This window comes from uncultured Cocleimonas sp., assembly GCF_947495625.1.
Taxonomy (GTDB): Bacteria; Pseudomonadota; Gammaproteobacteria; order Thiotrichales; family Thiotrichaceae; genus Cocleimonas.
This window is the reverse complement of sequence record NZ_CANLZW010000003.1, coordinates 115344-172356: the sequence shown is the minus strand read 5'-3', so window position 1 is coordinate 172356 and position 57013 is coordinate 115344. Positions and strand designations below refer to the sequence as shown.

Annotated in this window: 65 protein-coding genes (2 of these 65 only partly in view); 28 read left to right on the top strand and 37 right to left on the bottom strand. The window is 40.0% G+C overall.

What is annotated here, in order from left to right:
* The 8 genes from atpG to Q1A31_RS03015 all read right to left on the bottom strand — a co-directional run.
* Positions 1–232, bottom strand: the 5' portion of a protein-coding gene (gene atpG, locus Q1A31_RS03050; protein ID WP_299872155.1) for a F0F1 ATP synthase subunit gamma. 629 nt of this gene lie to the left of the window's left edge; 232 of the gene's 861 nt are visible here — the first part of the coding sequence; the start codon lies at positions 230–232; its stop codon lies off the left edge, out of view.
* A 45-nt stretch (positions 233–277) separates the two neighbouring features.
* Positions 278–1819, bottom strand: a complete 1542-nt coding sequence (gene atpA / locus Q1A31_RS03045) for a F0F1 ATP synthase subunit alpha (protein ID WP_299872152.1) — start codon at positions 1817–1819, stop codon at positions 278–280.
* Positions 1820–1849: 30 nt separating this feature from the next.
* Positions 1850–2386 (bottom strand): F0F1 ATP synthase subunit delta, encoded by a 537-nt coding sequence (locus Q1A31_RS03040; protein ID WP_299872149.1) that lies wholly within the window; start codon positions 2384–2386, stop codon positions 1850–1852.
* Between the two features lie 11 nt (positions 2387–2397).
* On the bottom strand, positions 2398–2868 hold the full coding sequence (locus tag Q1A31_RS03035) for a F0F1 ATP synthase subunit B (RefSeq protein WP_299872146.1): 471 nt from the start codon (positions 2866–2868) through the stop codon (positions 2398–2400).
* 51 nt (positions 2869–2919) lie between these two features.
* On the bottom strand, positions 2920–3204 hold the full coding sequence (gene atpE / locus Q1A31_RS03030; RefSeq protein ID WP_131907342.1) for a F0F1 ATP synthase subunit C: 285 nt from the start codon (positions 3202–3204) through the stop codon (positions 2920–2922).
* Positions 3205–3280: 76 nt separating this feature from the next.
* On the bottom strand, positions 3281–4150 hold the full coding sequence (gene atpB, locus Q1A31_RS03025) for a F0F1 ATP synthase subunit A (RefSeq protein WP_299872138.1): 870 nt from the start codon (positions 4148–4150) through the stop codon (positions 3281–3283).
* Between the two features lie 33 nt (positions 4151–4183).
* Positions 4184–4591, bottom strand: coding sequence for an ATP synthase subunit I (locus Q1A31_RS03020; protein ID WP_299872135.1), 408 nt, complete (start codon positions 4589–4591; stop codon positions 4184–4186).
* A gap of 183 nt (positions 4592–4774) precedes the next feature.
* Positions 4775–5179 (bottom strand): VanZ family protein, encoded by a 405-nt coding sequence (locus Q1A31_RS03015; RefSeq protein ID WP_299872132.1) that lies wholly within the window; start codon positions 5177–5179, stop codon positions 4775–4777.
* Positions 5180–5328: 149 nt separating this feature from the next.
* Between Q1A31_RS03015 and uvrD the strand changes: the two genes are divergently transcribed.
* Positions 5329–7521, top strand: a complete 2193-nt coding sequence (uvrD, locus tag Q1A31_RS03010; RefSeq protein WP_299872129.1) for a DNA helicase II — start codon at positions 5329–5331, stop codon at positions 7519–7521.
* Between the two features lie 414 nt (positions 7522–7935).
* The gene (locus Q1A31_RS03005) at positions 7936–8916 is read left to right on the top strand and encodes a hypothetical protein (protein ID WP_299872126.1); all 981 of its coding nucleotides are present in this window, start codon (positions 7936–7938) and stop codon (positions 8914–8916) included.
* A 428-nt stretch (positions 8917–9344) separates the two neighbouring features.
* Here the strand turns inward: Q1A31_RS03005 and Q1A31_RS03000 are convergent, their stop codons facing one another.
* Entirely contained in the window at positions 9345–9725 is a 381-nt protein-coding gene (locus Q1A31_RS03000) for a VOC family protein (RefSeq protein WP_299872123.1), read from the bottom strand.
* 105 nt (positions 9726–9830) lie between these two features.
* Here Q1A31_RS03000 and soxR point away from each other — a divergent pair, with 105 nt between their 5' ends.
* The 10 genes from soxR to Q1A31_RS02950 all read left to right on the top strand — a co-directional run bounded on the left by soxR (position 9831) and on the right by Q1A31_RS02950 (position 21108).
* Positions 9831–10289 carry a redox-sensitive transcriptional activator SoxR gene (gene soxR / locus Q1A31_RS02995; RefSeq protein ID WP_299872121.1) on the top strand — a complete coding sequence of 153 codons (459 nt, stop codon included), beginning with the start codon at positions 9831–9833 and terminating at the stop codon, positions 10287–10289.
* A gap of 327 nt (positions 10290–10616) precedes the next feature.
* The gene (tal, locus tag Q1A31_RS02990; protein WP_299872118.1) at positions 10617–11564 is read left to right on the top strand and encodes a transaldolase; all 948 of its coding nucleotides are present in this window, start codon (positions 10617–10619) and stop codon (positions 11562–11564) included.
* 300 nt (positions 11565–11864) lie between these two features.
* Positions 11865–12614, top strand: coding sequence for a c-type cytochrome (locus Q1A31_RS02985; RefSeq protein WP_299872116.1), 750 nt, complete (start codon positions 11865–11867; stop codon positions 12612–12614).
* Positions 12615–12637: 23 nt separating this feature from the next.
* Positions 12638–13333, top strand: a complete 696-nt coding sequence (locus Q1A31_RS02980; protein ID WP_299872113.1) for an ankyrin repeat domain-containing protein — start codon at positions 12638–12640, stop codon at positions 13331–13333.
* Positions 13334–13724: 391 nt separating this feature from the next.
* Positions 13725–14750, top strand: coding sequence for a MotA/TolQ/ExbB proton channel family protein (locus tag Q1A31_RS02975; RefSeq protein WP_299872110.1), 1026 nt, complete (start codon positions 13725–13727; stop codon positions 14748–14750).
* Between the two features lie 42 nt (positions 14751–14792).
* The gene (locus Q1A31_RS02970) at positions 14793–15407 is read left to right on the top strand and encodes a hypothetical protein (protein WP_299872107.1); all 615 of its coding nucleotides are present in this window, start codon (positions 14793–14795) and stop codon (positions 15405–15407) included.
* 35 nt (positions 15408–15442) lie between these two features.
* Positions 15443–16072 carry a hypothetical protein gene (locus Q1A31_RS02965; RefSeq protein ID WP_299872104.1) on the top strand — a complete coding sequence of 210 codons (630 nt, stop codon included), beginning with the start codon at positions 15443–15445 and terminating at the stop codon, positions 16070–16072.
* 1 nt (position 16073) lies between these two features.
* The gene (locus tag Q1A31_RS02960; protein ID WP_299872101.1) at positions 16074–17687 is read left to right on the top strand and encodes a hypothetical protein; all 1614 of its coding nucleotides are present in this window, start codon (positions 16074–16076) and stop codon (positions 17685–17687) included.
* 113 nt (positions 17688–17800) lie between these two features.
* Positions 17801–19618, top strand: a complete 1818-nt coding sequence (locus Q1A31_RS02955; protein ID WP_299872098.1) for a hypothetical protein — start codon at positions 17801–17803, stop codon at positions 19616–19618.
* Between the two features lie 134 nt (positions 19619–19752).
* Positions 19753–21108 carry a hypothetical protein gene (locus tag Q1A31_RS02950; RefSeq protein ID WP_299872096.1) on the top strand — a complete coding sequence of 452 codons (1356 nt, stop codon included), beginning with the start codon at positions 19753–19755 and terminating at the stop codon, positions 21106–21108.
* A gap of 2 nt (positions 21109–21110) precedes the next feature.
* Here Q1A31_RS02950 and ccmI read toward each other — a convergent pair whose 3' ends face one another.
* The 9 genes from ccmI to ccmA all read right to left on the bottom strand — a co-directional run bounded on the left by ccmI (position 21111) and on the right by ccmA (position 28366).
* A complete protein-coding gene (ccmI, locus tag Q1A31_RS02945; protein ID WP_299872094.1) occupies positions 21111–22400 on the bottom strand; it encodes a c-type cytochrome biogenesis protein CcmI in 1290 nt (429 codons plus the stop codon).
* Positions 22401–22405: 5 nt separating this feature from the next.
* Positions 22406–22885 carry a cytochrome c-type biogenesis protein gene (locus Q1A31_RS02940; protein WP_299872092.1) on the bottom strand — a complete coding sequence of 160 codons (480 nt, stop codon included), beginning with the start codon at positions 22883–22885 and terminating at the stop codon, positions 22406–22408.
* Entirely contained in the window at positions 22882–23433 is a 552-nt protein-coding gene (locus tag Q1A31_RS02935; RefSeq protein WP_299872090.1) for a DsbE family thiol:disulfide interchange protein, read from the bottom strand. The genes Q1A31_RS02940 and Q1A31_RS02935 overlap by 4 nt, the downstream gene beginning before the upstream one ends.
* Positions 23430–25427, bottom strand: a complete 1998-nt coding sequence (locus Q1A31_RS02930) for a heme lyase CcmF/NrfE family subunit (RefSeq protein ID WP_299872087.1) — start codon at positions 25425–25427, stop codon at positions 23430–23432. Before Q1A31_RS02930 ends, Q1A31_RS02935 begins: the two co-directional genes overlap by 4 nt.
* Positions 25427–25891 carry a cytochrome c maturation protein CcmE gene (locus Q1A31_RS02925; RefSeq protein WP_299872084.1) on the bottom strand — a complete coding sequence of 155 codons (465 nt, stop codon included), beginning with the start codon at positions 25889–25891 and terminating at the stop codon, positions 25427–25429. The genes Q1A31_RS02930 and Q1A31_RS02925 overlap by 1 nt, the downstream gene beginning before the upstream one ends.
* Before the next feature lie 9 nt (positions 25892–25900).
* The gene (gene ccmD / locus Q1A31_RS02920; RefSeq protein WP_299872081.1) at positions 25901–26080 is read right to left on the bottom strand and encodes a heme exporter protein CcmD; all 180 of its coding nucleotides are present in this window, start codon (positions 26078–26080) and stop codon (positions 25901–25903) included.
* A gap of 49 nt (positions 26081–26129) precedes the next feature.
* Entirely contained in the window at positions 26130–26873 is a 744-nt protein-coding gene (gene ccsA / locus Q1A31_RS02915) for a cytochrome c biogenesis protein CcsA (RefSeq protein ID WP_299872078.1), read from the bottom strand.
* Positions 26874–27066: 193 nt separating this feature from the next.
* Positions 27067–27738, bottom strand: a complete 672-nt coding sequence (gene ccmB, locus Q1A31_RS02910) for a heme exporter protein CcmB (protein ID WP_299872075.1) — start codon at positions 27736–27738, stop codon at positions 27067–27069.
* Positions 27731–28366, bottom strand: coding sequence for a cytochrome c biogenesis heme-transporting ATPase CcmA (gene ccmA / locus Q1A31_RS02905; RefSeq protein WP_299872225.1), 636 nt, complete (start codon positions 28364–28366; stop codon positions 27731–27733). The genes ccmB and ccmA overlap by 8 nt, the downstream gene beginning before the upstream one ends.
* 135 nt (positions 28367–28501) lie before the next feature.
* On the opposite strand from ccmA, the gene Q1A31_RS02900 reads away from it, so the two are divergent.
* The 3 genes from Q1A31_RS02900 to Q1A31_RS02890 all read left to right on the top strand — a co-directional run bounded on the left by Q1A31_RS02900 (position 28502) and on the right by Q1A31_RS02890 (position 31591).
* Entirely contained in the window at positions 28502–29179 is a 678-nt protein-coding gene (locus Q1A31_RS02900) for an arginine N-succinyltransferase (protein ID WP_299872072.1), read from the top strand.
* Positions 29180–29210: 31 nt separating this feature from the next.
* A complete protein-coding gene (locus Q1A31_RS02895) occupies positions 29211–29999 on the top strand; it encodes a TerC family protein (RefSeq protein WP_299872069.1) in 789 nt (262 codons plus the stop codon).
* 161 nt (positions 30000–30160) lie between these two features.
* Positions 30161–31591, top strand: a complete 1431-nt coding sequence (locus Q1A31_RS02890) for a hypothetical protein (protein ID WP_299872066.1) — start codon at positions 30161–30163, stop codon at positions 31589–31591.
* A gap of 312 nt (positions 31592–31903) precedes the next feature.
* Here Q1A31_RS02890 and lpxC read toward each other — a convergent pair whose 3' ends face one another.
* The 3 genes from lpxC to ppk2 all read right to left on the bottom strand — a co-directional run bounded on the left by lpxC (position 31904) and on the right by ppk2 (position 35572).
* The gene (gene lpxC, locus Q1A31_RS02885) at positions 31904–32788 is read right to left on the bottom strand and encodes a UDP-3-O-acyl-N-acetylglucosamine deacetylase (protein ID WP_299872063.1); all 885 of its coding nucleotides are present in this window, start codon (positions 32786–32788) and stop codon (positions 31904–31906) included.
* Positions 32781–34580, bottom strand: coding sequence for an ABC transporter ATP-binding protein/permease (locus Q1A31_RS02880; RefSeq protein WP_299872060.1), 1800 nt, complete (start codon positions 34578–34580; stop codon positions 32781–32783). Before Q1A31_RS02880 ends, lpxC begins: the two co-directional genes overlap by 8 nt.
* A gap of 236 nt (positions 34581–34816) precedes the next feature.
* A complete protein-coding gene (gene ppk2 / locus Q1A31_RS02875; protein WP_299872222.1) occupies positions 34817–35572 on the bottom strand; it encodes a polyphosphate kinase 2 in 756 nt (251 codons plus the stop codon).
* Between the two features lie 295 nt (positions 35573–35867).
* On the opposite strand from ppk2, the gene rluB reads away from it, so the two are divergent.
* The gene (gene rluB, locus Q1A31_RS02870) at positions 35868–36701 is read left to right on the top strand and encodes a 23S rRNA pseudouridine(2605) synthase RluB (protein ID WP_299872057.1); all 834 of its coding nucleotides are present in this window, start codon (positions 35868–35870) and stop codon (positions 36699–36701) included.
* A gap of 90 nt (positions 36702–36791) precedes the next feature.
* Here rluB and Q1A31_RS02865 read toward each other — a convergent pair whose 3' ends face one another.
* From Q1A31_RS02865 to arsC, 3 genes are all read right to left on the bottom strand, one after another.
* Positions 36792–37157 carry a DUF2069 domain-containing protein gene (locus Q1A31_RS02865; RefSeq protein ID WP_299872055.1) on the bottom strand — a complete coding sequence of 122 codons (366 nt, stop codon included), beginning with the start codon at positions 37155–37157 and terminating at the stop codon, positions 36792–36794.
* A gap of 46 nt (positions 37158–37203) precedes the next feature.
* Entirely contained in the window at positions 37204–37791 is a 588-nt protein-coding gene (gene wrbA, locus Q1A31_RS02860) for an NAD(P)H:quinone oxidoreductase (protein WP_299872053.1), read from the bottom strand.
* A 67-nt stretch (positions 37792–37858) separates the two neighbouring features.
* Entirely contained in the window at positions 37859–38212 is a 354-nt protein-coding gene (gene arsC, locus Q1A31_RS02855; protein WP_299872050.1) for an arsenate reductase (glutaredoxin), read from the bottom strand.
* Between the two features lie 307 nt (positions 38213–38519).
* Here arsC and Q1A31_RS02850 point away from each other — a divergent pair, with 307 nt between their 5' ends.
* Positions 38520–39056, top strand: coding sequence for a TlpA disulfide reductase family protein (locus tag Q1A31_RS02850; RefSeq protein WP_299872048.1), 537 nt, complete (start codon positions 38520–38522; stop codon positions 39054–39056).
* Positions 39057–39159: 103 nt separating this feature from the next.
* Here Q1A31_RS02850 and Q1A31_RS02845 read toward each other — a convergent pair whose 3' ends face one another.
* The 4 genes from Q1A31_RS02845 to surE all read right to left on the bottom strand — a co-directional run bounded on the left by Q1A31_RS02845 (position 39160) and on the right by surE (position 42107).
* Complete coding sequence (locus Q1A31_RS02845) at positions 39160–39984, bottom strand: LysM domain-containing protein (RefSeq protein ID WP_299872045.1); 825 nt, start codon at positions 39982–39984, stop codon at positions 39160–39162.
* A gap of 18 nt (positions 39985–40002) precedes the next feature.
* Entirely contained in the window at positions 40003–40449 is a 447-nt protein-coding gene (locus Q1A31_RS02840) for a YqaA family protein (RefSeq protein WP_299872042.1), read from the bottom strand.
* A 225-nt stretch (positions 40450–40674) separates the two neighbouring features.
* On the bottom strand, positions 40675–41364 hold the full coding sequence (locus Q1A31_RS02835; RefSeq protein ID WP_299872040.1) for a protein-L-isoaspartate(D-aspartate) O-methyltransferase: 690 nt from the start codon (positions 41362–41364) through the stop codon (positions 40675–40677).
* A complete protein-coding gene (gene surE / locus Q1A31_RS02830; RefSeq protein ID WP_299872037.1) occupies positions 41325–42107 on the bottom strand; it encodes a 5'/3'-nucleotidase SurE in 783 nt (260 codons plus the stop codon). Before surE ends, Q1A31_RS02835 begins: the two co-directional genes overlap by 40 nt.
* A gap of 76 nt (positions 42108–42183) precedes the next feature.
* Between surE and Q1A31_RS02825 the strand changes: the two genes are divergently transcribed.
* A complete protein-coding gene (locus tag Q1A31_RS02825) occupies positions 42184–42813 on the top strand; it encodes a Smr/MutS family protein (protein WP_299872034.1) in 630 nt (209 codons plus the stop codon).
* A 152-nt stretch (positions 42814–42965) separates the two neighbouring features.
* Here the strand turns inward: Q1A31_RS02825 and Q1A31_RS02820 are convergent, their stop codons facing one another.
* Together Q1A31_RS02820 and Q1A31_RS02815 are read right to left on the bottom strand one after the other, a co-directional pair.
* Entirely contained in the window at positions 42966–43625 is a 660-nt protein-coding gene (locus Q1A31_RS02820) for a DoxX family protein (protein WP_299872030.1), read from the bottom strand.
* A 121-nt stretch (positions 43626–43746) separates the two neighbouring features.
* Entirely contained in the window at positions 43747–43977 is a 231-nt protein-coding gene (locus tag Q1A31_RS02815) for a DUF1127 domain-containing protein (RefSeq protein WP_299872028.1), read from the bottom strand.
* A gap of 270 nt (positions 43978–44247) precedes the next feature.
* On the opposite strand from Q1A31_RS02815, the gene Q1A31_RS02810 reads away from it, so the two are divergent.
* From Q1A31_RS02810 to Q1A31_RS02800, 3 genes are all read left to right on the top strand, one after another.
* Positions 44248–45135 (top strand): LysR family transcriptional regulator, encoded by an 888-nt coding sequence (locus Q1A31_RS02810; RefSeq protein WP_299872025.1) that lies wholly within the window; start codon positions 44248–44250, stop codon positions 45133–45135.
* An 81-nt stretch (positions 45136–45216) separates the two neighbouring features.
* Positions 45217–46134, top strand: coding sequence for an NAD(P)-dependent oxidoreductase (locus tag Q1A31_RS02805; RefSeq protein ID WP_366942962.1), 918 nt, complete (start codon positions 45217–45219; stop codon positions 46132–46134).
* Between the two features lie 9 nt (positions 46135–46143).
* Positions 46144–46503 carry a GFA family protein gene (locus Q1A31_RS02800; protein ID WP_299872020.1) on the top strand — a complete coding sequence of 120 codons (360 nt, stop codon included), beginning with the start codon at positions 46144–46146 and terminating at the stop codon, positions 46501–46503.
* Here the strand turns inward: Q1A31_RS02800 and Q1A31_RS02795 are convergent.
* Together Q1A31_RS02795 and Q1A31_RS02790 are read right to left on the bottom strand one after the other, a co-directional pair.
* Complete coding sequence (locus tag Q1A31_RS02795) at positions 46498–47097, bottom strand: alpha-ketoglutarate-dependent dioxygenase AlkB (protein WP_299872017.1); 600 nt, start codon at positions 47095–47097, stop codon at positions 46498–46500. The genes Q1A31_RS02800 and Q1A31_RS02795 overlap by 6 nt on opposite strands.
* Positions 47098–47099: 2 nt before the next feature.
* Complete coding sequence (locus Q1A31_RS02790) at positions 47100–47996, bottom strand: bifunctional helix-turn-helix domain-containing protein/methylated-DNA--[protein]-cysteine S-methyltransferase (protein WP_299872015.1); 897 nt, start codon at positions 47994–47996, stop codon at positions 47100–47102.
* 291 nt (positions 47997–48287) lie between these two features.
* On the opposite strand from Q1A31_RS02790, the gene Q1A31_RS02785 reads away from it, so the two are divergent.
* Genes Q1A31_RS02785 through Q1A31_RS02775 form a run of 3 tightly spaced genes read left to right on the top strand, consistent with a single transcriptional unit; the run spans position 48288 to position 50870 of the window.
* Positions 48288–49391 carry a hypothetical protein gene (locus Q1A31_RS02785; RefSeq protein WP_299872012.1) on the top strand — a complete coding sequence of 368 codons (1104 nt, stop codon included), beginning with the start codon at positions 48288–48290 and terminating at the stop codon, positions 49389–49391.
* 40 nt (positions 49392–49431) lie between these two features.
* A complete protein-coding gene (locus Q1A31_RS02780) occupies positions 49432–50211 on the top strand; it encodes an ABC transporter permease (RefSeq protein ID WP_299872009.1) in 780 nt (259 codons plus the stop codon).
* Complete coding sequence (locus Q1A31_RS02775) at positions 50208–50870, top strand: ABC transporter ATP-binding protein (protein WP_299872007.1); 663 nt, start codon at positions 50208–50210, stop codon at positions 50868–50870. Before Q1A31_RS02780 ends, Q1A31_RS02775 begins: the two co-directional genes overlap by 4 nt.
* On the opposite strand, the gene Q1A31_RS02770 is transcribed toward Q1A31_RS02775, so the two are convergent.
* Positions 50867–51724, bottom strand: a complete 858-nt coding sequence (locus Q1A31_RS02770) for a CPBP family intramembrane glutamic endopeptidase (RefSeq protein ID WP_299872005.1) — start codon at positions 51722–51724, stop codon at positions 50867–50869. The two genes, Q1A31_RS02775 and Q1A31_RS02770, sit on opposite strands and share 4 nt — an antisense overlap.
* Positions 51725–51843: 119 nt before the next feature.
* On the opposite strand from Q1A31_RS02770, the gene Q1A31_RS02765 reads away from it, so the two are divergent.
* Complete coding sequence (locus Q1A31_RS02765; protein WP_131907441.1) at positions 51844–52185, top strand: TusE/DsrC/DsvC family sulfur relay protein; 342 nt, start codon at positions 51844–51846, stop codon at positions 52183–52185.
* Between the two features lie 121 nt (positions 52186–52306).
* Positions 52307–52657, top strand: a complete 351-nt coding sequence (locus Q1A31_RS02760) for a nucleotide pyrophosphohydrolase (RefSeq protein WP_299871999.1) — start codon at positions 52307–52309, stop codon at positions 52655–52657.
* 64 nt (positions 52658–52721) lie between these two features.
* Here the strand turns inward: Q1A31_RS02760 and gmk are convergent, their stop codons facing one another.
* Positions 52722–53333 carry a guanylate kinase gene (gene gmk, locus Q1A31_RS02755; RefSeq protein WP_299871996.1) on the bottom strand — a complete coding sequence of 204 codons (612 nt, stop codon included), beginning with the start codon at positions 53331–53333 and terminating at the stop codon, positions 52722–52724.
* 27 nt (positions 53334–53360) lie between these two features.
* Here gmk and gloB point away from each other — a divergent pair, with 27 nt between their 5' ends.
* On the top strand, positions 53361–54176 hold the full coding sequence (gloB, locus tag Q1A31_RS02750; RefSeq protein WP_299871993.1) for a hydroxyacylglutathione hydrolase: 816 nt from the start codon (positions 53361–53363) through the stop codon (positions 54174–54176).
* 120 nt (positions 54177–54296) lie between these two features.
* Here the strand turns inward: gloB and Q1A31_RS02745 are convergent, their stop codons facing one another.
* From Q1A31_RS02745 to Q1A31_RS02735, 3 genes are all read right to left on the bottom strand, one after another.
* Positions 54297–54740 (bottom strand): (4Fe-4S)-binding protein, encoded by a 444-nt coding sequence (locus tag Q1A31_RS02745; protein WP_299871990.1) that lies wholly within the window; start codon positions 54738–54740, stop codon positions 54297–54299.
* A gap of 73 nt (positions 54741–54813) precedes the next feature.
* On the bottom strand, positions 54814–55548 hold the full coding sequence (locus Q1A31_RS02740; RefSeq protein WP_299871987.1) for a hypothetical protein: 735 nt from the start codon (positions 55546–55548) through the stop codon (positions 54814–54816).
* A 225-nt stretch (positions 55549–55773) separates the two neighbouring features.
* Positions 55774–56316, bottom strand: coding sequence for a pseudouridine synthase (locus tag Q1A31_RS02735; protein ID WP_299871984.1), 543 nt, complete (start codon positions 56314–56316; stop codon positions 55774–55776).
* 182 nt (positions 56317–56498) lie between these two features.
* Between Q1A31_RS02735 and Q1A31_RS02730 the strand changes: the two genes are divergently transcribed.
* A protein-coding gene (locus tag Q1A31_RS02730) for a patatin-like phospholipase family protein (protein ID WP_299871982.1) crosses the window boundary here: on the top strand, positions 56499–57013 show its start. Its footprint extends 790 nt past the window's final position; 515 of the gene's 1305 nt are visible here — the first part of the coding sequence; it begins with the start codon at positions 56499–56501; its stop codon lies beyond the right edge, outside the window.

Below are 57013 nucleotides of genomic sequence, written 5' to 3'. Positions count from 1 at the left end.
CGACACGTTTAACAGTTTCACGCTCTTTAACAAAAGTATGTTGATATTCAAGCTGGCCTAAAGCCATATGACTAACAACTTGTCGCATTTTTTCTGCATATGGACGCGATGCATCCATACGCTCTCTAGCTCTACGCATTTTCGAAGCAGCTACCATTTCCATGGCTTTGGTAATCTTCTTAGTATTCTGAATACTACCAATCTGCGAACGTATTTCTTTAAGACCTGCCATTACTAAGCTCCTTGATTTTCTGGTACTTGTTTACCAAGCATCTTTCTACCAGGCACCCTTCGATTTAAAGTTCTCTAGCGCAGTCTTCATCTCAGAAGCGATATCATCGTTATAGTCGCCAGACTCATTTAAGCCATCAAGAAAATCAGTTTTTTCAGTTCTCATGTAAGATAACATTGCAGATTCAAAGTCATTAACTTTGCTCACATCAATATCATCAAGAAAACCTTCGTTAGCTGCAAATAATGAGAATGCCAACTCACCTGTTTTCAGAGGAGAGTATTGAGACTGAGTCATCAAAGCAGTTACACGAGCTCCACGCTCAAGCTGCTTTCTGGTTCCTTCATCTAAATCAGATGCAAACTGAGAGAAAGCCGCCAATTCACGATACTGAGCCAAATCAAGACGAATACCACCACCAAGCTTCTTGATGATTTTAGTCTGTGCAGCACCACCTACTCGAGATACTGATAAACCAGCATCAATCGCAGGACGATTACCAGAGTTAAACAAATCTGTATCAAGGAATATCTGACCATCTGTGATCGAAATTACGTTTGTAGGTACGAATGCAGATACGTCACCTTCTTGAGTCTCGATGATAGGATAAGCAGTTAAAGAACCAGTCTTACCTTTTACTCTTCCTTCTGTGTATCTTTCAACGTATTCAGCATTAACTCGAGCTGCACGCTCAAGAAGACGTGAATGTAAGAAGAAAACATCACCAGGATATGCTTCACGGCCCGGAGGACGACGTAATAGCAATGATACTTGACGATATGCCCAAGCCTGCTTAGTTAAGTCATCATAAATAATTAGCGCATCTTCACCATTATCACGGAAGTACTCACCCATCGCACAACCAGCATATGGAGCAAGGTATTGCATAGAAGCTGGATCAGAAGCATTAGCAGCAACAACGATTGTGTAATCCATCGCGCCAAACTCTTCAAGCTTACGTACAACACCAGCAACAGAAGAAGCTTTTTGACCAACAGCTACGTAGATACATTTTACGTTTTTGCCTTTCTGGTTAATGATTGCATCAATCGCAACCGCTGTTTTACCAGTTTGACGATCGCCGATAATCAATTCACGCTGACCACGTCCAACAGGAACCATTGAGTCAAGTGCCTTGATACCAGTTTCCATTGGCTCATCAACCGACTTACGTTCGATAACACCAGGAGCTTGACGCTCAATTGGATTCATTGAAGAAGCGTTAACCGGGCCTTTACCATCAATTGGTGCGCCTAATGAGTTAACAACACGACCCATTAATTCAGGACCAACTGGAACATCCAGAATACGACCAGTACACTTAGCAGTGTCACCTTCTGTCATATCTTTATAGTCACCAAGTACTACCGCACCTACTGAATCACGCTCCAAGTTTAGAGCCAGACCGTAAGTTCCGTTAGAGAACTCAATCATTTCACCAGACATTACATCTGATAAACCATGTATACGCACGATACCATCCATGATAGATACGATTGTACCTTCAGTACGTGCTTCAGCATCTGTATCAAAGCCTTCTATACGCTTTTTTATCAGATCACTAATTTCTGTCGGGTTAAGTTGCATTTACCTATACCTTTCTCTTAATTTTGTGGTTTAGTTAGCCATTACAGAGGTCATTTTATTCAAACGCCCTTTCAACGTACCATCTATTACCAAATCGCCAGCCCGAATGATTGCACCACCAAGTAGTGTCTCATCAACGCTAACCTTTATTTTTACATCGCGTCCCAAACGTTTTTTGAGAGCATCAGAGATAGATTTCTCTTCAGTCTCAGTTAACGCTTTAGCTGATGTCACTAGCGCCTCAACAGAACCTTCAGCCTCATCCTTAAGTACTTCGTAAATCGTACTCATTTCAGGGAGAAGTGTCAGACGATCGTTCTCAGCCAGCATATTCACTAGGTTTTTTGCTTGATCATTCAACTTGCCATCGCAAAGCTGAATAAAAGCATTAGCGCCTGCTTGCTTAGCCATCTTTGGGCTTGCTAGTAATGTACTTACTTCTTCATTACTAGCTACTGCACCCATAAAGCCAAGCATTTCAGACCACTCACCTAAGCTACTGGTAGACTCGGCCATTTCGAAAACGGCACGAGCATAAGGACGAGCTGCTGTAGTCAATTCAGACATATTCGTATTTCCTATATCTGCTCAATCAGCTCTTTCAATGCAGCTTTGTGCGCATTGGCATCAACCTCTTTACCAAGAATCTTGCTCGCACCTGCAACTGCCAAAGCTGACACCTGAGTACGTAAAGAATCTTTAGCGCGGTTAACTTCCTGATCGATTTCAGCCTGAGCTCCAGCTATTACACGGTCAGCTTCTTCAACTGCCTTGTTTTTAGCCTCTTCGATCATTTGCGTGTCGCGAGCTTTCGCTTGAGCAATGATTTCTGCTGCCGCCTGCTTGGCTTCTTTGATCGCGTGCTTAGCATTTTCTGCCGCTAGCTCTTGATCCTTCATGCCTTTTTCAGATGCAGCCAAACCGTCAGCAATACGTTTTTTTCGATCTTCCAATGTATTTATGACTGGCTCCCAAAGCACTGCTTTGATAAACCAGATCAGAATTGAAAAAACAATCAGCTGACCAATTAATGTTGCTGTTACATTCATGATTTTTCTCCGAATACTATTTCAGTTAAGTCGAATTAGAGTTCGAAAGAATTAACCACCAATTGCAGCAGCAGCAGCACCAATGAATGGATTCGCAAATATGAACCACATTGATATACCCAAAACGATCATTGGGAATGCTTCCATCAAACCACCAGTAAATAGCATTTGACCAGTTAATTGAGCACGCATCTCAGGCTGACGAGCGATACCTTCAATAAACTTCGAACAGATCAAACCCCAACCTAGAGCCGAACCTAAACCAGCAGCCGCTAGAATAATACCAACACCGATTGCAGTGGCAGACATGATTTCAGATACAATTGCAGCATCCATAGTAAATCTCCTAAATATAAAAAATATTAAAAATTAAAAAAAGTAAACTCAAATTAAACAAACACTTAACTTTAGATTAGTGTTCGTCTGTGCCCTGACTCGCCAAACCAAGATAAACGATAGTCAAAAGCATAAAAATAAACGCTTGTAACAAAATAACCAGGATATGGAATATAGACCATAAAACACCTAATACCACCTGACCAGGCATTGCCCAATAAGAGAACGCAAGCAGAGCAATCAACAAGAACAACAACTCACCAGCAAACATATTACCGAACAATCTCAAACCAAGACTTACAGGCTTGGCCACTTCCTCGATCGCTGTCATAACAACATTGATAGGGAACAATAAAACTTTAACGATAGGATTACTCGCACTGAATGGGTGCGTAGCGAACACTTTCATATAACCAAACAAACCTTTATGCTTGATGTTATAGAAGATAATCAAGCCAAACACCAATAGCGCTAATGCGAAGGTAGTATCAAGGTTAGTCGTAGGCACTGCTTTCCAGTAAACATGAGCAGGATCATAGCCGAAAACACCTGCAACCCCACTCACTAAAGATGGAATCAAATCAACAGGGATAATGTCCATGGTATTCATCAAGGCAACCCATACGAATATGGTAATTGCCAAAGGTCCTACCCACTTATCAGCAGTCGGGAAAATATCTTTCACTTGCTGATTAACAAACTCTACTACCGTCTCAAGAATATTCTGCATTCCCGTCGGCTTGTCAGGATCTAGGTTTTTACCTACCTTCCAAGCAGCAAATGCAAATGCCAATGCCAGGATCAAGCTCATTACAAATGTATCAACAAAGAATACACTGAAATCCACTAGACTAGCAGGGCGCTCACCGTTATGGGTCATATTACCCAGGTGATGCTGAATATACTCAACAGGATTCGATATAGCTGGCGCGTTAGACTCGCTCACGATTCTCAGTCTCCAAAATAAAAATAATTATATTTACTTATCACTATTATCTGAGGCATCTTTTGCAGCATTAGCAATCTCCTCAGAAGCTAACTTCGTTTGCTTAGAGCCAAATAACATAAAGGCCAACTGAGCAACAGCAAAGGTTCCTAACATGGGGGGAGGTAATAATTTTAAAACACCCATACCCACACCAAACATAACAAGCACAAAAACAAATCTTTGAATAACGCCGAGATAAAGTGTCAACACACCACCTTCGGGGTTTTCCTTAGCCATTTCGCCCGCACTATCAAGGCGACGTGACAATAAAATCGTATTAGCTATTGCAACTGCACCACCATAGGCAGCTGGCAAAATACCTTCCTCAGCTAAATAGAAGAACGAAACAGCGACTCCAAGCACCACCAATATGGCCTGTATAACTAATAAATTTTTCATTTATCTATTTCACTATTTCATTCTTTATTGAATGAACCAAATGTCATTCTTTTAGTCTCAATTCATATTAGTAAACTTATTACTTACTAAGTCGTTGAATCAAGACGCCGGAATACTAGCATCACGCTTTCCTTCACTCAACTAAACTTACTTAAATAATTAGTTTTTCTTTATCTTTTAATACTAATTATCAGAAGAGCGTTTTTTATCAAAATAAACAATTGCTGATTTAATGAGGTAATACAACAAGATACCAACAAAATCAGCAAACCAATCAGCAATTGAAAATGAACGGAACTCTGTAAAGTACTGAGCAATTTCTATACCACCACCGTAAATTAAAAGGGGTAATCCCTTCCATAACCAAAATGGATTACGCGATGTAGCCAAGTCCATCAATAGCGCAAAACCAAAGAACACAACGACGTGAATCAACTTATCATTCACCGAAACATTAGGAGGAAACTCCAAATGAATCGTCGCCACCCATGCCCCCAAAATCATTAGGGTTAAAACCACAGCTCTGGCACTTACCTTAAAAGCAGCGATTCGCCTAAGATGGCGCACTAGTAATATTAAATTATGCATTCGTTATTTAGCGTCTAAAATGACGATATTGAAAAGTGCGTGAATAGTATCCACATTAACTACAAATTCATACTGCTAATCCGTTACAATTAAAAAACACACCCCCCTACTTTTAGCGATAAATTGCGCAATAAAATACAGAGCCCCCAATGGACGTATCCCACATACTCGACGATTTAAATAAACCACAACGCGAAGCCGTATCAGCAGGTAAAAACCCATTACTGATATTAGCTGGCGCAGGAAGTGGCAAGACTCGAGTACTGGTGCACCGAATTGCATGGCTAATACAAGTAGAGCAAGTTTCACCGTTCGCGATACTCGCCGTTACCTTCACCAATAAAGCCGCTGCTGAAATGCGTGGTCGTATCGAAGGTTTACTAGGCTCACCCGCCGGCGGCATGTGGGTTGGCACCTTCCATGGCTTATCGCATCGTTTACTGAGAAGACATTGGGAAGAAGCCAAACTTCCGCAAAATTTCCAGATACTCGACTCAGACGATCAATTACGCTTAATCAAACGCGTGCACCGCGGACTGCAACTCGACGAAAAACTCTGGCCCGCCAAACAATCGATGTGGTACATCAACAAACACAAAGATGAAGGCATTCGCTCCAAACACATTGAAGATAAAGGCGACCCAACCACTCGCCAGCTGGTCGACGTATATAGACAATACGAAGAAGCCTGCCAGCGCGCCGGCGTCGTCGATTTTGCTGAACTATTATTACGCTCGCTTGAATTACTAAGAGACAACCCAGAAACACTCAGCCACTACCAAAAACGTTTTCAACATATTCTGGTAGACGAGTTTCAGGACACCAACACACTACAATACGCCTGGATACGCTTAATCGCAGGCGAGAACATTCCACCGTTTGTGGTTGGCGATGACGACCAATCCATCTACGGCTGGCGTGGCGCCAAGATAGAACACATACAGAATTTTTCACGAGACTTTTCGCAAACACAGACGATCAAGCTCGAACAAAATTACCGCTCAACAGGCAATATTCTGAATGCGGCGAATGCAGTCATCGATAACAACGAAGGACGTCTCGGTAAAAACCTCTGGACCGATGGCGGCGATGGCGAACCGATACATTTATATGCTGCCTATAATGAAATAGAAGAAGGCACTTACGTTGCCTCGCGCATCCAGCAATGGGTGAGCCACGGAAACTCACACAAAGATATCGCCATACTCTATCGCTCCAATGCACAATCACGCGTATTCGAAAGCATTCTCAATGAAAACTCCATCGCTTACCGCGTATACGGCGGCCAACGATTCTTCGAGCGCGCCGAAGTTAAAGACGCCCTCGCCTACTTAAAGCTATGCGCCAATAGACTAGACGACCCTTCATTTGAGCGAGTCGTCAATCAACCTACACGCGGCATTGGTGACAAAACAGTTAGCGTCATTCGCGATCACGCCCGCAATACCAGTAGCACCATGTGGCAATCTGCCGTTGCACTATTAGAAACATCAACCTTTACTGCCCGCGCAGCAGGTGCGCTAAATATCTTTGTGCAACTCATTGAACAAATGGCAAACGATATCAATGGACTTCCACTCGACGAACAAGTCGAGCACGTCATTGAAACCTCAAAACTTAAAGACCATTACCTGAAGAAAGAAAAGGGAGATGCCGGTCAGGCACGCATCGAAAACCTCAATGAATTAATCTCAGCCGCGCAAGGCTTCACCTACAAACCCGATGATGAACACGCCGACATGGATTTCCTCACCGCGTTTCTCGCGCACGCTTCACTAGAAGCCGGCGAAGGTCAGGGACAAGCAGGCGATGATTGCGTGCAACTAATGACGCTACACTCTGCAAAAGGCTTAGAATTCCCGTTAGTATTTTTAGTTGGATTAGAAGAAGGACTGTTTCCACACCAAATGTCGGTCGAAGAAGAGGGCCGACTCGAAGAAGAACGCCGCCTTTGTTACGTCGGCATCACCCGCGCCGAAACCCAATTAGTGATGAGTTATGCAGAGCAACGCAGACTTTATGGCAATACGCTCTATGGCGTACCGTCACGCTTTTTGAAAGAAATACCCGAGACACTCATTGAAGAGATTCGCCCCAAGGTGAACACCTATAGTAATAGCAATTGGCAGTCGGATTACGAACGCGAGACTAAACCGCGTCTCGCCGTGCGCACCAATGAAACAGGCATGTCGATTGGGCAGCGAGTGGCACATGCAAAATTTGGAGAGGGGATTATTACTGATGTAGAGGGTGCTGGCAGTCATGCCAGGGTGCAGGTGAATTTTGATTATGAGGGGAGCAAGTGGTTGGTTTTAAGTTATGCGAACTTGACGTCGCTTTAAGGTGCATGCTTTTAAAAAAGTGCCCAAAAGTACGGGGGTGTGTTTTTAATCAATTTAAAGGTTTATTTTGTCACCCTCCTACTTTTAGACTGTTTTTCAATAATTCTGCTAGTAGAAGTTTGTTTCGTTGCTTTATGGACAGCAAACTCTCCTCTAATAATTGTTCACAGCACCGAGTTACTTTCTTTTCAAAACAGCAAAAAGAAAGTAACCAAAGAAATGCCGTTTATTTAAACCATTGCCAAGTTGAATTCATCGAGGGAAATAATGGGAATGAAGGGAACTCGCTCGTGCCTCGCTCAAACAACCTTCATTCTGATCCATTATTTCTTAAAATCAATCTCTATTAAACCAATTATTAATTAGTTAAGATACCTCACAATTAATCATTTACAAATAAATTGAATTCATAAAATGACTATCAAAGAAGCAATTCTAAAAACTTTAGAAGATCTAAAAAATCTAGCAAATAATGTTACCGTTTATGAGCATATTATTAGTAATGGATATTACAAATTCACCCAAGGAAAAACCCCCAAGGCAACAATCTCAGCTCAGCTAGGAAGTTTCATTCGGGATAACGACTCCAGAGTTAAAAGAGTCAAAGGAAAAGGGGCCATCTACTTATATTACCTTTCTAAATATGAAGAACTAATTAACTTTGACGATTTTCCTTTACTAACAGAGGAAACTACAAAAGAAATCAAACAGCCCAATAAAACATACCAAGAAAGAGACTTACATAAATTACTCAGCAGTTACTTAAAAAACCAAAATATATACTCAAAGACAATCTTTCATGAACAATCAACTATGAGTAATGACGGACATCAAAAATGGGTGCACCCAGATATGGTTGGAATTGATTTCATACATTTAACATCAAAAGCAAATCAGGCACTCATGAAGGTCACCAATAACTTAGATACTTTCAAAATATCATCGTATGAACTAAAAAAAGAAATCAATACAGACTACGAATTAAAAAAAACATACTTCCAAGCAGTATCCAATTCAAGTTGGGCTAACTACGGATACCTGGTTGCATTTGATATTAGTAGCAGTCTTATAAATGAAATCGAGAGATTAAACCAATCATTTGGTATTGGGGTTATCGAATTAAAGTCTAATCCGTATGAAAGCAAAATTCTTTTTCCTTCAAAGTACAAAGAGTTAGATTTTAAAACTATCGATAAACTATGCAAAATAAACCCTGCTTTTGAAGACTTTATAGAATTATCAGAAAAGACATTAACGGCATCTGAAAGATATTTAAATTCGATTAAAAACGAATTAGATAGTTTTTGTGACAATTATTTAAAGCTTGATTCAGAGTTCGAAGCATATTGTAAAGATAAACATATACCACTGGATTCCTTTGATGAAGACATTTAATCACTAATTGATCCTTTATGTTGATTAGATAAATTTAATAAAAAGCCCCCTACTTTTAGGCACTTTTTATATTCTAGCGATGTTTTTCAATCCCATTCAACCAAGCTGAGCCACGCAGGGAATTGACGATGAAGGTTTTAGCTGTTTGAGCGCAGCGAGTTCTAAAACCGCGTCAATTTTCGAGTAGTGAGGGAACCGCTTGCGGCTTGTTTGTTGGGCGGCATTTTTTGGGATACGTTTTTTTTGCTGTTGAAAAAAAGGTATCTCGTAGCCAGAAACCGGTATTCGAGGAGATACACCAAGCCTCCAAGCTACGAAAACACCCACTCGTATATACATACATAAGCACACCCCCGTACTTTTAGGCCGTTTTTATAAAAAAGTGCCTATAAGTACGGGTGACTAAATAAACCCAGAAAAGCTAATAGCTAACTATAATCAACCACCTCAACTTCCAGCTCATCAATCATAAAATAGAACCGCCTGCCTGGCTCATAATCGCCATGATTAAACGGTTCGTAACCTTCTTCTTTCACTTTTAATTCGACCTCATCAATACCTGAAACGACTATACCCAAATGGTTCAGGTTATTAATCATCTCTGGATTTCGTGATCTAGTCTCTGTCGCATTTTCGTGGGTATATAAGGCGAGATACGAATCATCACTCCCCACATGCACGGTTCTACCGTTATTTAACGCTTCGCCTGACCATCTTATTTTCCAATTAAATAGACGACAGAAAAGCGCTGCTAGATCGTCAGGATCTTTTACTGTGAAATTTACGTGTTCTAAAGTGGCTGCTTTCATTGTTAACTCCTTATACTTTTTAAGTTATATGTTTGCTTCAATGAACATATTTTAATATCTTAAGTTAACTTGAGATCAAGGGTTAATTTGACTATATTTTAAAGAATGAAAAATGACCCATTAATCAGTATAGGCCTGATTGCCAAACGTACTGGCAGTAGTGTTTCCGCTATCCGCTTCTATGCGACTGAAAACCTGATACCTTTTACCAGAAGTACCAGTGGACACCGGCTTTTCCATCGCTCGGTGATTCGCCGGATTTCTTTTATCCTGATTTCACAAAATCTTGGCTATTCTTTGCAAGAAATAAAACGTGTTTTGGATTCATTACCCAATAATCGCACACCGACAAAAGCAGACTGGGATCGCTTGAGCATGCGTTTCAATAAAGATATCGAATTGAGGATTAGTGAACTTAGAGAATTACAATCAAAATTATCAGGCTGCATCGGCTGCGGTTGCCTGTCGTTAAAAAAATGCCAGCTTTATAACTTAAATGACAATATGGCAGAAAAAGGTTCAGGACCACGCTTTCTAATGGGCGATAAGCCAAAAAGTAGTTGAATTACCCTCTACTTATAATAACGATATTGGAATTTATGCTTTGCAAGCCTGCTTTTAACTCAGATGAAAAAAGCCCCTATAAGTATGGGGGTGTCATTTTCCTACATTTAAAGTGCCTACTCTTAACCACAACAAGTAGCCCAGTGATTTACATATTTTTGATACTTAGAATAATTACTATTAGATATTCGCCAGATTACTAGGGTATTAATACAAATACGCATTAATCAACTACACTTCCATCAATCGGCTTTTGCTAGCCATTAAAATAATTAACCATCAAAATGCAATCACATAGAATTGCACGCAAAATTCAAAGGAGATTACGTGAACAAACTCGACCAATTAAGAGATATGACAGTGGTTGTTGCCGATACTGGCGACTTGGCTGCGATTAAAGAATATAAACCTCAGGATGCGACGACGAATCCATCTTTACTTTTGAAGGTTGCTCAAGATGTAGACTATTCTGATTATATCGATCGGGCCTTAAGTTCAGCTAATGGCTCTGATAGCGCCAGCAAAATAGATGATGCCATGGATAAATTTGGAGTGGCTATAGGTTGTGAGATTTTAAAAGTCATCCCAGGTCGTGTCTCGACTGAAGTTGACGCGCGCCTCTCTTTCGATACTGAAGCGACAATTGCTAAAGCGAGAACGTTGATTAGCTTATACGAAGCACAAGGCGTGTCTAAAGATCGTGTGCTAATAAAAATTGCATCGACTTGGGAAGGCATCCAAGCAGCACGTCAACTCGAACAGGAAGGCATTACCTGTAACTTAACCTTGTTATTTGGTTTTGCTCAGGCGGTTGCTTGCGCAGAGGCAAAGGTATTCTTAATCTCACCGTTTGTTGGTCGTATTCTGGATTGGTATAAAGCGAATGGTGAGCAGCAGGAATTTGCACCAAAAGAAGATCCAGGCGTGGTTTCAGTTACCAAGATTTACAACTATTATAAACAGCATGGCTACAACACGATTGTGATGGGCGCGAGCTTCCGCAACAGTGGTGAGATTGAGGCATTAGCAGGTTGTGATTATTTGACGATTGGCCCTCAATTTCTTGAAGAATTACGCCAAGACGATAGCGTACTAGAAAAGCAACTGGATGCGGAAAATACGGGTGAAGCTCAAGAGAAAATCGAGCTTGATGAGACGGCATTCCGCTGGATGATGAATGCCGATGCAATGGCGACGGAGAAACTAGCTCAAGGTATTCGCGGCTTTGCTGCTGATCAAGATAAATTAGTTGCTTTGTTTGCTGAGCGTATTTAGATAGAACTGTTTTAGATAGTTAATGTAAGTTAAAAAATTTGGGCAGTGTTTCGCACTGCCCAATCCTCATTCTTGTCACCAATTTAAGTCACCCCCGTACTATTAGGCACTTTTTTACAGCTACCCTGATCTGGATATATTCTAAAATCCATAAAATTGCTCAGAATCAGTTATTTACTGGCTCAAGGCCAAATGTTTGTTATTCTTGCACTGCTTATTTATAGTCTTTCTATATAATGTATGAATCAAGTGATATAGAAAAATAAAAAATAACACCGAAGTAACAAAATTGGGGAATTTATGAAATCAAACAATCACGCTAAGCATTGGCTTGTGCGTATAATCTTAACTGGCTTTTTGAGTCATTTCCTTATGGGTTTTGCCATCGCGGCTCCCAATGTTACATCTGTTAGTGCGCTAAAAGGTGATCCTAAAAAAGGCAAAGATGCATATCACACCTGTGCACTCTGCCATACGCCTGAAGGCTGGGGAACTGAAGAGGGTAATTATCCCCAATTATCCGGACAGCACCCAAATGTGCTTATAAAACAATTAATTGATATCAAAATGGGGAATCGTGAGGCACCAACGATGATTCCTTTTTCTGATGATATTTTTGATCAGGGTCATCAAAGCGTGGCTGATGTGGTTAGCTATATAACAACGCTTCCCATGACGCCGAAAAATTCAGTGGGCAACGGTGATAACCTCAAACTGGGAAAGGAGCTTTATACCAAGCAATGTCAAAGTTGCCATGGCGCAAACGCTGAAGGCAATAACGAAAAAAGTTTTCCACTGCTTCAAGGACAGCATTACGAATATACATTTCGACAAATTCTATGGATAAAAGAAGGCCTTCGCAATAACGGTGATGAAAAAATGCGACAAAGCATTGCAGCTTTTTCAGACACTGAAATTCGTGCCGTCGCTGACTATATCTCCAGAATTAAGCCAGATAAAAATAAAGTAGCCGAGAGCACTGATTGGCAAAATCCAGATTTTCATGACGATTTTGTGAGTGTTCCCGCTAACGCTAAAAATAAAAAATAATGGCAAATACAAGGATTGTTATCATGTCAAAATTTCTCAAAATTTTTACTCGCTCGCATATTAATATGTTTGCTACCTTAGCCATAAGTTGCTTACTGTTAGTTACCATCACCAACGTTAACGCTATAGATAATTCAGAAGCAGAGGAAATGCTATTAATCAGCGCTTATGAAGGAGATATTGATAAAGTTAAGGATTTACTCGCCAAAGGTGTCGATGTAAATGCACAGGGTTACAACGATGAGACACCACTACTCGCAGCGGTAAATTCTGGAAAAGTAGATATGACAGCATTATTGCTATCTTACGGTGCTGACATTGAAGCCAGGAACTTTCAAAAATCAACGCCTCTGATCATTGCTGCGCAATATGGTCACGCTGCAATCACCGCGATGTTGATAGAGCTGGGTGCCGATATTTCGGTGCGCGATTACAATGGGTATGATCCTTTGATGATTGCTGCATCGCGAAATCACAATCTGGTTGTTCGCCAACTCATCGCTTTTGGCGCAGATACCACATTACAGAACAATCATGGCAATACGGCTTTAATGTTAGCCATTTATAGCGAGCATCCGGATATCGTTAAAACATTATTGGAAAAAGGCAGTAAAAAACAACTCAGTATTGCGAACAAGGAAGGTTTAACTCCCAAAACGTTTGCGGATGAAACGCATAATGCCAAAATTTCTGCCTTGATCAGTGAATATAGTAAATAGATTTCCGAAATCTTAAATATACCTTCTGAAATAAGGGCATCACTTGCTGTAGAGTGTCTTTTAGAGCCTATTTTAACAAGGCTGGAGAAAAAAGGCCTATATACACGCTAAGTTCTAGTATCTCCTTTCAGTCGAACTAGTACTAAGCTCTGCATAAATGAGTTATCTGTATTAAAACAAAAAACCTCATAAAAGTAAGGGGGTGTCTTAAAAACTGGAATGAATCATAGTTTGCATAAAAAACACTCAGTTATTTACGGATGATTGATTTAACATTTATTCATCAGCTACTTATCCAAAATTTATCTAAGAATTAAAGAACTCTTCTTCTGTCTTCCTGTCTAAACTGTGATAAATTGTCGACTAATAATTTAAAACTGGAGCTCCACGCGTGACCTTAGAAAATTCAAATAACACGCTAAATCAATACCCTGTAGAACAACCTTTTAAATCACCTCTGACACTCACCGCTATTCTGATTCTTTTACCAGCACTAGCGTTATTTTGGTTTTTTGGTGATTCTCAAAGTGTGCCTCGTGCCTTTAAAATATTCTTTGGTAACTGGATATCTCCGATTATTTTGTGGTTTTTTTGTGCCAGCTTTCTGCACCTCTGGTTAAAAAAATCAAAACTTCAAAAAGAACAGCAACGCAGTGTATTGCTCGCGAATAAGCTCGGCTCCAGCATCAACGAAGATGAAACAATTATTGATAATGATGCCAAAAGCCTTCATTTAAAATCACTAAAAATCAGCGAAGATAATGGTATCCCAACCAATAATTTACTTAACACTCGACTCTCTTTATACCTGAATCATAAAGATGATAGCGTTGATGAAACATTTGCCATCAAAGAGCGTGAGTACATGAAGGGGTCTTTCTCGCTTTCTCGCTTTATGGTTTGGGCAATTCCGATTATGGGTTTTATCGGCACAGTCTGGGGAATCAGTAACGGTATTTCACATTTCTCAGATGCCATGACCAGCACTAACTCTGTGACTGATGTATCGGCAATGCTTAAAGAAAATCTACCGTTAGTAACTAGTTCTTTAGCGACCGCATTTGACACCACTTTATTGGCATTACTCTTAAGTATTCCATTGATGATGCTTATGTTAACGCTGGAAAAAACCGAAGAAGCTTATTTGATTGATCTGGATGAACGCTGGTATCACGACATCAAACCACTTCTGACTGATGCTAATGGCAAAACGACTTATAACTCATCTGATGCTGTAAGCATCTCTTCAACTGATTCAAACGCCAGTAATAATGAAAGTAACAATAAGGTCGCAGGTGAAATCAAACTATTAAGCACTCAGATCAAAGCTCTGCAAGAGACCATGGAGGATCTGTACGAAACTATTTTTACCTCTAAAATCACTTCTAAAGCCGATGAAAAAGATGTCAGCAAGTAGACGACTAGAAGTAAAATCAATTACAGGGAAAGATAAGCTGTAATGGCAATGTCTCGCGCTACACGTCTCGCACGCTATCCAAAAGAAGAAAAACTGGAAGTTAGCTTATTTCCGTTTTTAAGTATCTTCTTGTGTGTCATGGGCGTTCTTTCTTTTATCAATGTTCTTAATAGCTTTAGTGCGCCACAAAAAATTGAGCTAACAGCCCAATTAGAACAAGGCTATAAAGTTGCTTACCAGATTTTCAGTTTGCCAGATGGCATCATTAGCGTCCCACCCGTTAAATATTTAGATAAACTAAGAGATGCCGTTGATGGGATTGATAAAGTCGTAATAACAGATATTTTACAACGTCGAGAAGGTGCCATGTTTCGATTAGAAAGGCATAGTGGGCCTGTAATGGGTTTAGCAACGGAACCTGATGTTGATGATATTTTACAAGCCATGCAAGACATTAGAACGCTAAACGAGATTGCCTTAAAAGCCAATTATTTATACGAAGAATTTCTGCTATTTGGCATTTACCCGAATGGTAGCCAGGCATATCAAAAAATTCGTGATGTGATGAGTTTCACTCAGGATGCCGCATCTATTAGCATTGGTTTGGAACCTCTGGATGCGAACTGGACTCTTAACCTTAAGAAAAAAACAAATTAATTTAATAATCCGACTAATATAGAAATACTTTTAACATGCGAAACCTGATCAGCCTAGATTCACTTACAGATATCGTATCCAATTCGGTGGGTATTCTGATCATATTCGCTGTTATTAATCTCATACACGACAACAACAAAACCTTTCAACTTGAAATACCATTAGAACATAGCACTCAGCTTAGTCCTGTATTTTTCATTGCCAAAGACGATCGTATTCTCGCATTGGATACAGACACTATATTCTCCAATGCAACCTTACAGGCAACTAGCGGTGCAGCGGCTAGCAAAAGACTGTTCTCATTAGATTTTCATGATTTATTAGGAAAGATAGACGATGAAAATGGTATCTCGTTTTATGCAAGAGATACGCAGAGTTGGCCTAAATTTAATCAATTACAAAAGCGCAACTCAGAACTACGCAATAGCATAAGCGCTATCGATGGCCAAAAGCAATTCGCCTATTTCTTTGTTTATGACAGTAGCGAAGATGGCAATATCTCGGGAAGTGGCTTTGAAGCATTTCGCGAAGCACGTGAATTCCTCAAAGGTAGAAGCGTAAAATCTGGCTGGCAACCGGTGAACAGCGAAGCGCCTGCTAATATATGCGATAAGCGTTTTAGAGGCGGTTGTCAGTACCTACCCTCTTACCTGGGAGATGGCTGATATGAATAAGAATCAAAGTCATTTTTCACAATTAAAAAAGAGTTGGGGACTAGCGGATGACACTTCGCTGCAAGATCTGCTAAGTCATGCGCAGAATAAGCTAAAAAGTGATCCAGAAAATCCAGAACTGTTATTTAATATCGCAGAGTTGATGCGCCATACCGATCAAACTGAAGAAGCAAAAAAGTATTATCAAAAAAGCATTAAAAGCACGGACAAACGCACCACACAGCGTGGGGAAGCGCTAGAAAGTCGCATAGAAAAAAAACGCGATCATACCAGAGCGAAATTCATCTTTTTAACCTTAACCCCGTTGTTCGCGATTATCATCGGAGCTACATTCCTCTGGAAACAACTCAACAAGCCGGAAGTGCTGCCGGAAGATAGCAATCCAGAAAAATTTGCTTTCACCCAGTGGCTGGCTAAACAGCAGATGGTGCAAATCATGACCACTTTGCAACAAGAAAACCCGGAGCTAACCTTTGATTTCAGCAGGTCATCCGCTTCCGCACAATCTCCAATGGAGTTTATGCAGTCATTAATGCAACCTGATGCACTAGAAAAAATTCGCCGAGACAGAGAAAGAGCGGCTAATAATAAAAGCAATACAGGACCTGGTCGACCCGCATTCCAATGCAGCAAAGAACCTGCTGTTAGTTGTGCAGGTAAAGATATTCCCAGTGCACCGGGAGAAAGACGTGAAGAAGTTGTACAGTTAATGCAGGCCTATAACACGATACTCGACACCGAACTCGATTGCGAAAAGATAGAAAAATCCATCGACACCATTGGCGAGCAACTACAATGGCGGAAGTCTGAAAGACGCATTAAAGCCAATCTTGAAGATTTAGCCGTGGAATGCTTCTACAAGCAAAAGAACTTAGAAAAAACCATTGAGCATTCACGCAAACTACAATGTACTGGCGACGAAGGTTACATCAATAGTGTCTATTGGTTCTTAACTGCAATCAACCATCAAATGGGCGATAAAGCGAGTGCCTTATCATCTTACCAATGCTTTCAAGAGGCAACTGAATACGTGGGAAAACAAGACTTCAGCGCAGCTTATGTGGCATCACGACATCGTGAATCCGGTGCGCTAGCGTGGTTATACTTTGATGATCTTGAAACAGCCACAGCAGAGTTAGAAAAGGGTCGCACTATTCTAAAGAATGCACCAAAACAAACAGCGGCTACCCGTGAAGTGATCTCTGAAATTGATCTTGATTTGCTCGAAACCTACGTTACAGCTAATATTGATCTCGATTCCTTCAACGATTTAATGGAAGAAATCAATTCCAGCGGCTTATTAACTGACGGCTACAAGCAGATCAAAGATACATTGGCGTCAATTTATTATATGCAGAATAAAGACAATGCCAGTTCTATCGTTGCGCTAAATAATCTATCCAGTAGATTTAAATTGATGCCCGAATTTATATGTGGCTGGGACTGGAGTGGTTTCAGAAGAGGTCTTGAAGATTCGATTGCTGATGATGATATCCGCGATCGCGCCAGAAATTTAGTGGATGCCGCAAACTGTTATGTAAAACAAAGCATGCCAGAACGTATTCAGGTCATTAACGAAGTGTCTGGCTGGTTAAATAGACAATGAAATTAATCAAACGAAACATTCTAAATAAGTTAAATCGCTTAAAAAAAGGGCGTATAAGTGGGGGGGTGACCTTTAACAATTACCTTTCTACTTGCAAGCAGGAGCGAATATAAATGCTCAATACAATCATACTAACGCTGATTGAAAGTCAGCCTCATGCTCAAATACAGGCAATGAGCAACGATACCTTTGAAAATCCTGCAACATACAAAGGATGGATTTATCCTTTGCGTTATTTGCTGGCACTGCGTTATCTGAAAGTAAAACAGAGAGTATTAAAAGGTTTTCGTTCACAAAAAATCTATCCAATACAAGACAGTGAATACAAACAGGCTTTGATTGCTCAACTTTCAGGAAAGACTAAATCACCCTCAATTGTTAGCAAGATCAAAAATCCGATCTCAGCATTAGGCTTTAAATCTAAAATCATCTATCCGATTGCACTAATCGGTTTAGCGATTGGTGTATTTGGCTTAAATCAGTGGCATCAACAACGTAAAATCGAAAGTATATTTGCCAATCACCTACCCTACTTTTCTGATTTACTTCACAGAAAACTCATTCTTACTCATAACGATCAACAAAAAGCGCTATCCAATGTAGAAACCTCTATAAAAGAAGTAGAGGAGAAAATACTCACCGATTTACCTGAAAAAAATGGTATTAGGAGTATCGTCGCACAGCAGTTAAGCAGACTGAAAGATTCAGCAAGCACCAGTGAAGAAGTCATGCTCGGATTCAAAGAGGTGAATACGATCTTCGATAAACATAATTTACCCTTTTACTTATCGCCGAAATCATTCTCCATGCCCTGTTCTTCTTTGATTGACGCGCCTGTCGAACAAATGATGATGCTCAAAGAGCTTGAATCATTAATGAGCAATAACAACCCTGAGCTGTGCCGTACCACCATGATGACGGCGTATAAAGTAGATGATCGTAAACAGCTTTTTTATGATACCGATACTGATACGGTAGAACTACCTTTATTCAGAGTTAAGCGTATCGATAAAGTGCCTGCGGTCGATAGTGCGCTTGGCTTGACCTTTAAAGATAGAGGTATTGGTTCGATTATTTTATTAGAGCGTATTGCCAACTTTGCCAAAGAATCTGTATTACCAGCCCTAACCTTTCAGGGCAGAAACTATATCATCCCCTACTGGATGCAAGGCTATTACGAAATTGAAGAGGCGGTTACAAAAGCCTACAAGAAAGATTTAACCGATATTTATCCAGATAAGAAAGATCAACGAAATATTAAGGTTGCGGTTAAAAGTCTGATCAGCGATAAGTTCCGAATGTCTAATGCCAAGATGCAACAGACGCTACAAAGGGAGAACAGTAATAGTGAAACAAGTATTTTTGGTAATGGTTTTGATGCTATTAGCGTCCTTTTAGGAAAGACGGCTGAAACGAATACAAAGCAAAAGAAAAAAATAGCTAGCAAGGAATTCGAGCCTGAAATTCTCCATAAGCTGGATGATGTGCTATTGCCGAGTATTGAATATCACGAGGCCTATCACCAAATAGACAAAAAGGAATGGAATCCCCCTAGATGGTTAAAGACTACCTTCAAAGACAAACTGGATGAGAATGGGATTGACCATACTCTTGAAGAACTCGGTGCTTATCTAGCGCAATTAGCTAATACAGACCAGGGACAAAAGATTTGGTTAAGCAAACTGTTAATCTTTTCATTGAACCCAATGACTAAGGGGCAAGCTGAGTATTATGCTTCCAGTATCATTTTCAACACCATGGAATCTCTATATCTCGGAATTGAAGTTAAACCGGATTACATTGCTACTGTTGATGAAAAGACAGCGATATTTAAAGTACTAACTTCAAAAAATCAAAGTGAAATAAAAGCATTAGCCAAAGCAGCCTATGAAGAACTGTTTAACAGGCCAGTTCCTTCCTTAAGAAGGTAATCAGTTAAATTACCTTTTAGTATTAGCTATAAATTAACTCACTGGGTTTAGTATGATATGTTAGCCGCAGACTTTATTATGCTGTTCTTTGCCATATATTCTTCAACCATCAAACACGACATAAGCTAACTAGAATGACCCAAAGCCGCTACAAAATTGAGTATGTTCAGCCAGAACCCGTTAAAGAGAAAAAATTTAGATTTTTTGGTGTTCTCGGTTATCTTTGGCTAGCTTTGCTTGCATCCGTTTTCACATACGGTTTTGTGTATAAACACATATCTACCGATGAAATTATCTCGTATTTCCAGAACTTTAAAACAGGCGTTGTAAATACGGATATTTCTAGTCTGACAGATAATTCTAACAAGACTGAAGCCATTCTTACTAAAGAAGAAGAAAATATTATTACAGAAGCTGAAACCACCGCACTTAATAAAGCTGAAGACGACAATTTAGAGAATATCGAAGAACCACAAAAACTAGTCAGTGAAGTGATTAATGCTATTGATACCGATGACAATAATGAAAATACTGATAATAATAATGCTGATGAACTGCCAGAAGATATTGTCTTTGAATCAGATTCAATTGATTTTGATTCTAAAATAACAGAATTTCAGCCTGTTTCTATTCAAACTCAAAAACAGGAAACAGAATCGATCGTCAACGAGATTTTCAAACAGCAAGATAATCAAGAGGCCACTGAGACTTCCAGTACTGTTGTCCCTACCCCAGAAACAACAGAAACAACAGAAACAACAGAAACAACAGAAACAACAGAAACAATAAAACAAGCCATCGTTACCATCGAAAGTGAAATTGAAAAAACTGAACCAGCCATTCAAACAGAATCTCCTTCACAAGTAGTTACTATTAAGGAAGAAGTAGCTCAAGATGACAGCGTAAACAATCAACCGTCACCTAAAGAGAAAGAAGTTGAAACTAACTCTATTGCAAAATCTCAAGAAACTGAAATAGATGCGATAACAGCAGCAATTAAAAAACAAGCAGAAGAGAAAGCTGAATCCAAAGAGAATAATCAAGATATTGAAATAGCATCAGAAAAAACACCAGTACTAGAGGCCAAAGCAAAAATAGAAGCTGCTGTAACTGAAAAGAAGAGAGCTGAAGTTGCTGCCTCATCAGAGCTAGCAAAAAAGACTGTCTCAGCACCGAATAAAGATGATCTAAGCTATACAAGCGAAGCAACCAATGACGAAAACAATAAGAAAGTTGATACTGTCTTAGTAGAAAAAATAAAAATCAAAGAAACTAACTCTACAGAAAAAACATCAGATAGCAGTTTGAAAAAACCAGCAAAAGACAATAGTAATACTTCAGCAGTAGATGCAATTATTGCAGCAATGAATGCAGAAAAAACGACTACTGAAAAGCCAACTCAAAGTTCTCAAGAGAAAACACAATCTGAAGTAGATCTTTCACCAAATACAAACGAAAAAATTCAAAGCACAAGTCAGTTAAATAACTAAATTTATTTAACTAAAACTTCATTTATCTCGATTGAAACCTTTTCTCCACTCTTGATCGATCGTTTTTCTGCAAATAGATCACCATTCTGTCCGATTGGCTGGCCGGTTTTTGACACTCTAGCTCCAACAACGACGGTATCAAACGCAGACATTTTTAAATTAGGCATCATTGCCATAGCATCATTCAATGCAACTTCTATGGGCAAGTCTTTAACTTGCTTACGCACTGCGGCTAATGGCATTGGTGGGCCACTCATGGCTTTAGCATAAATAAAGACTAAATCATCTGGAGAGGCTTTGGCTTTGAGTTCATCAGAGAGTGAAACCATGACTTTTATTTCTGCTGCTGGCTTATCATCAGTTGCGACTTGAGTTGCAGAGGGAGTCATTGGTTCAGCTTGAGTATTTTGCTGATCTGTTGGTAATTTACCGCGTGCTTCTGAAATCAAACTATTAAGTTGCACAACCTGTTTTGGTGCTTCCTGAATTAAAGGCAAAACCTTATTCCATTGAGCAATTGCACCTTGGTAGTCACCATTTTGACGCGCCGACATACCCGAAAGCCACAGCGCTGTAACATTCTCTGGTTCTATTTTAAGCGCATCATTAACTAATTTACCTGGCCTTCCGATGAGGCTTCCTTGTTGAGACATTGATAATGAATCAGCCAACGATAACATAACATTCGCCGAATCTGGCATTAGCTTATATGCGCGTTCAAAAGACTTCGCAGCATCAGTGTATCGCTCCAGCACCATGTAGGATCGACCCAACATATACCAGCCTTTTGCATTCTCTGGATTTTTTTCCATTTTTTGCTGAAGGCCTGCAACCATGGTTTCTATATCTGGCGTACCATCCGCATTTTTTGGCACAGCTTTATCTCTTTCTACTCTTACAGCTTCAACTGCATCCACATTTTTAGTAAAAACCATATTCCCTGTCTTGTAGTAAACCGGAAAAGCGATAACTGGAATCAATAATAAAATAAATCCCATGCTTACTAACGAAGACTTAGTCTGACTGTTCTTTCCTTGCGTGGATTCGAATAGCAAATCAGATTGTTTTAAATCATCATACAAAGACTGTTCCAGCTCATCTCTAGTTGATTGATAACTCTCCTCATCTATCTCGGCATTTTCAAAACGACTCTCTAAATCAGCGAGCTGTTCTTGAGCAATGAATATATTTTGTTGCTTGCTTGCATCTTGATCAACATGGTTTTTTCTTAAAGAAGGGAAAACAAATGCAAAAGCGATCAATACTAAAATCGTACAGATTATCCAAAACATCAAACTTATTTCTCTTGGTTGGGTTGTTTAGTGTCTAAGGCTGCACGTACTGACTCGCGTTGCGATTCAGTCAATGCTTCAGACTTTTCGTGTCCCTGCTTTCGTATGAGTTTCACTAACAAAAACAAGCTTAATAATAAAAAGATAGGTGGCCCTATCCAGAGCAATAGAGTTTTAGTTTTAAAAGGTGGTTTGTACAGCACAAAGTCACCATAACGAGCTGTCATATAACTCACTACATCAGCACGAGATTTGCCTTCCTTAATCATCTCGTAAGTCTTCTTGCGCATGTCTGTTGCCAGTTCGGCATTTGACTCCGCTAGATTCTGGTTTTGGCACTTAACACAGCGTAATTCAGCAATAAGCTGGAGATAAAGCTGTTCTTGCTCCTTGCTATCAAACTGATGAAATTCAATCTGAACCGCATGAGATGTAACACCGAACATTACTGTCAGAAATACAAATATTCCTAAATACCGTTTCATCCTGCTTCCGCTCTCAACTTATCTATTAATGGGATCAAAATATCATCCACAGCATCTGGATAGACAGGTCCGGTAAATTTATAACGCACGATACCTTTCTTATCTATGACAAATGTTTCGGGAACACCCACAACACCCCAGTCAATTCCCGCCATGCCTTTTGTGTCAACAGCAACAGCAGTGTAAGGATTACCCAACGTTGCCAGCCACTGAAGTGCATCATCACCATAGTCTTCAGTTCCATAGTCTTTATAATTCAAACCAACGGTAGGGACTTTTTTCTCCGCAATTAAGCGACTCAACACTTTATGTTCTGCTCTACAAGATACACACCATGATGCCCACAGATTTAACACCCAGACTTCACCTTTCATATCACTCACAGAAATAGTTTCGTCAGGCTTGTACATTTTAGGCAGCTTAAATTCTGGTGCTGGCTGACCTATAAATGGTGACGGTATAAGCTTGGGATCATTAGATAGACCGAATAAAAGCAACGCCACTAACGCACCAAATCCAATCAGCGGTACAAAGTATTTCTTACTCATGCAGGTGCGCCCGACGTCTTAGGAGAATTAGTAGAAACAGCAGCAGTACTCAAATCTACATCTTGATCATCAACTACTTTAACTTTTCTTACTCGACGATAACGCTTATCAAATGCAGCTAATAATCCACCTAATCCCATCAAAATAGCGCCCATCCAGATCCACCTTACAAAAGGCTTATGATATATGCGAAAGCTCCAGGCGTTATTACCTAAAGGCTCACCGAGAGCAACGAATAAATCTCTGGTAAAACCAGCATCAATTCCTGCTTCTGTCATAGGCATTTGATCACGACCGTAATCACGCTTTTCAGGATGCATTGCAGAAACTAATTCACCGTCCTTAGTGACATCCATACTCGCTCTATTTGCGACGTAATTATCTACTTTAACGGACTCAACGCCTTTAAAGCTAAAGTTATAACCTGCCATTTCATAGCTTTGCCCAACTTCAAGACGCACATCTTTTTCAGTGTCATATAATGAAACTAAAGTGACACCTATTACCGTCATAGCCATGCCTATGTGAGCAATTACAGAGCCCCAAGTTCCTAACGGTAATTTAAATGGGGAACGACCTAAACTCACAACCCACATTATTGCAGCTAATGAAACCCAGCTTCCGGCAAACAAACCAATCGTGGTTTTGATGTTAAAATCAGACACTGTAACCAAAGGGAGAACGAATGCTGCAATCAAGCTGACAACCAAAGGGATCCAGACTTTCTTTAAAATTCTTTTGGGGTCGTCTTTTTTCCAGCGCAAATAAAATCCAGTGCCCATCACAATAAACAATAAGATGGATAACGGAACCATTACACTATTAAAGTATGGTGGTCCCACCGAGATCTTTCCGGAACCTAAGGCGTCTATAATCAGAGGATAAAGTGTTCCTAACAATACCGTAGCTGTCATTACCACAAGAATTACATTGTTAACTAATAAACCTGCTTCGCGAGACACAATAGAGAATGTGCCCATGGAACGTAACTTATGAGCGCGGAATGCAAATAATAATAATGACGAGCCAATCACTACTAATAAGAAAATAAGTATAAACAGACCACGTTCTGGATCACTAGCAAATGAATGTACGGAAGTGAGTACGCCTGAACGTACCAGGAAAGTCCCTAATAAGCTCAATGAAAAACCCATTATCGATAACAATACTGTCCATGCTTTGAAGCTTGCTCTTTTCTCGGTTACCGCTAAAGAGTGAATCAATGCTGTCGCAATAATCCAAGGCATTAGTGATGCATTTTCAACAGGATCCCAGAACCACCATCCGCCCCAGCCAAGCTCGTAGTATGCCCACCAACTACCTAGTGCGATGCCTAAGGTTAAGAACATCCATGCAATATTTGTCCAAGGTCGAGCCCAACGTGCCCATGCTGCGTCAAGCTTGCCGCCAATCATTGCTGCCATGGCAAAAGAAAATGCAACTGACAATCCAACGTAGCCCATATAAAGCATCGGAGGGTGTATTGCTAAGCCAATATCTTGTAGTAATGGATTGAGCTGTCTGCCTTCAGCTGGAATTTGCAATAATCGTTCAAATGGATTTGAGGTGATAATCACAAACAGCATGAAACCAACACCGATTAACCCCATCACACTTAGTACACGTGATAGCATGATAGCAGGAATACCTTTACTAAAATAAGCGACTGCTGCTCCCCAGCCGGCTAACACTAGCGACCAAAGTAATAACGAACCTTCATGCGCCCCCCATAATGCGGACACTCTGAAAATTGTAGGCATTTGAGAGTTAGAGTTAGTTGCAACGTACTTTACCGAGAAATCATTGGTAAGGAATGCATAAAGCAAACAGAGAAAAGAAATGAACACAAAAAATAGTTGTGCAAATGCTGCGGGCTTTGCTAGCGCCACCCACTGTGACTTACCTGTTAATGATCCCCACATCGGGAATATACCTTGAACTACAGCAACCGATAAACCTAATATAAGTGCAAAATGTCCGATTTCAGGAATCATTAGTAAGTGCCACCTTTTGTTGAGGATGCTGCTTGTGGAGTATGCTCTTTTTCTAGTGTATCTTTGAGTTCTTGAGGCATATATTCCGCATCATGTTTTGCCAGAACTTCATCGGCATAAAACAAACCATCATCAGCCATCTTGCCCCTTGATACCTGACTTTTACCCTCTTTGAATAAATCCGGGAGGATTTTATCTGTAACAACGGTAATTTCATTATCACGGTTATCTCTAACAATAAATCGGGCTTCTAGCTTGGAGTCACTTCTTTCCAGACTACCCTCTTTTACCAGACCACCTAGACGAAACACTTGTCCTTTAGGAACAACGCCATTTAAAACCTCTTCTGGACTATGCAAATACGCCAGATTTCCTTTCATCGCTTTACTGATTAATGCTGACGCTGCGCCAACGCTAACCAACGCAAGTAAAACAAAGGCAAGTCGCTTATTTCTTGGTTTCATAATAAACCTCTAATTCTTTTCGTTATTCAAACGTCTTTCTTCAAGGCGTTTATTTCGTTTAATCTGGGCTATCACTGAGCGTCTTCTAAATACTAATGTCACTGGTTCTAACACCATCAATAAAGCAGCAATTCCCATTGCACTCCAGATATAAGCGCCAAATCCACCCATGTGGAAAAATTCATTCATAAACGATTCCTCTCAGCAACTTATCCAAAATCTACCTTAATTCTATTTTCTAGTTATTAAATTCTTTAAGCTTAGACACCCAAGACGTATTTCGTTCCCGCTCAAGTATAATTGTTCTTACTCTCATTAATATCGTCGCAAAACTATACATCCAAAAACCTAATGTAGTAATTAACATCGCAATCAATATATTAGACTCAACACGTTCGAGTGAAGACTCTTGATGCAAAGAAGCACACTCATTTGGATCTGGACAATTTACTGCGTAGTAAATAATAGGCACTAAAGCCAGACCAACCAAAGCTAATAGAGCAGATGCTTTATCAGATCGTCGTACATCATCAATAGCGGACTGTAATGCGATATACCCAATATAAACAAATAACAGTATCAAAAAGCTGGTTAATTTAGGATCCCAGTCCCACCATGTTCCCCAGCTTGTTTTACCCCATATAGCACCTGTCGCCAAGGCGATAACGGTCATCACTGTTCCTGTAATTGCGGTAGCAGATGCCATCATAAAAGATAAGCGGGTATTAAACACCAAACCCACCATCGCCCACGCTACCATAACCGCGTACAGCCACATTGCCATCCACGCAGAAGCGACATGCACATAGATGATTCGATAATATTGTTTCTGATCGCTCAATACGTCTGCGGTTTTAAAAAAACCCCAGTACAATCCGAGCGCTATTAACGCAATTGCTAAAATCCAGAATAACGGAATCAATTTACCTGCTAGCGGGTAAAAATTCATAGGTGCTGAATATTTGAACCAGTTTATTTTCATATTAAATCGTATCTTCTACCTTGATATTTGTTAATTCTTGCTCATTAATTCGTTAAAACACACAATCTTATCTACATCTTAGCCTTAGTTTCTAAACACACCCCCGACCTTTTAGCCTGTTTTTGATAAGGATCATTAAACTAGCAAACAAAGTGTTTTTAATACCACTACCTATACCAATGTTGCGATTAACTCACTCTATTGAGATTTTTATTGCAGCAGCAGTAGCCCACGGCGAGAAAATAATCGCCAGTAACATAAAGGCAGATAGTAATAAAACATAGGGCTGAATACTTAAACCTTCAACCATACTAGTTGAAATAGCACCGGCACCATATACCAATACAGGTATATACAATGGCAATACCAATAACGACACCAGTACACCACCACCGCGCAAACCTAAGGTTAAAGCTGCGGCAATAGCACCCAACATGCTTAAAACCGGTGTGCCTAATAATAAAACGAGCATCATTACTTTTATCGATTCGAAGGGTAAATGATAGAATAAGCCTACTAACGGTGAAATCAGCACCAGTGGCAGTCCGGTTAATAGCCAATGGGCAATCATTTTAGCCAGAACCACAATCGGTAATGAGACAGGCGTCAGAGTCATTTGTTCCAATGTTCCATCTTCATAGTCATCAGAAAACAGCCTGTCGAGCGCCAATGTCGATGCCAATAGAGCAGCAACCCAGACCACACCGGGTGCAATCTGCTTTAAAAGTTGATCTTCAGTACTAATTCCCAGTGGGAATAAACTGATTACCACAATGAAAAAAAACAGCACGGTAAATATTTCACTTCGGCGACGCATCGCCAAAAGCAAATCACGCTTTAAGATCAATAAGAAAGCACTAAACATGGCTAGTTTTTTCCTTATTGAGTGAAATCCTCACCAACTCACCCGAAGTAAGAGGAACTTCCTGATGCGTGGTTAAGATTACCCCCCCCCCACTTTCGACGTGTTTTGCAATAATGGATTGTAACTGCTCAACTGCAGCCGCATCTAATGCCACAAATGGCTCATCTAAAATCCACAACTTGGCTTTACTCAACAAGAGTTTTGCTAACGCCACTCTGCGCTTCTGTCCTTGAGAAAGGGTTCGCACAGGAAAATCCTCAAATGCGAACAAACCAATAGTATCCAGCGCATCCATCAGCTGTTCTTGGGAAACATTGATTCCTGACATTAAGCAATTGAGTTTTAAGTTTTCATAAGCTGTGAGGTCAGACTTAATTGCATTCTGATGTCCGAGATAAAGCAGCTCTTTACGGAAGGCCTCATCTTGCTTTTTTATTTCAACCCCATCCCACAATATCTCACCTTCATCCGCCAGAAATAATCCGCAAAGGGTTCTAAGCAAGGTCGTTTTACCGCTACCGTTAGTGCCTTCCAGACGCATCAATTGGCTATTCTCTAACTTAAATGATAAGTCTGAGAATAGCTCTCGATCACCTCGGGTACAGGTCAAATTTTTAACTTCTAGCATCATAGCGAGGGAGTTTAGTTAAATTAATGGTCGTGGTCGAGTGGCTTTGTGTCGATCTTGTCACAAACTCCATTATACCTGTATTATGTGCGCTAATTCTTCATGAACTCTCTTTCCTAGATAAAAATCAAACTTATGAGTATTAACGAATTCCCGGCACAACAGCCACAGGAAAAAAAAGGTGGTTGTCTTAAAACTATAGGCATCATGTTCATCACAGTTGTTATATCAATCGTTGCAACTATTTTTGTGTTTAATTATTTAACACAAAAGAAACTCGAACCAGTTGAGCTAAGCCAAAAAGAAGAATCCACATTAAATAAGAAACTTAAACAATTTGGCTTACCGACCTTAGCTTCGAGCTCTACCCAAGAAAACACGGATGATTTAACACCAGAACCTTATTCAGAAGACCCTAGCAAACGTGAGATTTTCTTTAGCGAAAAAGAACTCAATGCAATGCTGGCAAAAAACACAGACCTGGCTGAAAAAATAGCTATTGATCTAGCCGACAACCTAGCTAGCGCAAAAATGCTTATTCCGTTAGACCCTGATTTTCCTTTTTTAGGAGGAAAAACACTAAAATTAAAGGCTGGCGCTGAACTTGCATACGCTAATGGACGACCAATTGTCATCTTGAAAGGCGTGAGTGTTTGGGGAGTCCCTGTTCCTAACGCCTGGTTAGGTAATTTAAAGAACGTTGATCTCGTCAAAGAATTTGGTGGCGATGAAGGTTTCTGGAAATCTTTTGCTGATGGTGTTGAAAATATATCGGTTGCCGAAGGTCAATTAAAAATAAAATTAAAGGAATAGAATCCTTTAAATCAAAATAAGGAAAATAAAAATGGAAGGGCTTTTTACTTTAGAAAATCTATTTACACTAGGCATGCTAGTCATGCTTCAGGCTGTTCTAGGTTTCGATAACCTTTTATATATTTCACTAGAATCACAACGAGTAGAGAAATCTAAACAATCAAAAGTACGCAAATGGGGCATTGGGCTAGCCGTTTTATTACGTATTGTCTTGTTGTTTGCATTGTTGAAAGTCCTCAGCCTATTTACCAATGAATTATTCTCTTTAGATATCAAAGGCATTATTCAAGGGACATTCAATCTCAAGAGCATTGTCGTTTTGATAGGTGGCGTATTCTTAATCTACACCGCGCTTAAAGAAATTACTCACATGATGATGCTTGAAGAAGATGCAAATAAAGAACGTAAGCCTGCATCTGTAGCAATGGTTCTGTTTTCAATTGTTATAATGAATGCGATTTTCTCTTTCGATTCTATATTGAGCGCTATGGCACTCACTAAAAACTTCGTAATTATGGCAACCGCTATTGTAATCGGTGGAATTATGATGATTGTGCTCGCCGATAAAGTAACCGAATTTTTAAAGAAGAACAGAATGTACGAAGTAGTGGGCTTATTCATACTGTTTTTAGTCGGAGCAATGCTATTGTCAGAAGGCGCGCACGATGCTCACCTCAAGCTATTTGATACTGAAATCACACCGATGAGTAAAGCGACTTTCTACCTCATAATCTTTGTAATGGTAATCGTCGAAATTGTCCAATCTCGTTATCAAAAGCGTTTACTTTCATTAAAAGTAGATCCAATAAAGAAATCCTAAGTGCGACAAGACAAAAATGCCTAATTTAATATTAATAAATAGGCATTTTTGTTGTAAACTGTTTGAAACAGTTGCACCCAAGAATGCTGACTACACAAACCCAAGAATTTCATAATAAGTCAAAAGCATTCCTCTGAGGCTAAAACACAAGGGAAGTGAGTATGAAGAAGAGCGCCATCAAGAGCTTGGCTTATCTGTCTATTATTTTAATGGTTTTTGATGTAAGTGCTGTAGGCCTTCAAGAATATCTCCAAAATGGTGAAGCAGGTACAGAAATCGTTACACAATCTCCTGCCCTTTCCTCAGTAAACGAAGCAACTAGCCAGTTGACTCACATTATCGAACTCGTTGTAGCAGGAATCGTCGCAGCCGCACTTATCATTTCTGTTCTAGTACTCTTTTTAGGTAGATGGTTAGCCAGTAGAGAAAAGAAAATTATTAAAGAAATACGAATTGAAGCAGAAAAAGATAAGGAAAATATTACTTCTGCTGCTACAACAATCAGAGAACAAGAAAAAGAATCAACTAAACTGGTTCACGAAATCAGATCTCAAGCCTCTGAAATCAGCACCCAACGCGAAGAAAATATTCAATATACCGAAAGCATAGCCTCGACATCTGAAAAAGTTAAAGCGCAGGAAAAAGAACTACTTCAAGTCACAGACCATGTTAGCAACCGCATGGATGACATTCAGGCATATTGGGATGATCAGCTTAAAAGTACGGTAGAAATCATTGGTCAAGTACAAGAAAGATTAGATAAAAACCTGATTTTGGTAGATGACGATTTAGGAAAAATACACCACCAGAAAAAGCTCTCACAGGAACTATTGCAAGATTTCTTGAATAAACACAATGAGCAGAGCACTGCCTTAGACAATAATTCTGAAATTTCTGATCAAGTAAATGCGAACTTAAAACAAACCCTAAAAGAGTCGCAAAAACTGATTGATGTTCTACTAAAACATCAAAAAGAAGCAGAGAAGTCACTTAAAAGTTATAACGACAAGTTAAATACTTTTGAAGAACAAGCTTACGAGCAATTCGATACCAGCTTCCAGGTTGCGGATCTCGCTAGGCAAGAGCTTAACGCTAACATCGATGAGAGCCGTAAGCATGTAGAGACCATGCGTAGACACGAGCAACAAAGTCATGGCATTAGCGCTCAAACAATGAAACATCTGGAAAGTCTGGATTATTCTAAAATTGTAAAAATCTCGAACACCTTAGATTCTACTCAAGATATGTTTGATGATATCCACAATAAAGTAGAAGAAACCCGTTATATGCTCGATGAGCTCAAAGAAATTGAGAATGACGTTAAAAGAACGGCTAATCAGGTTGAAAACGTAGTCAAAGAACAAAAACTTTTAGACTCTACGGAAACAGAACTATCTGTTGATGACTTAGCTATTGATGAAGAAACTATCACTGAGGAAGTACTCTCTGTTGATGTTTCAGAATCACCGAATGCAAAAGTTAAAGACTCAGGAAATACTACGATTAAGATAGAAGATTACAAAATGGCAAGTGAAGATGACCAGCCAACTCCTTTATCGTTTTTCAGAAATATAAAACAACAAGAAAAATAAAATGAGCCATCCTTGGCTCCCAGCTGTTGTATCCCTTACGATATGATATTAGTCGACCAATTGATCTCATAACATTCAGAGCCATTCCGTGGCTCCCAACTGGTATATCCTATTTAATTTTCAAATGGATTAAATGAAATTGCTACATCGCTGTAACGTGGAAGGAATATACCAGCACATTTTCTAAACTAAAATACCTCAAATCACCAACGGTTAATTCAACGCGATAAGGTAACAAGCGGTAAATCTAGTGGGACAAAAGAAAGTCAGCCTTAAGGCAATAAATTATTTTCAACAACATTAAAACAACTGCTAAGCATCAACCTTAACACCAGTCTCAATATAATTTCCTTGCTCAAAGATCGTTTGAAGCAGACCATGATTTAATCGATGCGCGGGACTGTTAGCGGTAATTTTGCCTTGAATGATTCCGCCTGAAAGCATCAAATCTCCAACCATATCTAATGCTCTGTGGAAAATAAGCTCATTCTCCATACGCAGGCCGCCTTTGTTAATCGCCTTATCTTTAACGATTACGACTGCGGTTTTAGTATTGGCACCAAGGCACACCGGATCTTTTTGAAAACGCGTTAACTGCGCCAATAAGCCATTTTTGAGTCTACCAAACGTTCTGGCCGAGGCAATTTCTTGTTTAAATGATGCTGGCGTGACTTCACCACTCCAATGCAGTCGGCCGAAATTTGTCAAAGAAATAGCTAAATCTAAATACAGGGAATCTGCTGGCTCAATTCTTACATAGCGCTTCCCTTCCACATATTCAGCTTTCTCAGTTACCTGAAAAATTTTTTGCGACTCATGCTGCTGGATTAATCCGGTTTTATCAATACTGTCGATAAAAGGTTTGGCACTGCCATCCATAATGGGAATTTCTTTTCCCTCTACTTCAACGATGACATTGCTAATACCACAGGCATAAAGTGCTGCCATTAAATGCTCTACGGTTCTAACTTGCTCACCCGTTTCTGACACGAGACACGTACATAAAGGAAGGTTTTTGGTATTCTGCCAATGTGCAGGAATATCTATATTGACCCCTTTCCTTTTGATTACACGGAAAATAATGCCCGTATTCACTGGCGCTGGTAGCAAGGTGATTTTATGGCGCTTAGCAGTATGTAAACCTGCCCCTTTGAAACTTAAGGGTGCAGCAATCGTGGCTTGTGAATAATCAATCATGACCATCTTCGCCTTGAGTATCTCTTTGCAGATTCCACATTTCAGAATATCTACCCTGTTGTTCTAGCAATACCTGATGAGATCCACGTTCAATAATTTTACCTGCTTCCATAACCAGTATCATATCAGCATCTACGATGGTGGATAATCGATGCGCAATGATCAAAGTAGTAGTCTGTGAAGAGATTTTACCCAGCGTTTTTTGTATGGCTTGCTCCGTCGCCGAATCCAGTGATGAGGTTGCTTCGTCAAATAGTAAAATTGGAGGCTTCTTCAGAATCGTTCTGGCAATCGCAACCCGTTGCTTTTCCCCACCAGAAAGCTTTAGCCCTCTCTCTCCTACGACACTATCCCAACCATCAGGAAGTCCTTCTATGAAGTCGTAAATATGTGCCATTTTAGCGGCATTTTCGACTTCTTCTTTGGTAGCATCTAAATTTCCATATTGAATATTGTAGTAAATACTTTCGTTAAATAGCACAGTATCCTGCGGCACGATACCAATCGATTCACGTAAGCTGTCCTGTGTACACTCTTTTATATCCTGACCATCAATGAGAATGCGACCTTGATTCACATCGTAAAAGCGAAATAGAAGGCGCACCAGAGTTGATTTTCCGCCACCACTAAAACCGACAACTGCAACTGTCTTCCCAGCAGGAATGGTGAAGTTCACACCATGCAAAATTTCCCTTTTTTTATCATAAGCAAAAGAAACACCCTCAAATTTCACTTCACCTTTGCTTACCTTGATGTCAGTAGCATTTTCGACATCTTGTATTTCAGGCTTTTTCTTCAACAGCTTAAACACCAAATCCATATCGGCTAAGGTGTATTTGATTTGTCGATAGATGATTCCCAATGCATTTAAAGGAATAAAAAGCTGCAACATAAAGGCATTAACCATTACCAGGTCACCAATACTCATGGTGCCTTCGACAACACCATTAGCAGCCAGGAACATAATAATCGTCACACCGACTGCGATAATCGCGCCCTGACCAAAATTAAGCATCGACATGGTTGACTGGCTTTTTACCGCAACATTTTCCCATTTTTCAAGGATTTCATCGTAACGGTCCTGCTCCAACCGCTCATTATTAAAGTACTTAACTGTTTCGTAATTAATCAGGCTATCGAATGCATGTGTATTGGCTTGTGAATCGAGTCGATTCATATCATGACGATAGTGCATTCGCCATTCTGTAACCATTAAAGTAAAAGCCACATAAAAAAGAACGGTACCAAAGGTGACTAAAGCAAATATGATTGCGTAGTTGGATAGAAGAATAAAAGCAACGAGGGAAAACTCAACGAATATGGGAATGGTGCTGAACACCAGAAAATTCATTAAGGTCGCTACTGAACGAGTACCCCTTTCCAGATCTCTACTGATTGCACCGGTTTTACGTTGCAAATGAAAACGTAATGACAATTTATGAAGATGCTGCATGACACGTTTGGATAATTCCCGCATCGCATGATAGCGGACGCGCGCAAACACGGTATCACGCAATTCATTAAATAAGGAAGTAAGTAACCTAAAAGCACCATAGGCAAGTAGCAAAGCCACCGGAAGTACTAACACCTGACTTTCTTTACCGTCAAATTTATCAATAATATCTTTTAATACGAGCGGCACAGAGACCGTCGAGACTTTAGATATCACCAGACAAAGTAATGCTAATAGCGCTCTGCCTCTATATGCACTGAGATACGGTAAGAGATGACGCAAGTTTTGAAGATCACGGCGATTACCATGAATTTCGTTGCCGGTAGGGATGGAATGCAAAGTCAGACCAAATATTACAAAAGTAAAATTATGCCTTAATTCGTATCAAACGCATATTTGTTTAATGGATTGTTTGATTTAAGAAAAAATCAGAGAAAAACCTCAGGTATTGCACGTTAATAATTCCAGAATAAGCAAAGGGGTTCAAATGAACCCCTTAACTTAAATACCGGTAGATTATGCAACACATCTAGTCACCCCCCACCTTTCAGAGGTTTTTTAGTATTACAACTGAGTCATAGAACTGCATCTTCGGGGTACATCTTATCCACAGAACCTACTATCAATGGATCAGGCGCATAAACTACCGATGTATCTTTATTATCGTAATCCAGATTATGTAAAAAGTGACGAATACACGATAATCGAGCGCGCTTTTTATCATCAGATTTTACTACTATCCACGGCGCATCAGCTGTATCGGTGTTGAAGAACATCGATTTTTTAGCTTCAGTATAATCTTCCCATTTATCTAATGACTCGACGTCTACAGGGCTTAATTTCCACTGTTTAACTGGGTCATGCTTGCGTGAATGAAAACGTCTTAATTGCTCTTGACGGGTTACCGAGAACCAGTACTTGAACATGATAGTGTCAGAATTGACCAACATACGCTCAAACATTGGACACTGGCGCATAAACTCAAGGTGATCATGGCGACTACAGAAACCCATCACGATCTCAACACCGGCACGGTTATACCAGGAACGGTCAAATAAAATCATCTCGCCTTTGGTTGGCAGATGATTCACATAACGCTGAAAATACCATTCGCCTAACTCACGCTCAGTAGGCTTTTCTAAAGCAACCACTCGGGCAATACGAGGATTTAAATGTTCAGTAAAACGCTTAATCGTTCCACCTTTACCGGCTGCATCACGACCTTCAAAAATCGTAACAATCTTTTTATTCGCGTCTTTAAGCCATTTCTGAACCTTCAATAACTCGACCTGCAACAGACGCTTTTCTTTTTCGTAATCCGAGGTTTTCATTTTTTCCGAATAAGGATAATCACCAGCCGCACAACTGATTTTCAGTAAATCACCGCCTTTAGTAAAGGTTTTTGAATTCATTACCTTGTCAGAATCGGTTAGCTCTACCAAAGCATCTGTGGCCTGCTGCTTAGTCATCGGCTTATCTGCCACTTTTACTGGAGCCTTTTGGCTGGCTTCTTTTAACGGTTTTTTTGCTATTGGCATATGCTCTCCTTAATGCGATTAATGTTGTTCTACTTATTGATTGTAAGTGTATACCAGAGAATCCCTATTCTGTATGATCTACGTCAATATGACTGAAAGAATACAAAAGATACTCTCACGTGCAGGCTACGGCTCACGTAGAGAAATAGAACGCTGGGTAAAAGCCGGTGAAGTAATGGTGAATGGCGTTAAGGCGGAGGTTGGTCAAGCTATTAGCGAAACCGATAAAGTTGTTTTGCGCGGACAAATATTGAAGCTATCCAACAAGCTCAATGCCAAGCCTCAAGTGCTGCTTTACCACAAGAAAAATGGCGAGATCAGCTCACGTAAAGATCCCGAGGGTCGACCTACCGTTTTTGACAACCTTCCTCCATTAAGTAGTGGTCGATGGATTCAGGTTGGACGATTAGATATCAATACTGATGGACTGTTACTATTTACTACAGATGGTGAATTAGCTAATCGCTTGATGCACCCTTCCTACGAAATAGAGCGCGAATATGCGGCGCGTATTTTGGGCGAAGTGACTGATGAGCATATCGACAACTTACTCAAAGGTGTTGAGCTAGAAGATGGCAAAGGTAAATTCAACACCGTCAAGTTTGCAGGTGGAGAAGGCGTTAACAAGTGGTATCACGTTACACTCAATGAAGGTCGAAATCGTGAAGTACGCCGCCTTTGGGAGTCTCAAGACTTAGTCGTGAGTCGTCTACGCCGTATCCGTTACGGCAATGTAGAACTTCATAGATCGTTACGACCAGGGGCATTCGAAGAGATGGATGTAAAATCCATGCGAAGCCTTTATGAAACAGTGAATATGGAACTAGACGAAGAAAACTTCTTATCTAAAAGCGAATACAAAAGCAGAGCCGATAGAAACAAAGCATTTAAGTACGGCAAGAGTAAAAGTAAGAAAAGATAATAAACACTAACTTATCTTAGTCACCCTCCACCTTTAAGGCACTTTTTTATAAAAAAGCGCCTTAAAGGTGGAGGGTGACTATATTTATTTTTATTTACTATGTAATAGCTTATCGCGTTTATCTAATACCCAAACATTCAACAAACTTCCAAAGAACAAGCACAAGCTCAATCCAAGCATCCAGTAACCGTAAACCTTCTCTTCTGCGGAATACATATACCAAATCCCGATGAGTATGTAGATAAACGATATCAACATTACAATGATAAACGTATCTCGATTACCTCGTAACACTCCACGCACAAAGAATAATAACGGAGCCACAAAAACCGTGATTTCTATTGAACGAGGAAATTCTTGTACAGGAGACAGCCATCCGTTCCAGATCACGATCAGGATGACCAAACCTAGAATACCTAAACCGGCTAAAGCTCTGTAAAAAACTGTGATATCCATGTTATTTTTTAGCCTTAGTCATAAACATTAACAGTGAAACAAGCATTTACAGCACCACTGCTAATTTAGCCAGTCGCTTGCCCAACGCCAGGCACAATGCTTTTTCTTCTTCGCTTAAAGGCAAATCACTGTTTGCACCAGCAAGATGCGATGGTCCATATGGTGTTCCACCCGTTTGAGTCGTCAACAGCTCCGATTCTGTATACGGCAAACCGCTGATTAACATGCCATGATGCAATAAAGGGATCATCATACTCAGCAAAGTTGATTCCTGACCACCATGAATACTGGATGTCGAGGTAAAAACGCCCGCAGGTTTTCCAACCAATGAACCAGACAGCCAGTGACCGCTGGTTTTTTCTAAAAAGTATTTAAGTGGAGCAGCCATATTGCCAAAACGAGTTGGACTACCTAGCGCTAAGGCATCACACACTTTTAATTCATCGAGTGATACATAAGGCGCACCCGAATCAGGAACGGCTGGCTCTGTCGCTTCAGTGACTTCAGAAACCTCTGGAACAGTTCGAAGTATGGATTCAACACCTTCAACGCCTTCTGCTCCGCGCGCTATCAACCTTGCCATTTCAGCGGTTGCACCGCTACGTGAGTAATATAAAACTAGAACCTGTTTCATTGCTGCCTTCGATTAGGATTAGGAATAGAGCTAGGGGTATATTCAACAAAATGAGATAAATATACGATTACAAAATATCAATGATATTTTCTATAGGACGGCCAATCGCCGCCTTTCCATCCTTAATCACAATCGGACGTTCAATCAAAATCGGGTTGTTTACCATCGCGTCTATCAATTGCTCTCTCGTTAGGCTTTCATCAGCGAGATTATTATCTTTGTAAGCCTGTTCGCCTTTACGCATCAACTCGCGAGGCTCAAGACCCAGCATATCTAAAATCTCAGATATTGCATCACTATCAGGTGGCGTATCTAAATACTTAACGACATTTGCTTCAATGCCTTTATCGCTAAGTAGTTCCATTGCCGCACGAGATTTAGAACATCGTGGATTGTGATAAATTGTAGTTGAGTCTGTCATAGCATCCTTTTTAAAAATTTATTCAATAAGATTTCCGTGACTAGTGTATCCAAGCGAAATCTAAACACAAATTGTTTTTAGTCTCTTTGCACGCATCCCTTTTCTACATCACTAAAATCGAAGTACTTCCACACAACAGAACATGACCATACAAAATAGCAATAAAAAGTGCCTTGCTCTGCATAAATTCTATTTACGTTTTTAAATAACAAAAACGTAATATCATTCAAAGTAGGGGGGTGACTTTCTCTTTTATAATTTGCTTATTACTTGAATTCAAAAGAAAAATAAGTGAGGATTCTACTCTATGAAAAAACCAATAATATTATGGGCTGCACTCAGTATTCTTCCTTTCTTTTCCGGCCAGGGCTTAGAAAAAGTCAAAGATTTCTCCTTTAATGATATCGAAGGTAAAAGCCATAATTTCAGTGACTATCAGGGAAAGTGGGTACTTGTGAATTATTGGGCAACGTATTGCCCGCCTTGTCATGCAGAAATTCCAGACATTGAACGTTTCGCTCAAGATAACAAAGATGATTTTATCGTTTTAGGCATGGATGCTGGCGGCAGCCAGATCAATGAGATCCTTTCCTTTAAAGAACAACTTAATATTAGCTATGATTTGATTCCAATGCAGCAAAGCACCATGCTCTCATTTGGTACCATAGTTGGTATTCCGACAAGCTATATCGTAAACCCAAAAGGAGAAATCGTTGATAAGTATGTGGGGATCATCACTTATGACGACCTTGATTTTCACATAAATCCGCCGATTTATAAAAGTGCGAGCGCGAATAAAAACCCAATTGAAGAAAGCTTTGATTCAATTACACCAAATCAATAAAAATCCAAAAAAAACAATACCACTTATAACAAAAAAAGCCCTCAGAAGAGGGCTTTTTTTGTTATCTATAAACACTTATTAGCGTTTAGCTTAACTTCCGTTATTACTTCAAACGGATAGTTTGGCCTGGGCTAATATTGTATGGAGGCTGTAAGTTATTAATACTGATAATATCTTTCCAATACACACCTGTTTGACGCATGATTTCAAATACTGTGTCGCCCTTCTTTACTACGTAGCTACTTCCACCTGAACTAGATGAAGCGGCCGCAGTATTTGTAGTCGCAGCGCTTCCACCAGCATAAGTTGTTGGCGCATATGGCTTATACGTTTTCTGCTGGTAGCTTCCTGTGTAAATACTCTTATTACTAGCTGTTACGTTAGTATTTGCTGCTGGAGCAGTAGTTTGTCCGCCAGATGCAGAACTGTAATCGTAATACTGCGTATTAGAAGAGTCGGTACCATAACCTGCATAGTTAGTGTTTTGCTGTGGTTGAGCTGCTGGCTGCTGCGTTCTGTTGCGCGCCGCTGCTTGTTCACGATTCCACTTATCAACGTAGTATTGCTGATTATGTGTTGATGCCTGAGCTCTTGGTTGTGGTGCCGGTGCAGCAGGCTTTGCAGGCTTATAGGTATAAGTTGCTGGAGCCTTTGGCTGTGTTGTTGCTGTTGCACCGCATGGCGCACACGTTGCAGATGTATTTGCGCGTTGTTGTCCACCGCCACGTACTTGTCCACCACCAGCTACCTGGTTGGCACGTGTACGTTGTCCGTAACCGCGAGTTTCGCCAGATGTTGAATATCCGCCACTTCCAGCAGTAGATCCAGTGTCATACCCAGCTTGAGATGCACCCCTATAACTACTACAGCCCGATGCCATTACAGCAACTAGTGAAGCAACTGCTACTAGTTTAATTTTACTGTTCATAAAAAATACCTTCGATTTCTATTTTAATTGATAGATTCCCACAACTATTACTAACAACCCTACTGTTAGCCAGCCCAGCCACTCGATGTATTTAACAATGAGTGGTTCCATGCGAGGTCCTGCTTTAGCAACTAACAACGCGACTAAAAAGAAGCGTGCCCCTCTTCCGATTACAGATGCAATCACAAAAGGTAAAACTGCCATCGACAAAAGTCCTGCACTAATTGTGAAAAGTTTATAAGGTATTGGCGAGAAGCCAGCGACAAGAATTGCCCAGATGCCCCAACGATCGAACAAGGATTTAACCTGCTCAAACTTATGCCCATAACCCCAATTTTCTATGAGCGGTCCCAACCACTCATAAGCCCATGTACCCAGAAAATAGCCAGCTATTCCACCGAGCACTGATGTAAATGTCGTCCATAATGCTAAACGCCACCATTCCGCAGGTTTTGAAAGCGTCATGGGGATCAACATTATATCTGGAGGAGGTAACGGCAGTAACGCCGATTCTAGAAAGCTAACTACCCCCAGATAGTTTTTCGCATACTTATGCTGCGAATATTCAATTACTTTGTTATATATATTCGAAAACAGGTTCATTTTAAAGGATTTTTTTAGTTTTTTGTAATATTTCTTGAAATTAGCCCTAATAACAGCACTAACCGCCCGTCGCTAACCTTCAAACTGTTAACCACCTACTAATGGAACAAAAATTACCGACTCATGATTTTCAACGGAATAATTTGTTTCATTGTTACGGGTCACTACCTGCAATTTTTGTTCACTATTTTGTGCCCCAACAGGAATAATCATGCGCCCACCAATTTTCAACTGCTGTATTAACGCAGAAGGAATCTCATCTGGTGCGGCTGTTACCATAATCGCATCATAAGGCGCGGCTTCTTCCCATCCCCAGCTTCCATCACCCAAATGCGTACGGATGTTTCGATAGCCTAACTTGTATAGTAAGTCTCTGGCACTGCGATGAAGTTCAGAAATAACTTCCACAGTATGCAAGTTTTTTACCAAACCACCCAAAACAGCCGCTTGATAGCCTGACCCCGTTCCCACTTCCAAGACGTTATCTAGGGATTCAGATTCCAGAATTAACTCAGTCATGCGCGCAACAATAAAAGGTTGCGATATGGTTTGACCGTGTCCAATGGGAAATGATGCATCCTCATAAGACCGACTCGCCATCGCCTCATCCACAAACAAATGCCGCGGCACAAGACGCATTACGCGTAGTACATCAGGATTAACAATTCCTTTCTCTTGCAATCGATCTATTAATCGATCACGGGTGCGTTGTGATGTCATACCAACGCCCTGAATATCTAGCTCATTGATTTTGTCACCCCCCCACTTTGGAGCCATTTTTGCATATCATCGATAGCAGAATAGCGAGTTAGGTCTATATGTATTGGGGTTACAGAAACATAACCTTGTTGAACCGCATGAAAATCTGTTCCTTCTCCGGCATCCGCTTCTGTACCGACAGGACCTATCCAGAATATCTCTCGACCTCTCGGATCTTCAGATTTAATCACAGGTTCGGCTTTATGGCGTTTACCAAGACGTGTCGCCTTAAAACCTTTGATTTCATTCCATGGTAAATCAGGCACGTTTACATTGAGTATACTCGCCGCATTATCTGAGTCACTTAATGTCAGCGATGGCATATCTTTTAATAATTGAATAACCGCTTGAATCGCAGAATCATAATGCTGAGCCTTATAATTACCCATCGACACTGCAATAGACGGTAGCCCTAAATTACGTCCTTCCATTGCTGCTGCAACTGTTCCTGAATAAATAACATCATCCCCCATATTGGGACCCGAATTTATACCCGAGATTACGATATCAGGTTCTTTATCAGGATAAAGACCAGTCAATGCCAGATGGACACAATCGGTAGGTGTACCGTTGATGCTATAAAAGTTCTCGCCACGTTCTGTCAGGCGAAGCGGTGATTCTAATGAGAGTGAATTACTTGCGCCACTGCGATCTCTATCGGGTGCAATTGTCAGCACATCAGCAATTTCTGATAACTTATCACGCAACAAATTTATCCCGGGCGCGATAAAGCCGTCATCATTACTTAACAGTATTTCCATAAAATTCCCATAAAACACTCACAAAATGATAGTCTTAGTCATTGATAATAACCATCTATAGCCATCACTACTAACCGTGTCTAATTTTGATAAAAAAACACTAAAAGACCTTAAAAAGCAACTATCTGCGAAGCAGCTAGCCGAAAAGCAGGCTACACAAAAGATCGTTAAACAACAAGCAGAAGATCAATACGATCAAAATTTCTTTGCTGAAGCGATGCAAGGCGTAACACCACTCGCAGATGATAAAGCTTATCATGAAGCTGAAAAGCCAAAAGCAAAAATACGCCCAGCGGATGAAGACTTCGAAGATCTCTTTATCCACGATCCTCTTTCAGACGAACTTGAAGTGGAAGACGTTCAAATAGAGGGGGTTCTAAGCTTTTGTAGAGAAGGTATACAGAACAACGTATTCAAAAAACTACGCAGTGGAAATTACCGTATTTCTGATGAGTTAGATCTGCATGGCGCTAGTATCAAGCAAGCCAAAATGATTCTGGTTTACTATCTACAGGAAGCCGTTCAGTTCGAAAGTTGCTGTATTCGTATAGTACATGGAAAGGGCAATCGGTCAGGGGATAAAAAACCTGTTTTAAAAACTCAGGTGAATCATTGGTTGAGTGAACACGAGAGAGTACTCGCATTTCATTCCTGTAAACCTAAAGATGGCGGAACTGGTGCAGTTTACGTCTTGTTAAAACGATAACCCTTCAAACATTCATGCTTAAATAATCTTAAGGTCACCCCCCTACTTTGGGGCCTTTTTTTATCATAGCGAATAATCACCACAAAAAAACAATAAAAAAAGGACGCCTAGGCGTCCTTTTTCAATCAAATAATAAAAATCATTTCAGATTATCATTTCACTTCATCAGTCGTGTTATCCAAATCAAATGGATCTGCTTTGATGTTGTCATGCGGATGAGCTATATTTCTAGCTTGTTGTCCTGCAACAACTTTCTTATTCAGTCTACGATATAAGAACCAGTCAACACTTAGGAAGCGACCTGCTCCCATGAAGAATAAAGTGAGTAGCATCAAGAAGTAAACAACTGTCTTGCTGAAGTCCGAACTACTCATATCAGTATAACCATGAGTCATTAGCATTTCTTTTAGCGTAGCTACAATATCCTGACCATTGAGTGCCATAATTGCGGTAAGGACAATTAAAGCCAGTAACGGAATTGATACCCAGCGAACGGCAAAACCAATCAATAATAAGAATGCACCGATGATTTCTAACCAACCAATTGAGCTGGTCAAAACACCTGATAGAGCGTCTCCAATAAAAGGCACTTGCGCCAAACCTGCTGATGTTGCTTGAAATACAGGATTGTCCGTATTGAACCAAGTTAATGGGTTATACCAAACAGTATTGTCTGCGGTAAACAAACCCAACTTTCTGCTACCCGACACCCATAGCAATGGCGCCAAGAATAATCGAAGTAGTAATGGGGGTAAAAAATCTAAGCCTCGCAGCCATCCAAAGCTGAAAAAACCGAGTAAAAACTTAGTCATAGAAGACACTCTCCTTATAAGGTAATTGTGTCTATTTGACTGTTTTCTACTCGGTATTGCAAGCTAAATCTATGATGATTTTTAAGCCAACACTTAGGGATTTAACTAGTAAAGCGTTGAATTATCTCCAGAAAGGTGTGTTAATTTCGCAATCAACATCGGCACGATTTAGACCAATATCTTCCAGCATTCTGTCATCAAGCTTTGCTAATTGTTTACGTTGTTGAAAACGCTGATTCCAAATGGCAAGTGTCTTAAATAAATTCTTTGAAGGTTCTATTACAGCTTCTTCACAGCTGGGTAGACACTGCGATAGATGATTATTATGATTTGCCTGTGTGTATACAGTCATGACATGTCTCCTTATATTTGTAATGCACTTTTAAGCAATCTTGTTTATAAATGGAGACCCTGCAAGCAAGGTCTCCGTTATGATTTACCCCCTACAGGTAAGACCATGAATGTATTTAACGCTTCAGCGAAAAAACTATCCAATCGTTTAATCAAAACCCTGCCATCAGGATTTCAGATTGTGCTTTTATCATTATGTATTTTTAATCATTATTAGAATTGCTCATCATTAGAATTGTTCATCGCTCAAAATAATGACATCATCTTTCACATGGAACTCTACCAACTCAGAACTTTTGTCACCGTTGCTGATACTGGCAATCTCACACAGGCAGCCGAACGCCTTTTTACTAGTCAGCCTGCTGTCAGTGCGCATATAAAAGCACTGGAAGAAGAGCTTGAAGTCAAACTCTTTGATCGAACCCCGAAAGGTATGCGACTTACAGAGAGCGGGACGTCGCTACGAGATAAAGCACAATTAGTGATTAATGCAGGCAACGAGTTAAAGCTGGCAGCAAAAACACTTCAGGGAGAAATTACGGGGCAAGCCAAGGTAGGATTAAACACGGATGCCGAATACCTGCTTCTTGCCAAATGGCACAACGCATTGATGTCAGAGTACCCGAATCTTAAAATTCAGCTAACCCAAGGCACATCAATAGATCTGGTTCAAAAGGTAGGAAAAGGACAACTTGATGTCAGCTTTTTTTCGGGAGATATTCCTTACGACAAAGTCAGTTATGTTGAGTTATGTGATACGCACGCCGTAATAGCCGCCGCACCTAAGTGGAAAGAGAAACTAAAACGTGCTGGACGAGAAGAGCTGGCTCAGCTCCCGTGGATTTACCCCGAGCCTTTATGCATTTATCACAGATTTCTCAATCTTATTTTTTCAGATACTAAAGTACAGCCTTCATGGGCAACGTCTAGTGCTACAGAAGATTCCACAATCGCATTATTACGCTCAGGCATTGGGCTCGCCTTTATTCGTAATGATGAAGCCGATGCTTTATTAAAAAAAGGTGAAATTGTTGTGTGGCCAGGCGAATCGTTCACACTACCATTGAGAATGGCCTATTTAGAGTCTCGAAAAGAAGACCCAGTGATAAAAGCGCTATTAGAAATAATTTTAAAAAAATTCGAAAAGCATAAGAAATAAATGATCACTTTCATTAATTTCTAAAATCTACTTTTTGAACCTACACAAACAGTTGAGTTCAACTACAATTAAAACAGTTAAATTAGATCATTTCATTTTGAGGAGAAAAATATGTCGAAGCAAAAAGTATCATTTTTAGGCTTAGGAGCTATGGGTTACCCAATGGCGGGATTTCTCGTAAAAAAGGGTTATGAGGTCACTGTTTTTAATCGTACTACAGCGAAAGCCGAAAAATGGGCTGATGAATACTCGTCTAATGAAAACCCAGCAAAATTTGCTGTAACTCCGGAAGAAGCTGTTGCAGATGCCGACATCGTTTTCACTTGTCTGGGTAACGATAATGACGTCAGAGAAGTTTTCACAAAAATATTCGCTAGCGCTAAAACCGGAGCATTATTAGTTGACCATACAACAACTTCCCCGAGCCTCGCTCAAGAATTATATGCTGAAGCCCAAAAACACAATATGGAATTCCTTGATGCACCCGTATCTGGCGGCCAGGCAGGAGCAGAACAAGGGATTCTTACAATTATGGTTGGTGGTGATCAAACAAGCTTTGATAACGCTTTAGATGCTATGAATAGTTATGCCAAAGCGACCACTCTGATTGGTTCTTCAGGTAAAGGGCAAGCCCTAAAAATGGTAAATCAGCTTTGCATAACCGGTATATTACAGGGATTAAGCGAGGCCTGGAGCATGGCTAAAGCTGTTGATATCGATGCTAAAATGATGGTTGATGTACTGCAACATGGCGCCGCAGGTTCCTGGCAGATGGTGAATAGAACAGAGACAGCCATGAATAATGAGTTTGACTTTGGTTTTGCGATCGACTGGATGCGCAAAGACTTGGCCATTTGCTTTGATGAAGCCGAAAAACTCGGCGTCGAGTTACCTCTTGCAAAACAGGTGGATGAAAAATACGCAGAACTCCAGGACCGCGGTTATTCTCGATCTGACACTTCTGTGCTTGTAAAGCAATTTGATAACGAAAAAAGATGATGAAAAGCGATGAAAACTTATTCAGGTAACTGCCATTGCGGTAATGTTAGCTTTTCTTTTGAACACTCAGAAGAGATTACTGCGGGTTTACGTTGCAACTGTTCGTTTTGCAAACGCAGGGGCGCACTAATGACAAATTTTGTGATTCCACCAGATGCATTCCATATCGAATTGAAAAACCCGGATAACCTTGGCCTTTATGAGTTTGGTGACAAAGTAGGTCATCACTTCTTCTGTAAGGTTTGTGGCATTTACCCATTCCATCAAACAGTGAGAATGCCTGACCACTATCGCGCCAATCTTGGCTGTATTGATGAGATTGATACAGACAATATCGATGCCGCAGTATTTGATGGAAAAGACCTATAGCATCTGCCTGAAGGTGAGGTTAATTCTTGGCTCGTGAACTTTTGTCGTTTTGGGTAGAGAATGCAACCAGTGCTGCTGGGTCTCGCCTTTCATTAGCAAAAGACTCCCTTCTTCAAGCTCAAGTGTAACAGTTTCTCTGCTTTGCTTGTGCTTGAAAGAAAACTTCCGTTTTGCCCCTAAACTCAAAGAAGCAATTACCGAGTTTTTACCCAATTCTTTTTCATTATCGCTATGCCAGGATAGTCCTTCAGCCCCAGTATGGTAGAGATTGAGCAGGCAGGAATTAAAAACGGCGTTTGTGTGTTTTTCAACGATCTGCTTCAATTGTAATAACTCCGCAGTCCACATATGTGCTTGCTTGGTAGTATTTGAATAGGTATAGCTGTATGGTTTATCGCCATACCACGCGATTTTTCTATCAGTGATTATATGTTTACCATGAATAACCACTTCATCATTTTTCCAAGCGATATTTTGCAGTAAATCCAAGCGGATTTGTTTGGCGAAATCGTACTCTAAAATACAGCCATAATAATAAACATCCCCATCATAAGGCAGGATATTCAGATCAGAATCAAAACCAAATAAATCCATATTTACGTCTTGTCGTTTTTGCTATTTGCAATCTGAGCAGCTTCCCACCCAAGCATGGCAGACTTCCTTTCTGGCCCCCACATGTAACCACCAGACACGCCATTAGCTCTGATAACACGATGACAAGGAATCAAAAAAGCAACAGGATTACTCCCGATGGCAGTGCCCACCGCTCTGGATGCTTTAGGACGTTGAATAATATCTGCCACATTACCGTAGGTATTTAGCTGGCCTAAAGGAATTTTTAATAGTGCTTCCCAGACATTTAACTGGAACTCGGCCCCTTTAATATGCAAATTTATCATCCCATCATTGAATGAGTCAGACCCACTATTATATGAATCAAACTTACCAAAATTGACAACGTGTGAATGAAGTTCTTTTTCGGCTTCTATGAAGGTAGCTTGAGGAAATCGTTTTAGTAACTCCTCAAACGTCTTTCTTTTATCCTCCACAACAAACCCCATATAACAAATTCCCTTATCTGTTGATGCAACCAACACCAAACCAAAAACACTTTGCATATATTGATAATATATTGTGAGTGACTCTCCTCCTTTTTTATATTCGCCGGGTGTCATTCCTTCAATTTTTATAAATAAATCATGCAATCGTCCGGTACCAGACAAGCCAGTTTCTTCTGACACTTCTAATAAAGTAGACTGGCTCTCTTTGAGAATCTGTTTGGCATAATTAATACTGGTGTACTGGAGAAATTGCTTAGGACTAATACCGGCCCAATCGGTAAATAAGCGCTGGAAGTGGAAAGGACTCAAGTGAACTTGCGCAGCGATTTCATCCAAACTGGGCTGTTGCTGAAAATTTTCTTTGATAAATAAAATAGCAGCTTCGATGCGCTCGTAATCTCGACTATCTGTATTTTGTTGAATGTTACTCATGATGACTACAATCCTGTCTGATTAAGAACATCATAGGTTTTATAGCAAAGAAACAAAACCCGAAACTTGCTAATCCATCAGTGAATTTTAGAATGAATACACCCCCCTACTTTGAGCGGTTTTTTTAGATAGTTTTCCAGTTCTTGATTATTCCTATATACTCCACGATCTTACACACCTAGATTGTTAAAACATATATTCTGAATAATATGACCACTAACTTCATACTAGAATAACAGTCAAATCAGTATTCTACCTCACAGATCATTTGCTTCTATCGCCTAATCCTTTATGAAAATTTTTAAATCACTTCTGTTCTGGTTATTTTTTGTTACCCCGATGACTTTGGGAACACTTTATTACCTCAAAGTAGCAAGCCCTCAGTATGAAGCGAATGCGCACTTCACTATTGAAAAACAAGGTCAGGGTCAATCAGATCCTTTAGGTGCTCTAACAGGACTTCCTGGAAGCGTATCATCGACAAGAGATGCTTTGATCGTTAAAGACTTTATAGAATCCAGAGAAGTCATCGAACGTACCAAGCAATATTTTGACATTAATGAGCTCTATGCACGTGAAGATAAAGACTTCCTGTCCCGATTAGAACAAGACTCCAGCATAGAGGATATTGTTGAATACTGGCAAAAAAAGGTAAATGTAGAATTTGACACCACTTCTGGAATAGTGGATTTAAAGGTCACTGCATTTGAGCCTGAGTCTGCAGTAAAAGTGATAAAGGCTATTTTAACGGCCAGTGAGGATCTGGTTAATACTTTATCTGAAAAATCTCGTCAGGACAGTTTAAAATTCGCACGACAAGAATTAAAAAATGCCGAAACAAAACTAAAAAATGCGCGTACAGATGTAAGAACTTTTCGCGAAAAAGAACAAGCACTTAGTCCAGAACAATCCGCGGAATCAAAACTAAAACTGGTAGAAGAATTAGAAGCTGAGCGTGCTCGTGCAGAAGCAGATTTACGAAGCCTCAGACTCGAATTTCCTGACACATCCAGAAAGATCATAGAAGCCAAAAACAAAGTTTTCTCCCTGAAAAAACAGGTTAATATTGAACGCATCAGAAGTACAAGAATCACTGATAGCACTGATGCAAAAACCATGAGTTCGATAATTTCAAAGCACGAGGAACTATTAACAGAGCAAGGCTTCGCAGAAAAATCTTATGAAGCAGCTCTTTTAAATCTTGAACAGTCACGTATTGATGCGACACAACAACATCGTTATTTAATTGTTATTGTGCAACCTAAACTGCCCGAAAAACCCTCTAAACCTAAAACACCAGATGATTATATTATTCTCTTTTTAGCATCTCTTTTATTATGGGGGTTGTTAGGTTTAATTATATCTTCTATCAGAGATCATGCTGGTTGGATGTGATCAACGATAATTTCACTGACCTTTAAATCTAAATTTTATCATGGAATTTTTAAACGCATTAAACGTTCAAGGTAGAGTAATTTCTGCACTCACCTTACGAGAAACTCGAGCTAGATATGGCAATAGCAAACTTGGGTTCTTTTGGGCATTATTTGAGCCTTTCGCACATGTTGTCGTGTTTATAGGTATTTTCTCAGCACTTGATAGAGCAACTCCGCTGGGAGATAGTATGGGGCTATTTATTCTCACTGGGATTATCCCCTGGTTACTTTATAGCAATATTGTCAGCAATGTCACAACAGGATTAAGTTCAAACAAAGCATTACTCGGATATCCCCAAGTGATGCCTATAGACATCACCATTTCACGAGTAGCTCTAGAATTTTCAACCTTGTTTTTAGTTATGCTGTTCTTTTTAGCTATCGCACATTATATGGGCATAAGAATTAGGATAGATAGCTTTCTAGAAATGATGAAACCAACAGGGTTAATCATTCTACTTGGCACTGGAATTGGTTTAATTAATGCTGCAATTATTCCTCACTACCCTTCATACACAAGTATTTTCAATGCGTTTTCCCGACCTTTATATTTCATTTCAGGAATATTTTTTACAGCTAATTTTCTTTCACCGGAAGTCTTCGAATTTGTAGATTTCAATCCATTGATTCATTTAATCGAATGGTTCAGGTCTGGATACTATCCTAGCTTTGAAAGTGATTTGTATGATCCAGAATATGCTGTTTTTATCTGCGTAGGAATATTCACCCTTGGGTTATTAGTGGAAAGATTAAGTAGTAAAAAGGCTCGACAAGTATGATTGAGTTTCGAAATGTTAATAAAGCTTACGATATGGCTAATGGCCAGAATATTGTTCTTAAAAATGTTAACTTTAAATTTCCTGAAAGAAAAAATATTGGTGTCTTAGGAGTTAATGGTGCCGGAAAATCAACCCTTCTAAGATTGATAGCTGGGAGTGAATATCCAGACAGCGGTAGAATCATCCGAAAAGGAAGATACTCATGGCCTTTAGGCTTTACAGGCTCATTCCATCCTTCTCTAACAGGAATAGAAAATCTGCGCTTCGCCTGTAGAATCTATAACGCAGATATAAAATATGTCACTGAGTATGTTAAAGACTTCTCTGAGATTGGTGATTATATTTACGAGCCCATAAAAACATATTCATCGGGTATGCGCTCTCGCCTCGCGTTTGCTTTGAGTATGGCAATAGACTTTGAAGTCTATTTAGTAGATGAAATTATGGGGGTTGGTGATCAGGGTTTTCAGAAAAAGTGTAAAGATGCCTTTGCTGCAAAAAGAGAGAACTCAAGTATCATCATGGTTTCACACAGCATGGCAACCATTAAAGAATATAGCGATGTCGCAATATTACTGACTGGCGACAATTTAGAAATTCACGACGATGTAGAGCAGGCAATAGAACTTTATAGTGCGTTCACTACAGCTTCAACCTAAGGAAAAAGGTGCTGAGGCAATCCTTTAGTCTGCAACAGCGCTGCAATATCCATACTCAAAGCAATCGACACATGCACAGCTACACCTCCCCAGATGGATCGTGTATGAAGCGCCAAAACACCTAAAAATAAACCGAAGAATATAGCTCCACTAGCCTCTAACCACGGCTTGGATAAATGTATCATCATATAAGGCACAATCATCACGAAAATAGCGTTAACGCCAAATGCAGGGCGACAGGCTTGTATGATAAAGCCACGAAAGAAAAACTCTACGCAAATAAATTGAAGTAAATACACTATTTCCCAGGCGATCAAATCAAACCAGCTGCGATGCGCCAGCTTATAAAATGGATAATGATTAGAGAAGTCATCTCGAAAACTTACGATGACAACAAAAGATAAAATAGGAGCTGCAAGCAACACATACCATTTTATATGTTCTCTTAAACGCCCAACTCCTAAACCGTAATTCTTTAGAGGTTCTTTTAAGATATATTTAATTGTCAAAACTGGTATCAACACAAACGTTATTAAATGCCAAAAGCCCCACCACGCTTGCGTCACTAGTGGAAAGAATGTTTGTCTACGCAACTCCATCACTTTCGCAGCTGGATTATCTGAAACTTGAGAAAACCATAGATTTAATGTTGCATAAAAAGCCGTATTAAATTTAAGGTAATGAAGCAGCAATATACACAAAGCAACGACCATTAAAACGATAGCCGGCCTCTTATCCCAATAAATCCGGCCAGGCTGAAGATTCTGACTATTTGCGTCTTTAACATCCTTATTTAAAAAGGATTGTTCATGAATGGACTGCAAAACCTCGAGAAAATTTGTAAATAATTTCATTGTTGAATTGTAACTGAAAATACCCATATAAAATTAATCATAAGTATCAATTTTGTTATCTATTAGTATTTAATGATATACTACCGTACAAATTAAATTTAACCTTCAAAGGGTACATAATGGAAATCGAAGTAGAAGGCAAAACAATACAACTCAGTGAAGCAGGCTGGTTAGAAGATCTAAGCGAATGGTCAGAAGCCATTGCAGAAAAAATTGCAACAGAAGTAGAAGGTATTGACGAACTTACTCCTGAGCACTGGGACATCATTAACCTCACCCGTAAAGCATTTTACGATAACGGTCAGGTAGCTGAGCCACGTAAATTCATGAAGATGATGAAAGAAGAATTCGGTAAAGATCGCTCATCAAATAAGTATATCTTTAGCTTCTTCCCTAAAGGCGGATTGATTAAATCAGCCAATAAAGTGGCTGGATTACCAAGACCTAAAGGCTGTAGTTGATTTTAACTTTTATATTACATTAAGAGTTAAAAAATGATTCAAGGAGCCAGTCACGTAAAAACGACTGGCTTTTTTAATGGCGTTAATTTGCTATGATACTTATATTTATCAAAACTTAAGCATGTCAGCAGAAATAGAATCACTAAAACTTAAATTACGAGAGTTCGCCGAAGAACGTGACTGGGATCAGTTTCATTCGCCGAAAAACTTTTCTATGGCGATGATTGTTGAATGCGCAGAATTAGTTGAGCACTTTCAATGGCTGACGGATGAACAAAGCAAAAATCTTTCTGCAGAGACTCTGGATGAAGTAAGCCTGGAAATGGCCGACATTTTTATCTATCTAATTCGACTGGCAGATAAATTAGATGTCGATCTTGTAGAGACAGCAAAGCGTAAAATGATTCTAAATGCTGAAAAATACCCTGTTGAAAAGTCTAAGGGATTGGCGATCAAATACAATAAATTATAAAGTCACCCCCCTACTTTAAGGCACTTTTTCAATATTTTGATTCCACTTGTTAGCTATTTATCAGCTAAGAAAGTCCTTTCAATATTTTTGCATTTATCTTTTGCTGCTGCTCACAACGAGCTCTATTGGCAACAAAAATACTCTTTAACGTATCTACCGAGTCATTAAAGTCATCATTTATCACGACGTAATCAAATTCAGAGTAATGCTGAATATCATCAACCGATTGACCCAAGCGTTTTGAGATGACTTCATCACTATCCGTACCTCTACCACGCAAACGCTTTTCTAGCTCTTCTTTGGAGGGTGGCAAAATGAAAATTGACAACGAATCAGGCATCAAGTCTCTTACTTGCTGAGCACCCTGCCAATCAATTTCCAGAATCACATCAACGCCTTTGTTGAGTATATCTTCCACTGATTTTTTAGCGGTTCCATAATGATTACCAAACACATTTGCATGCTCTAAAAACTCGCCATTATGTACACCATTGAGGAAGGTATCTGCATCGATAAAATGATAATGCTTTCCGTTAACTTCGCCTTCACGGGCTTTACGAGTAGTATGAGAGACGGCCATTTCAGCACCGTCCAATGTTTCCAATAGCTTAGTAATCAAACTGGTTTTACCCGCTCCCGAAGGTGCAGAAATAATGTATAGTGTTCCCGTACTCATTTACCACTCTCAAAAAAATTAATTATTATGTCTTCTAAGAATCGTATTATCACTGTCCCAGCTTTTTCTGACAACTATATCTGGCTTATTTGTGATGAAAAGCAACAATACGCCGCGATTGTCGATCCGGGAGATGCTACTCCTGTCATTGAAGCGTTAGAAAAAGATAGCATTCAACCTGTTGCCATTCTCATCACCCATTTTCATGCAGATCATGTTGGCGGTATTGGTAAATTATTAGAAAAGTATCCAGATCTTCCGGTTTATGGACCTGCGAGTGAACGTATCCCACATATTACGCATCCACTCCAGGGGAATGAAAAAATCCATATTGATCAGATTGATACAGACTTTCAGGTAATGAATGTACACGGTCATACTGCCGGGCATATTGCTTATTACACACTGGAAGAAAACGCTGACCAAACAGGAGAAGGTCGTCTATTTTGCGGTGACACGCTCTTTGCCGCAGGTTGCGGACGCGTTTTCAACGGCACCATGAAAGATCTTCATGACTCTCTAGCAAAAATTTCGAAACTGCCTAAAGATACGCTGATCTACTGCGCTCACGAATACACGATGGACAATATTGGGTTTGCCAAATGGGTAGAACCGGATAGTGGTGACCTTTTGGCAAGAGAAGAAGATTCAATGGCATTGCTGGATAACGATCAGGCTACAGTCCCCTCTCGACTATCATTAGAGCTGGAAACCAATCCATTTCTGAGAACTCATTTACCTCATGTAATTAATAGAGTTTCTGAAATAGCGGGCAAACCGTTACAAAACTCTACAGAAGTGTTTACGGCAATGCGTACCTGGAAAGATTCGGAATACGATTAATAGCCTTATCATTCTAGTTAAGCTCAAGGTCACCCCCCTACTTTAAGGGGGTTTTACATTAACTCTTTATTCGACAACTCAGCACCAAAACTGATGCACCATTAATTCTATTAGTGCTTTTTAAGTATCAAACTCAATTTTGCTATGACTACCATCGCAATACGGTTTATTCGCCGAAGCCCCGCAACGACATAACGCAGTCATACCTTCTTTCGCCACTTCTTCACCATCGGGCATGGTTATTGTTATATTCCCTTCTACCAATAATGGGCCACCTTTGGCTACTTTTACTTTGGTTGTATTACTAGTATCTGATTCTTGCATGTTTTTTTCTTGCATTGCGACTTCCTCATTTTGTTTAATTGATAACGCCCCAGATGGGCATTTTTTAACCTGCGCTATTACTTCTTTTTCTGAGCATTCACTCAATGTTACCCATGGTCTATTATTTGGATTAAACACCTGAGGTAAATCATGAAAACATATTTTAGAGTGTGAGCATTTGGCGGGTTGCCAAACGACCGTAATATTATCTTTAGAATAATGCTTGATGACTTCTTTCATAAATTCCTCCTTAATACCTTGTAAGTTTAACTTTGAAAATAGCTCTAAAAAATACTTCTAATAATCTCTTCACTTATCTAACGATTGCCGTATAAACATAATTACTGGAAGTTTCCTGCGTATATGGATTAGCAAACGATACCAGATGAGATTTAACATCAGCAAAAACACTTTCAAGTAACTGGATAAAGTCATCACTTGCTTTAACGTCCGACCAAAGCGCAAATACACCTCCCTGATTTATTTTATTGGCTAAAGAAGACAAACCCTTGCTGGAATAAAAGGAAGCATTCCCAGGCGATAATAAAAAGCTGGGCGAATGATCGATATCCAAGAGTACAGCATCTACTTTTTTATCCTGATTAGCTTTACCAAAGCCCTGAGTATCTGCACTCGCAATGGCGAAGAAATCTCCCAACACTAGCTCACAACGAGAATCAGCCATGAGTTCCTCACCTAAAGGCACCAAACCTTTTTCATGCCATTCAATCACTGGCGGCATCACATCGATCACTTTCAAGGTTGCAACAGAAGAATTCTCTAGCGCCGCTGCTGCCGTATAACCGAGCCCCAAACCGCCGACGATCACATCTAGTGGTTTATCATCAAACTTATCGCCAAGCGCTGCTAAACCAAGGTGAGAGAGTTGTAATTCTGCTTCGACAAACAGACTCGACATCAAAAACTCTTCATTCATCTTAACTTCGTAAATGAGTTTATTTTCCAGGCGAGGCTCTGAACGCTTTCTTAAGCTTATTTCGCCAAGTGGCGTATGTCGAAAATCGAGTTCTTCGAATATAAGAGGCAAGGCTAATCCCAGAAGGCTTTAAATGATGGATTATTCGCTCTCTGCCAATTTATCGCAAGTAATCTAGTATATTAACATCAGTGACTGAAACAATTAGGAGTACACACTTTCACACCCCTTACTTACCATGAGCTTGCCATTTTGTTTTTTGAAATGGACAACTCATGTATACCAAAGCTTAGAACTAGCTCGTCGACAGTCTATACCTCGACTAAGTTTTTACAATTAAACTTCAAGTTCTTTCAGATCCCCTTTACCCAACCCATCAATCGTCCAGGAACCCACTCGATACCGAATTAAACGTAATGTTGGATAGCCGATTGCTGCGGTCATCCGCCTAACCTGCCGGTTTCGACCTTCACTAATCGTAATTTCCAACCAGCTATCCGGAATGGTCTTACGAACACGTACTGGCGGATCCCGCTCCCACAATAAATAAGGCTCTGGAATAATTTTGATTTTTGCTGGCATGGTCATGCCATCTTTGAGTTCTACGCCTTCACGTAATTTATTTACGTCAGACTCCTTCGGCTCACCTTCCACCTGCACCCAATAGGTTTTAGACATTTTATGTTTTGGGCTGGCTATTCGATTTTGAAGCTTTCCATCATCAGTTAACACCAATAAACCTTCACTATCACGATCAAGACGCCCTGCCGCATATACACCTTTTTGTTTGATGTAATCAGCCAGAGTCGCACGCCCTTCGCTGTCAGTAAATTGGGTTAAAACACCGAAGGGTTTATTGAATAGAATTATTTTTGACATAAAGATAAACTAACACACTAAGCTACTAACACACTATGCTAAAAGATTTACAAGAGACTACTTTAACCACTATGTCACAAATAACAACACTAAGCCGCATAAGAAAAATATTCACAGCTAAGCCACTATGCATAATTTTTAGCGGGTTATTTCTTAGTGCTTGTAGCGTTACTTCCCCTAAAATGAACGAGCCCCTGAAGGCTAAATCTAGCTCAGAATTAGCAGCATTAGGCTCAGCACCAAAAAATCAACGATCTGACGAGCTTTCTTTATTTATGGCATTTTCAGGTGGTGGAACCCGTTCTGCGGCACTGTCATACGGCGTTCTAAAAAAATTACGTGACACCAACGTCAATATCGGCAATAAACAACGACGCTTACTGGATGAAGTCGACATGATTTCATCGGTATCTGGCGGAAGTTTCACCTCAGCGTATTATGGTTTATTTGGCGATGGCATTTTCAAAGATTTTGAGAAGAAAGTGCTTAAGAGAAAAATCCAGACAGAATTACTCAACCTTTCTTTATTTAGCCCAAAATCCTGGATTCGATTAGCGCCAGCGCTGTTTGAACGCAGCGATCTAGCCGCAGAATATTATCACCAGACTATTTTCAAAAAGAAACATTTTGGCGATATGCGCCCCGATGCTCCATTTATCGTTATCAATGCGACAGACTTGTCATTGGGACAAGGCTT

What these genes read in the sequence shown, in the direction of transcription:
- arsC (WP_299872050.1), bottom strand. Translation starts at nt 38,212, where the DNA reads ATGACAGACTCAACTACAATTTATCACAATCCACGATGTTCTAAATCT.
- Q1A31_RS02800 (WP_299872020.1), top strand. Translation starts at nt 46,144, where the DNA reads ATGAAAACTTATTCAGGTAACTGCCATTGCGGTAATGTTAGCTTTTCT.
- Q1A31_RS03005 (WP_299872126.1), top strand. Translation starts at nt 7,936, where the DNA reads ATGACTATCAAAGAAGCAATTCTAAAAACTTTAGAAGATCTAAAAAAT.
- Q1A31_RS02745 (WP_299871990.1), bottom strand. Translation starts at nt 54,740, where the DNA reads ATGAAAGAAGTCATCAAGCATTATTCTAAAGATAATATTACGGTCGTT.
- lpxC (WP_299872063.1), bottom strand. Translation starts at nt 32,788, where the DNA reads ATGATTGATTATTCACAAGCCACGATTGCTGCACCCTTAAGTTTCAAA.
- Q1A31_RS02900 (WP_299872072.1), top strand. Translation starts at nt 28,502, where the DNA reads ATGAGTATTAACGAATTCCCGGCACAACAGCCACAGGAAAAAAAAGGT.
- atpA (WP_299872152.1), bottom strand. Translation starts at nt 1,819, where the DNA reads ATGCAACTTAACCCGACAGAAATTAGTGATCTGATAAAAAAGCGTATA.
- Q1A31_RS02865 (WP_299872055.1), bottom strand. Translation starts at nt 37,157, where the DNA reads ATGGATATCACAGTTTTTTACAGAGCTTTAGCCGGTTTAGGTATTCTA.
- Q1A31_RS02850 (WP_299872048.1), top strand. Translation starts at nt 38,520, where the DNA reads ATGAAAAAACCAATAATATTATGGGCTGCACTCAGTATTCTTCCTTTC.
- Q1A31_RS02985 (WP_299872116.1), top strand. Translation starts at nt 11,865, where the DNA reads ATGAAATCAAACAATCACGCTAAGCATTGGCTTGTGCGTATAATCTTA.
- Q1A31_RS02930 (WP_299872087.1), bottom strand. Translation starts at nt 25,427, where the DNA reads ATGATTCCTGAAATCGGACATTTTGCACTTATATTAGGTTTATCGGTT.
- ccmB (WP_299872075.1), bottom strand. Translation starts at nt 27,738, where the DNA reads ATGTTTAGTGCTTTCTTATTGATCTTAAAGCGTGATTTGCTTTTGGCG.
- Q1A31_RS02980 (WP_299872113.1), top strand. Translation starts at nt 12,638, where the DNA reads ATGTCAAAATTTCTCAAAATTTTTACTCGCTCGCATATTAATATGTTT.
- Q1A31_RS03020 (WP_299872135.1), bottom strand. Translation starts at nt 4,591, where the DNA reads ATGAAAAATTTATTAGTTATACAGGCCATATTGGTGGTGCTTGGAGTC.
- Q1A31_RS02935 (WP_299872090.1), bottom strand. Translation starts at nt 23,433, where the DNA reads ATGAGTAAGAAATACTTTGTACCGCTGATTGGATTTGGTGCGTTAGTG.
- Q1A31_RS02775 (WP_299872007.1), top strand. Translation starts at nt 50,208, where the DNA reads ATGATTGAGTTTCGAAATGTTAATAAAGCTTACGATATGGCTAATGGC.
- uvrD (WP_299872129.1), top strand. Translation starts at nt 5,329, where the DNA reads ATGGACGTATCCCACATACTCGACGATTTAAATAAACCACAACGCGAA.
- Q1A31_RS02960 (WP_299872101.1), top strand. Translation starts at nt 16,074, where the DNA reads ATGAATAAGAATCAAAGTCATTTTTCACAATTAAAAAAGAGTTGGGGA.
- wrbA (WP_299872053.1), bottom strand. Translation starts at nt 37,791, where the DNA reads ATGAAACAGGTTCTAGTTTTATATTACTCACGTAGCGGTGCAACCGCT.
- Q1A31_RS02765 (WP_131907441.1), top strand. Translation starts at nt 51,844, where the DNA reads ATGGAAATCGAAGTAGAAGGCAAAACAATACAACTCAGTGAAGCAGGC.
- Q1A31_RS02780 (WP_299872009.1), top strand. Translation starts at nt 49,432, where the DNA reads ATGGAATTTTTAAACGCATTAAACGTTCAAGGTAGAGTAATTTCTGCA.
- Q1A31_RS03035 (WP_299872146.1), bottom strand. Translation starts at nt 2,868, where the DNA reads ATGAATGTAACAGCAACATTAATTGGTCAGCTGATTGTTTTTTCAATT.
- ccmA (WP_299872225.1), bottom strand. Translation starts at nt 28,366, where the DNA reads ATGCTAGAAGTTAAAAATTTGACCTGTACCCGAGGTGATCGAGAGCTA.
- Q1A31_RS02760 (WP_299871999.1), top strand. Translation starts at nt 52,307, where the DNA reads ATGTCAGCAGAAATAGAATCACTAAAACTTAAATTACGAGAGTTCGCC.
- Q1A31_RS02925 (WP_299872084.1), bottom strand. Translation starts at nt 25,891, where the DNA reads ATGAAACCAAGAAATAAGCGACTTGCCTTTGTTTTACTTGCGTTGGTT.
- Q1A31_RS02845 (WP_299872045.1), bottom strand. Translation starts at nt 39,984, where the DNA reads ATGAACAGTAAAATTAAACTAGTAGCAGTTGCTTCACTAGTTGCTGTA.
- Q1A31_RS02890 (WP_299872066.1), top strand. Translation starts at nt 30,161, where the DNA reads ATGAAGAAGAGCGCCATCAAGAGCTTGGCTTATCTGTCTATTATTTTA.
- Q1A31_RS03000 (WP_299872123.1), bottom strand. Translation starts at nt 9,725, where the DNA reads ATGAAAGCAGCCACTTTAGAACACGTAAATTTCACAGTAAAAGATCCT.
- Q1A31_RS02790 (WP_299872015.1), bottom strand. Translation starts at nt 47,996, where the DNA reads ATGAGTAACATTCAACAAAATACAGATAGTCGAGATTACGAGCGCATC.
- Q1A31_RS02810 (WP_299872025.1), top strand. Translation starts at nt 44,248, where the DNA reads ATGGAACTCTACCAACTCAGAACTTTTGTCACCGTTGCTGATACTGGC.
- Q1A31_RS02965 (WP_299872104.1), top strand. Translation starts at nt 15,443, where the DNA reads ATGCGAAACCTGATCAGCCTAGATTCACTTACAGATATCGTATCCAAT.
- Q1A31_RS02785 (WP_299872012.1), top strand. Translation starts at nt 48,288, where the DNA reads ATGAAAATTTTTAAATCACTTCTGTTCTGGTTATTTTTTGTTACCCCG.
- ccmI (WP_299872094.1), bottom strand. Translation starts at nt 22,400, where the DNA reads ATGTTTTGGATAATCTGTACGATTTTAGTATTGATCGCTTTTGCATTT.
- Q1A31_RS02795 (WP_299872017.1), bottom strand. Translation starts at nt 47,097, where the DNA reads ATGGATTTATTTGGTTTTGATTCTGATCTGAATATCCTGCCTTATGAT.
- Q1A31_RS02815 (WP_299872028.1), bottom strand. Translation starts at nt 43,977, where the DNA reads ATGACTGTATACACACAGGCAAATCATAATAATCATCTATCGCAGTGT.
- ccmD (WP_299872081.1), bottom strand. Translation starts at nt 26,080, where the DNA reads ATGAATGAATTTTTCCACATGGGTGGATTTGGCGCTTATATCTGGAGT.
- Q1A31_RS03040 (WP_299872149.1), bottom strand. Translation starts at nt 2,386, where the DNA reads ATGTCTGAATTGACTACAGCAGCTCGTCCTTATGCTCGTGCCGTTTTC.
- soxR (WP_299872121.1), top strand. Translation starts at nt 9,831, where the DNA reads ATGAAAAATGACCCATTAATCAGTATAGGCCTGATTGCCAAACGTACT.
- Q1A31_RS02940 (WP_299872092.1), bottom strand. Translation starts at nt 22,885, where the DNA reads ATGAAACGGTATTTAGGAATATTTGTATTTCTGACAGTAATGTTCGGT.
- atpE (WP_131907342.1), bottom strand. Translation starts at nt 3,204, where the DNA reads ATGGATGCTGCAATTGTATCTGAAATCATGTCTGCCACTGCAATCGGT.
- ccsA (WP_299872078.1), bottom strand. Translation starts at nt 26,873, where the DNA reads ATGAAAATAAACTGGTTCAAATATTCAGCACCTATGAATTTTTACCCG.
- gloB (WP_299871993.1), top strand. Translation starts at nt 53,361, where the DNA reads ATGTCTTCTAAGAATCGTATTATCACTGTCCCAGCTTTTTCTGACAAC.
- Q1A31_RS02770 (WP_299872005.1), bottom strand. Translation starts at nt 51,724, where the DNA reads ATGAAATTATTTACAAATTTTCTCGAGGTTTTGCAGTCCATTCATGAA.
- Q1A31_RS03015 (WP_299872132.1), bottom strand. Translation starts at nt 5,179, where the DNA reads ATGCATAATTTAATATTACTAGTGCGCCATCTTAGGCGAATCGCTGCT.
- Q1A31_RS02820 (WP_299872030.1), bottom strand. Translation starts at nt 43,625, where the DNA reads ATGACTAAGTTTTTACTCGGTTTTTTCAGCTTTGGATGGCTGCGAGGC.
- Q1A31_RS02950 (WP_299872096.1), top strand. Translation starts at nt 19,753, where the DNA reads ATGACCCAAAGCCGCTACAAAATTGAGTATGTTCAGCCAGAACCCGTT.
- Q1A31_RS02970 (WP_299872107.1), top strand. Translation starts at nt 14,793, where the DNA reads ATGGCAATGTCTCGCGCTACACGTCTCGCACGCTATCCAAAAGAAGAA.
- Q1A31_RS02895 (WP_299872069.1), top strand. Translation starts at nt 29,211, where the DNA reads ATGGAAGGGCTTTTTACTTTAGAAAATCTATTTACACTAGGCATGCTA.
- surE (WP_299872037.1), bottom strand. Translation starts at nt 42,107, where the DNA reads ATGGAAATACTGTTAAGTAATGATGACGGCTTTATCGCGCCCGGGATA.
- Q1A31_RS02735 (WP_299871984.1), bottom strand. Translation starts at nt 56,316, where the DNA reads ATGTCAAAAATAATTCTATTCAATAAACCCTTCGGTGTTTTAACCCAA.
- Q1A31_RS02840 (WP_299872042.1), bottom strand. Translation starts at nt 40,449, where the DNA reads ATGACGCTTTCAAAACCTGCGGAATGGTGGCGTTTAGCATTATGGACG.
- rluB (WP_299872057.1), top strand. Translation starts at nt 35,868, where the DNA reads ATGACTGAAAGAATACAAAAGATACTCTCACGTGCAGGCTACGGCTCA.
- Q1A31_RS02835 (WP_299872040.1), bottom strand. Translation starts at nt 41,364, where the DNA reads ATGGCTCCAAAGTGGGGGGGTGACAAAATCAATGAGCTAGATATTCAG.
- gmk (WP_299871996.1), bottom strand. Translation starts at nt 53,333, where the DNA reads ATGAGTACGGGAACACTATACATTATTTCTGCACCTTCGGGAGCGGGT.
- Q1A31_RS02955 (WP_299872098.1), top strand. Translation starts at nt 17,801, where the DNA reads ATGCTCAATACAATCATACTAACGCTGATTGAAAGTCAGCCTCATGCT.
- ppk2 (WP_299872222.1), bottom strand. Translation starts at nt 35,572, where the DNA reads ATGAAAACCTCGGATTACGAAAAAGAAAAGCGTCTGTTGCAGGTCGAG.